The organism is Frankia sp. RB5, from assembly GCF_059816245.1.
The window spans coordinates 1-57,671 of the sequence record NZ_JCBATA010000044.1 but is presented as its reverse complement, the minus strand read 5'-3'; the positions used below and the strand labels follow the sequence as shown (position 1 = coordinate 57,671).

Here is a 57,671-nt window from a genome sequence, read left to right as displayed (position 1 = left end):
CGCGTCGCTGGAGGCCAGCGGGAGATAGGCGGCGTTGTGCTCGATCTCGCTCGCCTGGTCCAGCCCGGCGGCCTTGCCGTACGTGGAGACCGCGAGCTTCGGGCCCGCCGTCGGGTCGGCCACGTCGTCGGCGAAGCCCCTGAGGGTCGCGCCGAGGAAGCCCTTGATCGCCGCGCGTTCGCTCGCCAGCTTCGACGTCGTCGTGAAGATCGGCAGGGTGTAGGCGGGGAGCCCGGCGTCGGTGAACGACAGCAGGCCCGGCATATGGCCGGTCTCCTTCTTGTAGGAGAGGACCTCGTCGGTGACGAAGCCGGCGAGCACGTCGACGTCGCCGTTGAGGAGGGAGTCCGGGCCGTAGCCGGTCGGGATGAACTTGTAGTCCGGCTCCAGACCGTTCAGCTTGAAGATCGCATCGAACTTGGTCTGGATGCCCTGCGGGCCGCCCAGGCGCTTGCCCTTCAGCCCCGCGACGGTCGTGATCGGCGCGTCCCACTTCGACATCAGCATGTTGAGGTTCGACTGGTAGAGCGCGCCAACGCAGACCAGCGGGTTGCCGTCGGCGATCGCGGCGACGACCGTCGTGATGTCGGTCGCGATGCCGATGTCCGCCTTGCCTGCCGCGACGATGCCCTCGATCGCGCCGATGTCCGAACCACCGGGGGTCAGCTTGATCGCGACGTTGTTCTGCTTGTAGTAGCCGTTCGTGTCCGCGAGGTAGAGCGGGGCGAATTCGGTGTCCGCGACCCAGCTCAGCTGGATCGAGAGCGTCGTCGCGCCCGCGTTGGTCGTTCCGCTCGCCGACGACGAGCCGCCGCCACAGGCGGCGAGCACCGGGCCCGCCGCGGCCGCGGCGGTGCCGAGGCCGGCGAGCCGCAGCAGGCCGCGCCGCGAGATCGAACCGGTGAGCGGGCTCGGGATGGTGTTCTTCTGAGACATGACGCTCCGGCTGGTAAGGAGAGACGGCGCCGCGTCAGGGCGGCGGCCGCGAGTGTTTGACGATCAGCAAGAAAACGGTGGGATGAGACCGCGGGACAGGCGTCGGCAGGGTCGGTGTCTCTGGGGTCGGCGGGGCTACTCGAAGCGCTCGCTCGCGAGCCGGCAGAGGCCCGACACGATCGAGTAGAGGATCACCGACAGCACGATCGACACGACCGAGCACGCCCATGCTTCGGAGGTGCGGAACGAGGACTGGGCGATGATCAGCCGGTAGCCGAGGCCGCTCGTCCCCATGACCCACTGCGCGAGCATCGCGCCGGCGACGGCGACGACGATCGACACCCGCAGGGAGACCAGCAGGCGGGGCAGGGCGGATGGCACCGCGAGCCGGAAGAAGCGGTCGAGGCGTCGGGCTCCGAGGACTACGAACAGGTCGTCCGCGCCCGCCGGTGTTCGGGCAAGGCCCGAGGCGGTGAACACCATCACGGGAAAGAACGCGATCAGAGCGGTGATGATCACGATGGTCGTCGTGTTGTAGCCGAACACCTTCGCGAGCACTGGCGAGATGGTGGCGACCGGCAGGCACTGGCTGAGCAGTGCCGGCCCGCTGATCACAGCCCGAGCGAGCCGGGAGAACCACGAAACCGTCGCCAGCAGCGCACCGGCGACCGCGCCCACCACGAGGCCACCGAGGACGACCCCGGCGGTGCGCAGCGCGTCGAGCGCGAAGCTGCCCGGGTCGTGGGCGATGAACGTCAGCACCCCTGACGGGTCCGGCGCCACCGCCGGCGGCAGGTGGCCGAGACGCACCCACGCCCACCAGGCCACCAGGATCAGCGCGAGCGGCCACAACGCGTTGACCACCCGGCCCAGCAGGAACAACGCGACACTGGGGCGCCGCCGCGGCGGCGCCAGCCCGGTGGGGACCTCATCCGACGGCTCGGCTGTCGGGAGCCGCGCGGTCGGGGCGACGGTGGCTCTTGCGGACGTTGACGGCGTCACGGCCTCAGCGCCCCCGCTCGGTCACCCAGGCTGGCGGGCGGGAACGGGGCGGTCATCGCGTTCCCGGACCGACCGCGTCGACGAGGTCGGCGACGAGGTCGGCGTAACGGGAGTCGAGCAGGGCCGCGTAGCGCATGTAACGCAGGGTCAGCCAGCGGTTCATCTGCGAGAGGGTGCCCTCCTGCCAGCTGTACCGACCGCGGTTGGCGTAGCGGGAACGCTGGCCCTGCTGCATCCGGGTGTTCGAGTAGATGTCCTGCTCGTTGATCGCCTCGTTGACGTCGTTCTGCATCTGGAACGCCCACTCGAACCCGGGCGCCTTGATGGAGCTCTCCGGGAACAGCCAGCCCATGCGCAAGGTCATCGTGTTCGCGGTCTCGGGCGTGATCAAGAAGTAGAAGACCTGGTCCGGGGTGAAAGCGAAGAACACGGTCGGCAGCACCGAGGCGAACATGACGCGGGTGCGGCGCTGCTCCGAGAGGCCCGGCAGGATCGGCAGCACGGCTCGCCCGGTCGGGTTGAAGCCCGCGTCGATCCAGCGGTAGTTCGTCGGGTGCATGACCTGCCCGTCGGAGTCGTCCCACTCGACGAACTCCGCCATCGAGGCCGGGGCGATGTCGTGGTAGCCCATGTGCACGAACGACGTGTGGTAAGGCTCGAGCGCGTTCTCGTGCATGCCTTTCCAGTTCCAGGGCTGGTTCTTGTACTCCATCGTCTTGACGATCTTCAGGTCGCCGACGTTGTAGGCGGCCATCTCCGGCTCGAGCTTGGCCAGCGTCGGCGCGAGCGGCTCCGCGCCCGGGTCCATGTTCGCGAAGATCATTCCGTGCCAGATCTCGACCTTCAGCCGCGGTAGCCGGGTTTCGGCGCGCAGTTCGGCGATCGGGCAGGTCTGGGTCATCTCGGGGGCCGCGACCAACTGGCCGTCCAGGCCATACGCCCAGTAGTGGTAGGCGCAGCGGAACTGCTTCGCGGTGCCCTTCTCGCCGTCGACGGTGATCGGGTACCCGCGGTGCTGGCAGATCGCGGACATGACCCGCAGCTCGCCGTCCTCGCCGCGGGCGACGATGAGCGGCTCGTCGCCGACCTGGATGGTGAAGAAGTCGCCGGGATTGGCTACCTGGTCGATATGGCCGAGGCACAGCCACTCCCGGGCGAAGATCGCCTCCTTCTCGAAGGCGTAGAACTCCTCGGACGTGTAGACGGCCGCGGGCAGCGTGCGGGCAGTGGTGAAGTCGGTCGACGCCGGGTCGAGCCCGGCGAGGATTGCCTGGACTTCCGGCGTGAGAGCATTCATGGACGGCTCCTCGGGGCGAGGTAACATATATGATCGGTCGTAGTCGCTTCAGCCACGTGTCCGCTGTGGCACGTTTCTGTGACTCGCGACCGCCGCGGACGAGGAGCCGGCCGGGGCGATCAGCTCAGGTTGACGACCGTCGGCTGCTCGCTGTTGCGCGCGACGACGCAGCGGCAGTCGACCTCGTCCGGGTTCTCCTCGCGGTGCACGAGACCGCCGGGGATCACCGCGATCTGCCCCGCTCCCGCGGTGAAGTCCTCCTCGCCCTCGGGCCCGGAAACCAGGAAGCGCATGCTGCCGGAGATGACGCAGACGATCGTGGTCTGGTCCTCGTGATGGTGCGCCACCGAATGGTGGCCCGGCGGCAGGACGCTCACCCCCAGCCACATGCCCCCGGCCGAGACAGCCGTGCCACGCGACAGCGCGCCGGACGCGCCGCCGGCGTCGGCCGCGTTGTCGGCCTCGAGCGCTCCGGTCGCGACGACGCGGCTTCCGCTCGGGTAGACGGTCTGCTCAACCGACGAGCTCATCACCGGCTCCTCTCTGCTGGGTGGTGGCGATGCCCTCGACCTCGATGAGGAATTCCGGGCGGACGAGCCGGGCGACGACCAGCAAGGTGTTGCCGGGCGGCCGGCCCTGCGGGTAAAGATCGGCGAAGATCTCCTCGCGGATCCGGTAGAAGTCCGCGATGTGGTCCGAGTTGACCAGGTAGGTCGTCATCTTCGCGAGCTCGGCCCACGAGCTGCCGGCGGCCTTGAGCGTCTCGCCGAGCAGGCGGAAGACGGTGCGCATCTGCGCCTCGAAGTCCCCGGCGCCGACGGTCTCGCCGTCCGCGTCGACGGAGAGCACGCCACTGATCATCGCGAGGGAGGCCGACGGCGGGCAGATCACGACCGGCGAGTAGTAGCCGACCGTCCTTCCCCCCGTGGAGGCGACAGCGAGGCCGCCGGTCATCGGGCCCCCGCCTGCCCGACGAGAGCGGCACCGGCCGGCACGGCGATGGTGTTGCGCAGCGCGCCGATCTCCTCGATCGTCGTCTCGACCACATCGCCCGCACGGAGGAACTCCGGCGGGCGCCGGGTGAAACCCACTCCGGACGGCGTCCCGGTCGCGAGCACGTCGCCCGGAAGCAGGGTCACATAGCGCGAGATGATCGAGATCTGGTCGGCGATGTCGAACACCATGTCCCGGGTGTTCGCCTCCTGCTTGCGCACCCCGTTGACGGTGAGGGACAGGTCGAGGACCGGTGGGTAGCCAAGCTCGTCGACGGTGACCACCCAGGGGCCGATCGGGGTACAGCCCTCGACGTTCTTGCCCAGGTGCCACTGGGAGTGCCGCTTCTGCGCGTCGCGGGCGGTGATGTCGTTGACGATCGTGTACCCGAAGACGTGGTCACCCGCGGACTCGCGGGGGATGCCTCTGCCGGCCTTGCCGATCACCACGCCGAGCTCGACCTCCCAGTCGAACTCCGTCGAGATCCCCGGGTCCAGCGGCAGCGGGTCGTAGGCGCCGGCCAGGGCCGCCGGCGTCTTGAAGAAGACGATCGGATCCGTGGGCACCGTCTTCTCGAACGCGTCGGCGGATTCGCGCTGGTGCTCGACGTAGTTGATACCCACGCACAGCACGCCTCGACAGGAAGAGGCGACCGGGGGCAGCAGCTGCACCTCGGCGAGCGGGACCGTCAGCCCCAGCGGGTCCGGCGCCGCTGCGGCGAGCAGCTCGTCGAACGACGCGGCGACGGCGTGCACCTGGTCGCCTTGGACGACACCGGTGTACTGGGCGCCCTGGTAGCGGAAGATCGCGACCTTCACGCGGCAACGCCTCCTTGTGGGGACTGCGAACGGTGGACCGGAACTCGGGAAAGGGGGGCAGGGCGCGACGGGTCAGCTGGCTGGCTCCCACAGGCGGTTGACCAGCCAGCCCTCGTCGAACGGGGTGCGGAAGTCCAGGGCCAGGCGCAGGTGCGAGAACTTCCAGATACCGTCGCGGCGCTCGAAGTCGTCGACGTAGGCCCCGGCCTGCCAGAAGGCGCGGTCCCGACCGGCGTTGCAGGCCTGCAGGAGCTTCCAGCGGCCGACGGCCCGGTCGCCGTCGACGGTGATGTTCTCGTTGGTCAGGAAGTGCGCGGTGAACGACATGTTCACGGCGGCGGCCACGAACGACTCGGCGATCGCCCCGCGCCCGACGATCTGGCTGCCGGCCTTCGTAGGCGCATCGCCCTCGAGCGGGCGGTCCGGCAGAGACTCCCAGATCGCGTCCTCCCAGAAGAGGTCCGCGACCGCGCCCCGCAGCCGGTCGTCGAGGCCCTGCATGTAGGCGGCCTTGAGCCCGCGGATCTCGTCGCGGGACTCGATCCGGTCGAGACGGGTCGCCAGGTCGGGCCCCGCCGTCGAGGCTAGCCCGGCTGTCGGTCCATACATCATATAAGAAGTATGAGCACCCTGGATCGGGGACCGTCCAGTACGCACGGGAAGATGTAACTTTTCGTTACATCAGGCAACGTGGGCGGAACGAAGACGTCGGAACATATATGATGCTCGAAGATCGAGTCCGTCTGCGAACGGTGGTGCGTCTTGCCCGACAGCTACAGCCCCGTGCGTCTCACCGATGTGGTCAACCCGCTCACCGGCGAGCGCGCCGATCTGACGATCGAGGTCCCCGGCCCGGCGGGCCCGGCGCCCGCGCCGGCGATCGACGGCAGCGAGCTGTGGGTACTGCCCGGTCTGTACGACGCCGACGCCCACCTGCCGATCCTCACCCGAGGGCTGCGCGAGACCGACCGGTGGCGGGCGCTCGCCGGTGGCGCGACCACGGTGAACACTGCCGTGCCCTGGCACCAGCTCGAGGCGCTCGACCTCGACGTGGTGACCGCCTACTTCGCGTCGACGGCGTTCCCCCAGATCCTGCCGATCCTCTCCGTCGCCTCCGACGTCGACAGTGAGGCGTTCCCGAAGTGGCTGGCGACGTTCGGCGAGCGGATCCGCCAGACCTGGATGCCGACGATCAAGCTGTACTCGGACAACCCGAACTTCTGGCCGAACCTCGAGGCGATCTGGGCCGTGGGCTGCAAGGCGGCGATCTACTTCTACAGCGACGAGGCCTTCGAGGGGGTTCTCGCCTCCCGCGGCGGGCCGGTCCACTTCCGCCACGTCGTCTCCGAGGCGATGAGCGACCGGATCGCCACCCGCCCCAACTCGACGACCCAGACATCACCGCACTTCCTCGTCGAACTCCCGGCCGGGCGGCCCGGCGAGCTCCACGTCCTGCCGCCGGTCCCGGACGACGACGCCGCCCGGGCCAGCCTGCTGCGCATCCTCGCCGAGCGGGTCGACCTGATAGCCAGCGACCACAACGCGCCGATCGCCGGCAACACCGGGCCCGGCCTGGAGATCGAGCAGCACCTGCTGCCCGCGCTGCTCACCCTCGTCGAGCAGGGTGCGCTCGACCTCCCGACCGCGATCGCGAAGACGACGACAGCCGCACGGGCGGTGTTCGGCCCCGCGCAGCCCCTCGCCGACGCCCGAATCGTCGTCGATCCTCGGCCGACCGGCCCCGCCGGGCTCTGGCCCGGACAGGAGGCCCGTCGCGCTGCGTTCCGCCACGTGCCGCTCTCCGGCGCAATCGTGGCAGTATTTGACAGCGGCTCCGGTTTCTTCCTGTGACGCGCGCGTACGAAGGTGCCCAGCCTCCCGTCACGGCGGGGCGCTCTAGGACCAGGGGGGTCGAGATCGACGAAAGACCGGCACGCGGGCGCACCAGAAACTCGAAGTCGTCACTGCCCGCGCTCGGCCGCAGCGGCGTCCGCACCGCGCACCGTGACGTCGCCGACCGGCTGCGGCACGCCATCGTCTCCGGCACCATTGCCGCAGGCACCCACCTGGTCCAGGCCGAGCTCGCGAACACCCTCAACGTGAGTGTCACGCCGGTCCGGGAGGCGCTGCGCGACCTGGAGAACGAGGGGCTCGTCGACTTCGACCCGTTCCGCGGCGCCACCGTCCACGCGGTGAGCCTGGACGAGCTCGAGGAGATCTACGAACTGCGCCGGGTGCTCATCCCGCTGGCGATCCGCGAGCGGATCCACACCATCACCGACGAGGAACTCGACGAGGCCGAGCGGCTCACCGACCAGATGACACTCGACGTCGACGACGCCCAGTGGGTCGAGGCAAACCGCGCCCTGCACACCCTGCTCGACGGAGCCTCGAACCTGCCGCACCTGCGCCGGTTTCTGCGCCGTCTGGCGGACATCTCGGCGCTGTACGTCGAACTGTCGGTGACGACGGATCCCGAGCGTCGGCGCCGGGCTCGCAATGACCACAAGGCGCTGATCGCCGCCTACCGGACCCGCAACGCGGAGGCGGTCACCGCGATCACAACCCGCCACCTCAACGACACCGCCGCAGTCGCCGCGGCGGCCCTCAAGGAGAAGAGCACCGAACCCAGGCACGCGGACGACTGACCTGACAGTGACCTGGCAGGGCACCGTTGCGCTGGCGGGGACAGCTGCGCTGGCGGGGACAGCGGTCGGGCCAGCCGTTCTCGGGCATGATCTCCGCACTCGCTGGGCGGACGAAAGATCTGGTCTAGATAATTGGGTCGGACCACAGCACTTTCGCGTCGGTGATCGATTCGACTTCGGTCCGGGAGTGACCTGGCGCGACGAGTACTACGCGCAGACCGCCCGGGGTGACATCCATGACGGCGTAGTTGGAGATAATCCTGTCGACGACGCCGACACCCGTCAACGGAAGGGTGCAGACCCGGACAATCTTGCTGGAGCTGTCCTTTGCCACGTGATCGGTAAGCACCACGACCCGCCTGGCGCCGACCACGAGGTCCATGGCGCCACCCATACCCTTGATCAACGACCCAGGAACCGCCCAGTTCGCGAGGTCGCCGGTCTGGGATACCTGGAGTGCGCCGAGGACAGCCACGTCGACGTGGCCACCGCGGATCATCGCGAAAGACTCGGCGGAGTCAAAGAAACTCGCCCCACGCACTGCCGTGATGGTCTGCTTGCCGGCATTGATGAGATCGGCGTCCTCCTCGCCTTCGAACGGATATGGGCCCATGCCGAGAAGGCCGTTCTCGCTGTGAAGTGTCACGTGGACTCCGCTGGGGAGGTGGTTCGCCACCAGCGTCGGAATGCCGATTCCAAGATTGACGTAGTCGCCATCGGCGAGCTCAGCGGCGGCCAAGGCCGCCATCTGCTCACGACTCCAGGTCATTGGACGCCTCCGACCTCGTGCGCAGGGTGCGGCCGAACAGTGCGCTGTTCGATCTGTTTTTCGGGGCACAGTACTCGCACGACGCGGTCGACATAGATCCCCGGCGTCACGATCACCTCCGGATCGAGTGCCTCCAGGCTGATATTCTCGACCTCGGCAATGGTGACGACCCCCGCGGCGGCGACCAGCGGGTTGAAGTTGCGGGCAGTGCGCCGATAGGTCAGGTTCCCGTATGTGTCGGCCGTGTGGGCATGCACCAGGGACAGGTCGGCCCGGAGTGAACGCTCGAACAGATAGGTCTCACCGTCGAAGACTTCCGTTGGTTTTCCTGTCGCGACGGGCGTGCTCACCCCGGTTCTGGTGTAGAAACCCGCGATACCGGCTCCTCCCGCCCTGAGCCGCTCCGCGAGCGTCCCCTGGGGATTGAACTCGACCTCGATGTCCCCGTTCAGGTACTGGTCCGCGAACATCATGTTCTCGCCGACGTACGACGCGATGACCTTCCGTACCTGCCTGCTCTCCAGAAGGAGGCCGAGCCCGGCGCCGTCCACACCCATGTTGTTGGAGATGACAGTGAGATCCGTTGCGTGGCTGTCATGAAGCGCCCGGATCAGCTCGCTCGGTATCCCGCACAGCCCGAACCCACCGACGGCAATCGTCATGCCGTCGGTCACGACGCTGGTCAGCGTTTCCTGAGCCGTCCGGCACAGTATCGTCTTCACTCGCATTCCGTTCTGTAGCGACCGCCGTGACGACCACGCCGACGGGCCCTGGCCACGAACACCCGGATGGCCGACGCCCGCCGTCGCCGACCATCCGGCCGTTCGTGGGCGCCCGCCGGCCACCGACGCAGGCCGCGTCACCGGGGCCGGTATTTAGGAACCAGCGTCGTGCAAGAGGATCGCGGTCGCCGGACAGATCCCGACGGCTCGTCTCACGAGCGACTCGTCGCCGTCCTCGACGGTCTCGTGCAGGGCGACCACAAGACCGTCGTCGCCCAGGTCGAAGTACTTCTCCGCGACATCGACGCAGTTTCCGGCGCCGATGCAGCGTTCCTGCAGCGCTTCGATCCGTGTCATCGTCATGCTTCTCCCCACGTCACCAGGAGTTCGGGCACGCCATAGATCATCGAGTTTCTGAAGTCGAGATCGGATTCCGCCACCGCGAGCCGCAGGTCGGGGAATCGCTGGAGCAATTTCACAAACACGACCTGAAGCTCGATCCGAGCAAGGTTCTGGCCGAGACACTGATGGATGCCGAATCCGAACGAGACATGGTCACGGGCATCGCGGCGAATGTTGAGGACGTGTGGGTCCTCGAAGACCTCGGGGTCATGGTTCGCGGCAGGGATAGGGGCGATGACACCATCACCGGCGTGAATGCACACACCCCGGATCATGATGTCGTCCGTCGCCACCCGGGAAGCCACGTGGTGCGCGACGGAGAGATACCGGAGCAGCTCCTCCATCGCCGGCGCCGCCAGCTCCGGGTGCGCGCGGAGTTCAGCGGCCTGGTCCGGAAAGCGAAGGAAGGCGATCGTGCCGAGCGCGATCATGTTGGCCGTGGTGTCGAAGCCGCCGACAACGAGCAGCTGCAGCATGCCGACGAGGTCCTGACGGCTGATCGCGCCCTGCTGGAACTGCTGTGCGACGAGGTGGCTGACGATGTCCTCGCCCGGCTTCTCAAGCCGGCGACGTATGAGGTTGTCAAGGAACGCGGCAAGGTCCCCCGAGGCCTGCGCGGAGACGTCAGGCGGGCTGTTCAGGTTCATCCACGTCGCGACCCGGCCGAGCAGGAACGCCGCGTCGCTGCTCGGTAGGTCGAGGATCTTGCAGATCGCTCGGGCCGGCAGCGGCTCGGCGAGCGCCGCCACGAGGTCAACGGGGCCGCCCGCCGCCGCCATGCCGTCGAGCAACTCGTCGACCAGCTGCTCGACATACGGCCGTAGTAGCTCGACCTGTCGCACGGAGAACGCCTTCGTCAGCATGCGTCGTTGCACGTCATGCTCCGGGGCATCCATGCGAATGAAGCCACCCTGTGTATTGCGAGACGCCGAGTGGTTGGCGCTGCTGTTCGGGTACCCGCCGACACGCGGGTTCGCGGACATGGCCGGATTGCGCAGCAACGCCCGCATGTCGTCGTGCCGGGTGGCCAGCCAGGCCGCGGAGCCGTCGTAGAGGCTGACCCGGCTCACCGGGCACCGGGCCCGCACCTCGTCGAACGCAGGAGGCGGCAGCAGCGGGTCCGCGCGCCGCGGCGGCCAGGTGATACCGCTGTCGACCTCCGGGGCGTCGAGATCGTAAGACGTCATGGTGCCACGACTCCCTCCGTGCTGGGCGCGAGTCTCTCGGTGCCGTCCTGGTGGCCGTCGACCACGTAGTCGATGCCCATCGAGCTCTCCCGCAGCGGGCCCAGGAACGCGACGACCTCGAGGTGACGTGGATGGGTCAGGTACGTGGCGAGGTCGTCGGCGGTGTCGAAGTCGGCGACCATTCCGACGTCCGCCTGACCCTCGGTCACGGACTCGCCGACCGTCATCGACCGCACCTGCGGCAGGCCCCTGAGCGCCCCGATCATCCCGACCAGCTCACCGCGTTGATCGGCGGTGGAGCTCGGGCTCAACTTGATGACGGCGACATGTCTGATCACAGCTTCGCCTCCGCGCCAATGCCGGCCTTCTGAAGAAGGGCGTACTCGAATGCGTTGTCGACGGCCTCGTAGGTCTCCTCGAGCAGGTGGTCGGCGTTCTGGCTGCCCACGACGAGCTCCCAGTTGTCGCGCACCTTCTCGGGCGTAAGCTCGGGGTCCGCGAACCCGAGCGGGGAGGCGAAGAACACCCTTGCGACCCGACCGCCGCTGATACTGAAAGCCTGGCCGGAGACCGGACACTCCTGCGCCGCCAGCAGGCAGGCACCGAGCGCGACGTGCTCCGCCGTCGTGAACCGCTCCATGTATTCAAGGACGTTGGTACCCGGAATCAGCGGCGTGACCATCCGGCTGATCGCCAGAGGCAGGATGGCGTTCGCCTTGATCCCCAACGGGGCTCCGGCTCCCGCGGCCTGACGTGTGGCGGCCAGGACCCCGGCCTTCGCGATTGCGTACGAGCCGTACCAGGTTCCGTCTGGCTGCACGAAGCCGAGCGCCGCGGCGGAGCTCGTGTTGACAAACCTGCCGTAGCCCTGGCGCGCCATGTGCGGCCACGCGGCGCGCATCGTCATGAGCTGACCCTCGAGATGCACGGCCATGTGCGCCGCATACGCGGGTCCCGGCTCCTCCTGGATCGGGTCCGAGGCGTTGATCCCGGCGTTGTTCACGACGATGTCGATACGACCGAACGTGTCGATGGCCTGTTGCACCATCGCGGCGACGTCTTCCTGGCTCGCGACACTGCCCCGGTTCGCGACGGCCACGCCGTTGGCCGCCGTGATCTCGTCGACGACGGCCTGGGCGCGGTCGCCGCTCTGAACCTCGTTCCGGATGGACACCCCGTAGTCGTTGACCACGACTTTCGCGCCGCGCGCGGCCAGGGTCTTCGCGTGCGCGCGACCGATCCCACCGCCGGCACCGGTGACGAGCGCGACCCGCCCGTCGAATCGGACGTCACTCATAACCAACCCTCCTCACTTGACAACGCCGGTCTCGGACCGGCGAACGGTGACGATCACGGCGAACAGCACGATCACGCCGAAGATCACGGTCTGGTAGTTGGGATCCACCTGGATCAAGGTCATCCCGTTGGTCACGATCCCCAGGGTGAGGACGCCAACGATGGTGCGCGCCGGGCCACCGCTGCCGCCGCTGAGGGCGGTTCCGCCCATCACTACCGCCGCGATGGCGTTAAGCAGGAACGAATCGCCCATACCGGGCGAGGATCCGCCGCCGACGCCGATTAGCATGAGTCCGGCGACGCCGGACAGGAGGCCGGACAGGGCGAACAGCGCAAGTTTGTTGCGCCGCACCTTGAGGCCGGAGAGGGCCGCGACGCGTTCGTTGCCACCGATGGCATAGACGTGGCGGCCGAACGGCGTCCGGTACGCGATGACCGCGACGATGGCGAACACCATCACGGCCCACCAGACGATATTTGCGATGCCAAACGCAGGTGTGCTGTTGACCATCGTGTCGAGCGTGTGGTTGTCGAGCTGAGCCGCGGCGCCGCCTGTGATCCTCAGGGCCAGACCGTTGAGAATGAACAGTGTGCCGAGCGTCGTAAGGAATGACGGCAGCTTGGCGTACGCGACCAGGAAGCCGTTCACCAGGCCGCAGGCCAGACCGATGGGCAGCGCGAGCCAGATCAGGTCGGGGTGGCCGTGTTCGGACAACTGGACCGCGATGGTTCCCGTCAAGGCAGCGACCGCGCCGACGGACAGGTCGATGCTGCCGGCGACGATGACCAGCGTCGACGCGCACGCGACCACCATCAGTGTCGAGGACGACCGAAGGATGTTCAGCAGGTTGTCGGTGGTCGGGAACAGCGCCGTACGCGCAGTGAAGAAAATAATGAGCGCGACGATCAGCGCGTACGGTAACAGCCGACCACCCCAGGCGCCGACCACCTCACCGGTAGACCGTGGTGGCCGGGCTGGTTTCACGGCCACCACGGGCCTCTCCGGAAGCTGCTGCGTGGTCATTTCACACCATCCTTGCGATGACGAGCTCTTCGGTGAGCAGCCTGGTCTCGGCCTGATCCCATTGATGGACCATGCGCCCGTCCTTCATGACCGCGACGCGGTCACCGAGCCCGAGGAGCTCGTTGAGGTCGTCGCTCACGACGAGGATTGCGATGCCCTCGTCCGCGAGATCGCGCAGATGTCCGTAGATCTCCTGGCGGGCGCCGACGTCGACTCCCCGGGTGGGGTTGTCCAGGACCAGTACGTGGGCCCCGGAGGCGACGAGCCGGGCGAGCATGACTTTCTGCTGGTTTCCACCGCTCAGCGAGCCGACCTTGGTCTCCATGTCTGGAGCGGCAATGCGGTACCGGTCGATCGCCGCGGCGACGGCGCGCCGTTCGCGTCCCGGATCGAGAAAGGGGCCGCGGCGCAACGAGCGCAGGCTCGACCAGGTGATATTCCACTTGATGCTCTGCAGCAGGCTCACGCCCTCCGCGTGGCGGTCAAGCGGACCGAACGCGATGAACCCGGTCCGTGCGGCGTTGTCCCCGGACCGCAGGCGGTGTCCATCGACGACGACATCGCCGTGCGCTTTCAGGTCACCCGCGATGGCCCGGGCGACATGCGACTTGCCGCAGCCGGCGATGCCACCCAGCGCGAAGATCTCACCTTGGCGGATCTCCAGTGACACGTCGGTGAAGTACGGCGCCGCCGCCAGTCCGTCGACCTGCAACCGGGCCGGGCCGAAGGTGGCGTGCCGGCGATCCTCGAAGTAGTGGTTCTGTGAGCGCTCACGTCCGACCATGAGCCGGTGCAGCTCGGCCTCGCTGGTCTCGGCGGCCAGCCGCTCGGCGACGACCTGTCCGTCCTTCAGGACGTACACCCGGTCGCACAGCTCGAGGATCTCGTTCAGGCGGTGGCTGACGAACACGAACGAGGCATGCTCGCGGTGGGCCCGGACGAACTGGAACAGCTCGGCCGCCTCGTCCTGGTTCAGCGAGGCTGTGGTCTCGTCGAGGAGGATGACCGGCCGGCCGATCTCGAGCAGGTCGGCGACGGCGAAGGCCCGCGTGATCTCCACGAGCTGCCGGATGTCCAGCGGCAGATCCCGTACGCGTGCGTCCACGTCGACCTGCCCACCCAGCAGCTGGCTGCCGTCGACCTGCTGGGCGGCGGCGCGGCGCATGCGAGCGGTTCGCAGCAGGCCGCCGACGGTGAACCGGACCTCGTGGCCGAGGTACAGGTTCTCCGCGACGGTCAGGTTGCCGATGAGGCCCTGGTCCTGGTGCGCGCGGAACACGCCAGCCGCGTTGGCCTGCTGGTAGCTCGCCAGCTCCGTGGCACGGCCGCCGACACGGACCTCGCCGGAGTCGACGCTCAGAGAGCCGGACAGGATGCTGAGCAGGGTCGACTTTCCGGCGCCGTTCTCGCCGACGAGGCCCACCACCTCGCCGTCACGCACCGTGATGCTGACGTCCGTCAATGCCCGTACTCCTGGGAACGCCTTCGTGACTCCGTCGGCTTCGAGGGCCGGCGGCGGCAGAGTGTCGACCGTCATCGCGGCCTACAGATCCAGCGCCGCGAGCGCCTCGTGCACGAGGCCGAAACCGAGCTGGTCGTGCATGATGCGTTTGAGGTCACGGGTCAGGACCTCACGGGTGTAGCGCAGCGTGAGCAGCGGCTTGGCCGCCAGCCTGTGGGCGATCTCCATGGCCCGGGGAATCAGCTCAGCGGGCGCGAGGACCTCGTCGACGGCGCCGGCAACCAGCGCGGCCTCGGCCGAGAGCTCCTTCTCGGTGAGAAGGAAGTACTTGGCACGCTTCGCGCCCAGGACGTAGATCCACGCCTGCGCGGCTCCGTCGCCGGGAACGATTCCTCCTGGCAGGTGGGGACTGTCCTCGAAAACCGCGGTGGAAGACGCGAGCACGACGTCGGAGAGGATCGGAATCTCGGAGTGCACCCGCGCGGGCCCGTTGACGGCAGCAATCACCGGAACCCGGATCGACAGTAAGTTGTTGATCAGCCTCTGGCCCTCGAAGACGCTGTTGTCCCAATCGGCGGGGCCGGTCAGGACGAAGCTGTCGAAGTCGATGGCCCCGCAGAAGTCGGCGCCGGCGCCGGTGAGCACGACGACCTTGTTCTCCGGATCGCAGGCGACGTCGTTGAAGCAGTACGCCAGCTCGTCATGGGCGACCGTGTCCCACACCAACGACCCGCCCCGGGTGTGAAGAGTGACGACGAGGACACCGTCGTCGGTGCGCTCAAATTTGATTCGTTGGTACTTTCCCCGGTAGTCGTGTAACCGAGGCGCGATCTTCGACATTACCTACTCCTGTGTCCTTGGATCGGTCAGCGGACCATGACGCCGGCGTCGACCGGTACGGCCATACCGGTGATGAACCTCGCGTCGTCGGAGGCGAGCCACGCGACGGCGGCGCTCACCTCCTCGGGTTCGAGGAATCCGTTCGCCGGGATGGGCAGCACCGGGTTGAAGGTGCTGGCGAACAGGACCGCGTCGTGGCCGTCACCGCTCAGCAGCGCCGGCCCGGTCTCGTCGGTGGTCAGGGGGGTCCGGATCGGCCCGGGGTTCACGGTGTTGACCCGGATTCCGAACTCGCCCAGCTCCTGCGCCAGGACCTTCATCAGGCCCTGGAGGCCGTGCTTGGTCGCGGCGTACGCGCCGGTGAAGGGAAGCCCCTTGGTCCCGGAAACCGAGCTGGTGATGATGATCGAACCGCCGTCGCCCGCGAGCATGCGCGGGGCGAACGCCTGCACGGTGTTGAAGGTTCCGGTCAGGTTGACACTCATGACCTCGTCCCACAGGTCCATGGGAGTGTCGAGGATCTTGCCGTAGGCGCCCATGCCCGCGTTGCAGACAAGCACGTCCAGCCGTGGGAAGTCGGTGCTGCTGGCGGCCTCCGCCGCCGCCAGCGCCGCCCGGTCACGGATGTCCGCCTTTATCGCGACCGCGCGCCGTCCCATGGCCTTGACCGCGTCGACCGTCTCGACGAGCTCATCCCACGTGCCGAGCGGGTAGGCGACCTTCAGTGCCTGCTCGCAGAGGTCCAGCGCGACGATGTCGGCTCCTTCGGCCGCGAGCCGCAGGCAGTGCGCCCGGCCCTGGCCATGGGCCGCGCCGGTCACGAGCGCGGTGCGGCCCGCCAGGCGCTGCCGCATCGGGTCCTGGTCATACATATCCGCCACCTCCTGTGGGTCGCCCCGTCGTTCTATGCGATGCCCATGCGCTTGAACGTGCCGAGCGCACCGTCCTTGTAATCCGCCTTCGCCCGGACGGAGCCATAGGGATCGACGAAACGCGCGGACCAGTCGGTGTTGACCTTGTCGATCTGCCCACTGTCGAGTGCCCGCTGATATTCCGTCGGCCACTGGAAGCCCGCCGGGCGGGGGGTCCTGTTGGTGCCTGGCCTGTCGCCCCACAGGAAATTCGTCGGGTCCGAGACCACGCACTTGTGCGGGAACGTCCATTTGTCGCCCTGCAGTTTCCGGCTCATCTTCCGCGCGTCCCACAGCGGCGACTTGTCCTCGCCGGTTAGGTTCAACAGCTCGCCCGCCGCACCAGGCGTGTCCACGATGACGCTGTCGGTGTCGATGAACACCTCGGTGGGATCGAACTTCACACCGTTCAGGAAGTCATAGAGCCGGACGGCGGCCAGCACTCCCGAGAACGCGATCAGGCCGGCGGAGGTGGCGACGATCCTCTCCTCCGACTGCATCTGCTCGAGGAACCCAGGGTCGCCGTCCATACCGCAGACGAGCGCAGTGGTGTTGCGAGCCGCCTTGAGTGCGGCAATCGCGCCCTGGGCGACGCCGTCGTTGAATCCGACGACGAACTTCACGTCCGGATGCGCCGGCAGCAGCGCGGCCAGTGCGTCCCTGGCCTTGGTGGTATCCCAGTCGGTGTACGCGTTGCCGACGACCTTGACGTTCGGATATTCCGCGAGCGCCCTGTTGACCCCGAACCGCCGCGCGGTCTCGGAGATGCCGCCCTTCGGGCCGCCGAGCAGGATCGCCTCGCCCTTCCCGCCGCCACGCTGCAGGAGGATCTTCGTGATGATATAGGCTTCCTCGGCGAACGGCCCCCCAACGTTGCCGATAAAGTACCCGTTGTACCTCGGACCGTTGGGTGCGAACCACGGGAGGCGGTTCGAGAGATTCGTGTACGCGATCTTCTTGTTGGTCAACGACTGCGCGTACTGGCCCACCGACGCGTCGGCGACGAGATAGCTGTGCACACCATTGACTCCCAATGCGGGGAACTGCAGCTCCTGCGACAGCATCTTCTGCATGTCGCCGTCGTAGCTGGTGAACGACGAGCTGCCGCTGAGCGCCTGGGCAGAGAGCTTGAAGGCACGATCGGTCGACTCAAAGGCGGGCACGTTCGCGATCAGGTGATCGATGAACTTCGGTGCGACCGCGCCGCCGGCGCTGCTGGCCGTTCCGACGTCACGGCCCGCGCAGGCCGCCACCGCCAGGCCGAGGCCACCGAGGCCGACGGCCTGTAACAGTCCGCGTCTGGATAACTCTGCCGTTGCCGGTACATCCTTGATATCCATGAACAACTCCCGAAAAAGGTGCGCCAAAGAGCGCCGGTGTCGTTGGGACGGCCCGCGCGCGGGCCGGGTCGGTGCCCCGGGTCAGCTCCGGTCGGCCCGCACGGTGTCACTTCGCGACGAAACCGCCGTCGACGGGCAGGGCGACACCGGTGATGAAGCTCGCCCGGTCGCTGGCCAGGAAGAGCGCGGCCTGCGCGATCTCCTCCGGTCGGCCACGCCGACCGAGTGGGATGTCCTTGGCGAGCCAGGCGTTCATGCGATCGTCCAAGCCCTCCGTGGTCTCCCTGGACCAGAACTTCGGCAGCATAGGAGTGTCGATCGGCCCCGGGCAGATCACGTTCACCCGGATCTTCGGGGCAAGCGCCAGCGCCAACGATTTCCCCAGCATCACGACCCCACCTTTGGAGGCAGAGTAGAGCGGGCTCAGGTGGGAGCCTACGAGGCCGGCGGTCGAGCTGGTAAAGATGATCGAACCGACGTTCGCGGATGCCTGCAGCAGCGGGATCGCCTGCTGCGCGGCGAAATAGGCGCCGGTGAGGTTCACTGCGACGGAGATGTCGTACTGCTCACGCGTCACGTTGTTGCCGGTGGCGCCAGGTGTGCCCGCATTCGCGTAGACGATGTCCAGCCGGCCGTACCGCTCGCCGATGACGTCATAGCAGCGCTGGATGGCCGCGTCGTCCGTGACGTCGACCTGGAGGGCGAGCGCGGTCCCGCCGGCGGTCTCGATCTCGGCGGCGACCGCCTTGGCCTGCCCCTCGTCGAGGTCACCGATGACGACCGTGGCCCCCTCCCCCGCCATCGCAAGCGCGCTGGCGCGCCCCATGCCCGACGCGCCGCCGGTGATGAACGCGATGCGGTCCTGCAGCTCTGCCATTCTCAGCTCCATTCTGACTGCGACCGGGACCCTGCCGTTGGCAGATCAACCGGTCGTCTCGAATGCACGCAGCTCGATGTACTCGTCGAGGCTCCAGCGACCCCATTCCCGTCCGACACCGGTCTGCTTGAATCCCCCGTGCGGGCCCGCGGTGACGTTGGCCAGGCAGTTGACCCCGACGTTCCCGGTGCGAATCGCACCGGCCACCCGCCAGGCCTTCTCCAGGTCCTGGCTCCAGACCGCGGCGTTGATGCCGTAAATCGAGTCCTCGGTGATTCTCACGGCGTCGGTCTCGTCATCGAACGGGATGGCGACAAGGACCGGGCCGAATATCTCCTCCTGGGCGATACGCATCCTGTTGTTGACGTCGGTGAACAGCGTGGCCTCGATGAAGAAACCGGTGGGGTCGGCAACGGCACCGCCGGCCGCGAGGGTCGCACCCTCCTCCCTGCCGACGCGGATGTAGTCAAGGACCCGGTCGAACTGCGCCGCGTTGGCCACCGGACTCAGCTCGGTGCCGCTGTCCAGCGGCTCCCCTGGCCGCAACGTCGCCATACGCTCAGCCAGCCGCGCCGTCACCTTCTCGTAGATCGGACGCTCGACGAGCAGGCGGGTGAGCTGGCCGCAGCCCTGGCCGGCATGCTTGAGATTGGCCGGGTCCGTGGCGAAGAACGCATCGAGGTCCGCGTCCGCGAAGACGATGTTGGCGGACTTGCCGCCGAGCTCAAGCACGCACTTCTTGACCGTCCGCGCGGCGAGCTCCATGATTCGCCGCCCGGTGGCCGTCGAACCGGTGAAGCTGACCATGTCGACCCGGGGGTCGCCGACCAGCGCCTCACCGGTCTCGGGGCCGGCGCCGAGCAGGATGTTCAGCACACCCTCGGGCAGTCCGGCCTGCACCGCGAGCCGCGCCATGAGCGCGGCATCCCAGGATGTGGTCGGGTGCGGCTTGAGGATGACCGTGCAGCCGACCGCAAGCGCCGGAAAGACCTTCTGCACGTTGACGCGGAAGGGGTAGTTGAACGGGGTGATCGCGGTGACGACGCCCGCCGGGACGCGCTGCACGACCCGGACCCGCCGTACGCCCGTCTGGCCGGACATCGGCGGGCCGCTGATGTCAGTGGACTCGGTCTCGGCGAAGCTAGCGGCGGCGTCGGCATATCCGTGGGCCGCTACGAGCGGCGCGCCGGTCTGCCATCCCTCGGCCAGCGGCAGCAGCGCGCCGGCCTGATCGATCGCGATCCGCACGAGCTCGTCGCGGTGCTCAGCGAGCAGGTCGGCGTACCGGTGCAGGACGGCAGCCCGCTCGGCCGGCAACATCCGCGGCCAGGGGCCCTCATCGAACGCCCGGCGCGCGGCCGCGATCGCGCGCTCGGCCTCGTCGGCTCCGGCCACCGGCGTCTCGGCGACCACCTGCCTGGTCCAGGGCGAAACGATCACGAAGCGTCCGGTCCCCGTCTCGAGCCGGCCGTCGATCAGGTGCCGGAGGCCCCGCGCGACGGGGGCGGGCTCAGTGACACCCGCCCCGGCCCGCACGGTCTGTGACTGACCGATCATGATCTGTCCCGCCCTCTCACAGTGCCTGGCCCCACGCGTCGGACCCTACAGCGCCGAATCCTGTTCACGTTGATAATTCGTTTCATAATCATAGATTCCGCTCATCGTAATTACACTGCGCATTCCAGGTCTTCAATCGAGATTCTGGACAAAACCTGCGAACGGTGGCCCATGACGGCTGCACTGGCGTGGATCCCCGCCACACTTAGAAGGCGGCCCGCGCGGGCATAGGCGACTACGAGCTTTGGCCCGTCGCTCTCGAGCGTCAGGGCCGCATCGTGGCCTAAGGACGAGCCAATGCTCTGCAACCTGGCGCCGTACTGATCGGACCAGAAGTAGGGCGCGCTCACGAATCCCGCTGGATCGTGCAGCCCGAGCAGCCGCCGGGCCGCATAGGCACCCTGCTCGACGGCGTTTGTCCAGTGCTCTACTCGCATGAGCCTGCTGTACAGCGGATTCCACCAGGCAGCGACATCGCCGGCCGCGACCACCCCGTCGGCGCCCGCAACCGCGCACGTACGGTCACATCGAACGCCGTCAGTAACGTCTAGTCCGCTGTCGATCAACCAGTCGACTCCCGGTAACGAGCCGATCGCGACGAGGACGACGTCCGCCGCGAGCGGCTCACCGCCGACCAGACGGACACCGGCGACCCGCCCCGACGGACCTGGGACGAGACCGGCCACCGAACCGCCGGTCACGATGCGTACACCATGCGAACGGTGCAACGCGGTCACGTAGGCGCCGAAGGAGGCACCGAGCACGCTGCCGAGCGGTACCTTGTCCTTCTCGACAACGGTGACGTCCTGACCGAGCTCGGCGGCGACGGCGGCCACCTCGAGGCCGATGAAGCCACCGCCCACGATCACCACACGTCGCGCCTCCCGAAGGTCCTTTCTCAGCCCGCGCGCGTCCTCGACGGACCGCAGCGTGTGGACTCCGGGCAGGCGCGGGCCGAACGGAACAGGCCTGGCCCGCGCTCCCGTCGCGATCACCAGACCGTCGAAAGGAACCTGGACGTCGCCACCATCCGCCCGGATAGCCTCGACCTGGCGACGCCCGAGGTCAAGGCGGACGAGGCGATGACCCATCAGCCGCTCGACCTCGAGGTTCCCCGGCCACTCGATGGCGACGCGTCCCTCATCGAGCTTGCCGCTCAGCAGGCCCTTCGAGACCTCCGGCCGCCGATACGGGGACTGCGCATCGGCGTCGAGAAGCACGACCCGCCCGTCGAAGCCGGCCCGACGCAGCTCGCGGGCGGCGCTCAGGCCGGCGTTGGAGCCGCCGGCGATCACGATCTGGCGCATCACGGGTGCCCCACCGGCTCTCCGGCCCGAGCCAGGACCAGGCCGGCGACCCGGTAGTCCGGCCTCGTCACCACCCGACCGTCGAGGAGGACCGCCGCCTCGCCTCGCAGCAACGCCTCCTCGTACCGCCGGCAGATCACGCGGGCATACTCGACCTCGGCCGGCGACGGCGTCATGATCTCGTTCACGATCGGCAGGTGACGGGGCGCCAGCGCGATACACGCGGTGTAGCCGACATCCCGCCAGGTGCGCACGAATCTGCGCACGACGTCGAGATCCTGGTAGTTCGGAACGAGGCTTCCCCCGGTCGCGAACAGCCCGTGTGCGGCCGCCGCGATCGCCACCGTCGAGCGCACCTGGCTGCCGGGCAGGTAGAGATCGTCACCCGCGTCGTCGAACGGCCGCGAGCCGACGTCCGCCGCGAAGTCGACATAGCCGAAATGCAGCCCCTGCACCGTCTCGACGGCCGAGATCGCGTCCAGTTCCTGGACGGCACCCGCGGTCTCGATCATGACGTGCAGGCCGAGCGGGCGCGCGTCCCGATGCTCGCGCAGGATGCCGGCCACGGCCACCACCTCGTCGGCCGAGCGCGCCTTCGGGTAGCTGACGAGGAAGTCGCCGTCAGCGTGGGCCAGAGCCACCAGGTCGCCCCTGGCCCACGGCGTCTCGAGGTTGTTCACCCGTACGACGACCTCGCGGGCGCCGAAATGCGATCGGTCGCCTAATGCCTCGACCACCCGCGCGCGGGCCCGCTCCTTGTCCGCGGGCGCCGCCGAGTCCTCTAGATCGATCATGATCGCGTCGGCCTGAACCGTGGGCACCTTGTCCCAGTACCGCTCGACCAGGATGGGGACCTCGAGCAGGCTGCGGACGTGCGCGTAGCGCTCCCGGCCGGCCGTCATGACACCTCCAGGAACGACCGCAGCACCTCGAGGAACTCCTCCGGCGCCTCCCGCGGGACGTAGTGGCCGGTGTCGAACCACCGCACCGTTGCCGCCGGCATCGCCGCAAGCATGCGGTCGACGACCTCCTCGTCGAGCACGTTGCTGCGCCGGCCGACCAGGAGCAGCGTCGGCATCGTGAGGTCCTTCGAGCGCTGCCACAGGTACTCGACATCCGGCAGGCTCACCGAGCCGGTGATCCACTGGACGTCCGGGTCCGCCTTGGGGACCAGTTTGCCGGCCCAGTTCCTGCGCAGCTGGTGCCGGACGTGCAAGTCGATGAAGTCCTTGCGCCATTCGGGATGCAGGCCCAGGTAGAAGGCCTCCGCCTCCGCTTCGTCGCGGAATCCGCGCAGGTTCGTCGTGGCCCGGATGAAGTCGCGCATCGCGATCGCGCCGGACCGGGAGTTGGCTGGTCCGGCGTCCGAGAGCGCGAGCCGGCGCACCGTCTCCGGCCGCTCGCCGGCCACCGCGATCGCGACCCGGACCCCGGCCGAGTGCCCGACAAGGTCGACGGGTCCAAGACCGAGCTGGTCGATGAGCCCGTGGACGTCACGGGCCATGGAACGCACTCGGTACCCAGCGGGGCACCAGTCGCTGTCCCCGTGCCCACGCAGGTCCATCGCGATCACATGCCGGTCGGGAAGGAGCCCACGGATGATCGGGTCCCAGGTGTGGCACTGGACATTGAGCCCGTGGAGCATCACGATCGGCGGCGCCGTGACCGGACCCCACTCCGTGTAGTGGAGCCGCAGCCCGTCAACCTCGACGAAGCCATCCGCATACTCGTGCAACATCCGCTACCCCTGACCTCTCAAACCGTTCAGGACCGGTGCATGATTATCATGCGCATGAATCGCCGTCAAGGGCGGACGTGAGCGCTCAGCCGTCTGTCTCCGCTGGTCACCCCCCCAGGACAGTCGACTGGGACCCCGCGCGGCCCGGATGCGGCCAGGCTCGCGCGGCCAGCTTCCGTTGACATCCACACCCACCGCTGGCTACTTTCATGCGAACTATCCGTATGAATTTGGCCGCGAAGGACATCGATGCAGAGCTCCCAGGCAGCCCTGGCCGGCCTCAAGGTCGTCGAGTTCGCCCACGTCATCGCCGGACCGCTCGCCGGCACGCTGCTGGCCGATCTCGGCGCGGAGGTCGTGCACGTTGAGGATCCGGGCCGTGGCGACCCACAGCGAGCGGCCGGTCCGCAGCGCAACGGTGCGCACCTGTGGTGGAAGGTCTCCGCCCGCAACAAACGATCGGTGACGCTCGACCTGCGCAGCCCCGAGGGCCGAGAGGTCGCGCGTGACCTGGTCGCCTGGGCGGACGTGGTCATCACGAACTTCCGGGTGTCCACGCTCGAGAGATGGGGGCTCGACTTCGCGTCGATCAACGCGGTGAGCCCGAAGATCATCGTGCTCCAGGTGACCGGCTACGGCGCGCGCTCCTCGCGACGCAACCAGCCCGGCTTCGGCAAGGTCGGCGAGGCGATGAGCGGCGTGGTCAACCTGACCGGGTTCCCCGACGGGCCTCCGGTGCACACCGGCTTCTCCCACGGCGACTCGGTCACCGGTCTCATGGGTGCCTTCGCGATCCAGGCAGCGCTCTACCGTCGGGCCACCGACCCGGACTTCGCCGGCGAATGGATCGACCTGGCGCTGTACGAGACTCTCTTCCGGCTCGTCGAGTGGCAGGTGGTATTCCGCGACCAGTCCGGCCAGGTCCCGCAGCGTGCCGGCAACCGCCTCGCCGCCGCCCCGGCCGCCGTGATCAACACTTTCCGGACCCTCGACGCCCGCTGGATCACCGTCACCTCGGGGACGCCCCGATCAGTGCAGAACGTCGCCCGTCTGGTCGGCGAAGACGTCGCCGACTACGCGACACCGGCGATGCAGGAGGAACGTCGTGCACGACTCGACGGCATACTGCGCGACTGGATCAGCCAGCGCCCGCTCGACGATTGTTTGAAGATCATGCAGGAGCTCGAGGTCGTGGCGTCGACGATCTACACCGTGGACGACATCCTGGCCGATCCGACCTACCGGGAGAACGGCAACATCGTCACCGTCGAGGACCAGGACCTCGGACCGGTACGTATGCAGGGCGTGGTGCCGCGACTCGTGAAGCACCCAGGCACGGTGTGGCGCAGCGCGCCCCCGCTTGGCGCGGACAACGACATTGTCTATGGCGACTATCTCGGCAAGAGTGAGGCCGAGGTGGCTCGGCTGCGCGAGCGCGGCATCATCTGACGCCAGGACTCGCCGGACCCGGCCGGGGCCGGGGCCGGGCAACCACCGGCCAGGTCAGAGGCCGGCCGCAAGACTCGGGCGGTCGTCCGGATGCGCGACGGCGACCAGGGCAGCCGCCCGGTCCGTGGCGGAGCGGCCGCGCAGGTCCGCGACGCCGTACTCGGTCACCACCAGGTCGACCTCGCCGCCAGGGGTGGTCGCGGGAACACCCAGATGCGCCACGATCCGGGGCGCGCCGGCCGACCGGGACGGTAGCGCGAGCACAGAGGCGCCCTCGGCTCCCAGGTGCGCGGCACGGACGAAGTCCGTCTGGCCGCCGCCGCTCGCGATCCGAAGCCCCTTGCGGTACTCCGCGTTGACCGCGCCGGTCAGGTCCACCTCGAAACCCGAGTTGACGGCCCACAGCCGCCACAGGCCGAGCAACCGGACCGGGTCATGGGTACGGCTCAGCGGCTCCAGACACACCTCACCCCAACCGCATGAAGCGTCTCCGAGCACGCCGGTGGCCACCATCGGCCCGACGGTCGAGAGTCGCCGCAGCGCGCCAGGCAGCACGCCCGAGTGGACACGCAGGTCATGGCGCCCGACCAGCGCGGCCACCACGGCCTCCGGCACGGCGCCGAGCCCGACCTGCACCGTGGCCTGGCACGGCACGAGGTCCGCGACCCTCGCGGCCACCCGCAGTTGCGCGTCGGACGGTGACCGGCCCGGCGGCGCGTCGGCGTCGGCCTCCCCCACCGGTGCGGTCACCACGACCTGCGCGCGATCCAGTGGGACAGGATCGGTGCCGGGAAGGTTTGCGTGGGCGGGTTGGAGCTCGAAACCTGCGCGTGCCGACGTTGTCAGCGCGGAGTGGGTATATCCGACGATATCGCCATAGCCGAGCCACCCAGGCCGGCCTGTGGGCCGCATCCTGGCGACCACCACGTCGAAGGGCAACACCCCCGAGGCAATCATGCCGTCGACGTCCCACATCGACGCGGGGACGTGGTCGACGTCGGCCGCCAGGTCGACCGGAACCGCGCCCGCGAGCACGACCACCCGCAGCCGGCCAGCGCGCACCTGCGCGCGGGCCGCGGCGTCGAGAAAGGCGAAACGGCCAGTCAGGTCGGCGACGAGCAGGGTGAGCACCCGATCAGTGCGGCGAGCTTCCCGGATGATCGCGGCGACAAGGCCGGCTGGAAGCTGCGGTCCCATCGCGGCTAGCACGCGGGGAGCAGGCAGGTCGCGCAGCAGCACCGCGGCGGCACGATCGTGCGTGACATGCATCAGGTCGCTCCATCGGTTTGCCTGGGAGAGAATTTACTGTAATCATACGCATGGATCGGCCGACTCGCGGACAAGGAGCCCGATGCGCCAGTCGCTCAGCAATGCTCGCTCGTTGCTTTTCGTACCCGGCGACGATGCCTACAAGGTCGACAAAGCGCTCAACGGCGCCGCCGACGCCGTGGTAATCGATCTTGAAGACGCGGTCCTTCGGGAGCGCAAGGACCAGGCACGCACGCTCGCCGTCGACGCGGTGGGCGCAGCCCGCGGCCTCGGGCCACTGGTCGTTGTCCGCATCAACGCACCCGACAGCCGGTGGGGGGCCGCCGACCTCGCCGACCTCGCGAACACGCAGGTGGACGCGCTGATGCTTCCGAAGGCCACGCCCGAGGCACTCGCGCTGATGCCCGCCGACAGCGCGCCTGTGATCGCACTCGTCGAGACCGCTGCCGGGCTGCGCTCGGCATACGAGATCGCACGCGACCCACGGGTGGCCGCCCTGGCACTGGGCGGCGCAGATCTGGGCGCCGAACTCGGGCTGGAACCGCTCGCCGACGGCGCCGAACTGATGTACGCACGATCGCGTCTGGTCGTGGACGCGGCGGCGGCGGGCTCACGCCGGCCCTTCGACGCCGTGCATCTCGCCGCCACTGATCCGGGCGCCCTGCGCGCGGAGGCCGTCCGCGCCCGCGCGCTGGGCATGGGCGGGAAGCTGTGCATTCACCCGGCCCAGGTTTCGGTCGTCCATGAGGTCTTTACACCGTCGAAGGCCGAGGTGGAACGCGCGCGGCGGGTGCTCGCCGCGCTCGACGAAGCCGCGGCCGGCGGGGCGGCGGTGGCCGTGGCGGATGGCCGCCTCGTGGACGAGCCGGTCGCCCGCCAGGCCCGCATGACGCTGCGACTAGCCGCTGTCCACTGAGGCCACCGCCTACCTCGATTTCGCCAGACCCGGACGTCTAGGAGACATAGCAGTGGAGCTGACGAGCGAACAGCGCGACATGATCGGGCTGGTGCGGAAGTTCGTCGACGCCGAGGTCGCGCCGCAGGCATCCGAACTCGACCACCGCGACCAGTTCCCGACCGAGATGGTCGAGCAACTGAAGCAGATGGGGTTGTTCGGCCTCGTGATCCCGGAGGAGTACGGCGGCCTCGGCCAGGATCTCGTGACGTACGCCCTGGTGATCAAGGAGCTCTCGAGAGGCTGGATCAGCCTCTCCGGAGTCGTCAACACGCACTTCATGGCCGCCTGGATGATCCAGCAGTACGGCACGGAGGAGCAGCGACGGCGACTGCTGCCGCGCATGGCGACCGGTGAGCTTCGCGCCGCCTACTCGATGACCGAGCCGCACGCCGGATCCGACGTTCAGGCGATCACGACCCGGGCGCGCCGAGACGGCGCTGAGTACGTCATCGACGGACGCAAGATGTGGGCGACCAACGGGCTGCGCGCCGACCTGGTGATGCTGCTCGCCGTCACAGACCCGAACGCCAGGCCGCGCCACCGCGGCATGACGGCCTTCGTTGTCGAGAAGCGGGCCGGCGCGCACGAGCAGCCCGGCCTGCTCGTGCCACCGCAGCTGAAGAAACTCGGATACAAGGGTGTCGAGTCGACCGAACTCGTCTTCGACGGCTTCAGGACGCCGGCATCCTCGGTCCTCGGCGGAGAGACCGGGCTCGGCCAGGGATTTGCCTATTTCATGTCCGCTGTAGAGCTCGGCAGGGTCAACGTCGCCGCCCGCGCCGTGGGGCTGGCGACCGCGGCCTTCGAAGCGGGTGTGAAGTACGCCCAGCAGCGCGAGGCATTCGGTCGGCCGATCAGCAACCATCAGCTCATCCAACAGAAGATCGCGCAGATGGGCACCAAGATCCGGGCCGCGGAACTCCTCCTGGAAGACGCCGCGCGAAAGAAAGCCAGCGGAGGGCGAGCCGACCTCGAGGCCGGGATGGCGAAGTACTTCGCAACCGAAACCGCACATTGGTGCACCGTCGAGTCCATGCGTATTCACGGCGGCTACGGATACTCGCAGGAGTTCGTAATCGAGCGGCTATACAGGGACGCACCGCTGCTGATCCTCGGCGAAGGCACCAACGAGATCCAACAGCTGCTCATCGCCCGCCGACTACTGGAGAGGGATGCGATCTGACATGACAATCCACCCCCCCGCGCTCGGCCGTTACTACGAGGATTTCGTGCCAGGCGACGTCTACCAGCATCCGTTAGGCCGGACGATCAGCGAGGCCGACTGCACCTGGTTCACGTTGCTGACCTGCAATACCAACCAGAATCACTTCAACGCCCACCTGGCACGGCAGAACCCCGTGTCAGGCGGCCGCATCCTGGTCAACTCGGGATTCACCATCGCGCTGATCCTCGGCCTCTCTGTCATCGACATGAGCCAGAACGCGGTCGCCAACCTGGGCATGGACGAGGTCCGGCTGACTCACCCGGTCTACGTCGGCGACACCCTCTACGCCGAGAGCCTGTGCACGGGGACCCGGCCGAGCGGATCGAGACCGGGCTACGGAATCGTCTCGATGACGACGCGGGGGCTCAACCAGGACGGCGAGGATGTGCTGTCCTGGCGGCGATCGGTTCTACTTCCCGGACGGGACAGCGGTGCCGAGCAAGGCTACTTCCCGCAGGCAAAGAGCGGACCGTTGGCGTGACCCCGCCACCCAGGTGACCGTCTGACACCACACGGACACCCAGGGGATCGCCTGTGGCACAGAACGGGACGATCATCGTACGCAAGCCCAGGTCCGGGGCATGGTCGACGGTGTCCACACCGACGTACCGTAAGGTGGGATTCATGGTGACGATGCGCATGGACGGCTCGTCGGGGCAAACGTCTGACGCCACTCCGGCGCAGCGCCCCTCGGCCTCGCCGCTCTCGAGATCTGTGAAGACCTCCGAACGTATCGCCGCGGCGCTCGTCGAGGAGGTGATCCGGAAGGGCCTCGGACCGGGGGACCGTCTTCCGAACGAGGCCGCAATGGTGGAGCAGTTCGGGGTAGGACGCGGTTCGCTCCGCGAAGCCCTGCGTATCCTCGAGATCCACGGCCTGATATCACTGAAGTCGGGCCCCGGTGGTGGCCCCACAGTGCTCGCGGTCGACCCGTGCAACGTCGGGCGTACGTTCTCGCTCTATCTGAGCCTTCGTCGCGCCACAATCCAGGAGCTCATCGAAACCAGAATCTTTCTGGAACCGATGGTCGCCCGCATGGCCGCAGAGAACCCCGACCCCCAGGCTAGACTTCAACTCGAGCACGCTCTCCAGATCGAGGCGAGCACCCCGACGGGGGACATGCGCTACATCGACGCCGCGAACGAGTTCCACTACGTCATCAGCAGCATGACGGGCAACAACGTCCTCAATCTTGTCGCGACCGCTCTCAAGGAACTCTACACCACGAAGGTCGTCTCGGGCGGTATCGCGCGCAACACGACGAGCGAAAGCATCCGTGACGAGCACCGGCTGATCGGACAGGCAATTCTCGACGGAAATGCCGACCAGGCCGAACGGCTGATGCGCGAGCACATGCAGAAATATCTCGGCCACATGCACGAGCGTGAGCCCTCGTTCACCTGCTCGCCGATCACCTGGGGCTGACCCGGCACCCAGGCCAGACGCCTCGACGGGGCCCCTCGGTGCCGCGGGTACACGATCCGCGCCCGCCCGAACGCGCTGCTCGACACGATGGAGGAGCTGTCCGGGATCAGGCCGGTGCTCGACTACGTCGACCGGCATTTCGTCGCCGGCGCGGACCGCCTGCGGGCCCAAGCCGCGCTGGGGCGGCTGGAGGCGGCGATGGGCCGGGGCACCGCGCCGTCCGCCGACGGGCGGCAGGTGCTCGACCGGGTCCGGGAGGAGATCGCCCGGCTGCGGCGGCATCGGCTGCTGCTGCAGATCGAGGCCGCCGCGGCCCTGGCCTCGCTGGTCGGCGCGGCGGGCACCGCCGCCGGTGGCCCGGCTGGCGGCCGAGGGTACGGCCACCGAGGAACTGCTCGCGCTCGCCACCAGCGGCGACCTGGCGTCGATGGTCGGCTGTGCGCCCGCGGCGAGCGGCGCCGAGGCGGCGGGGGCCGCCGAGGCCGCGCTCGGGCGCTGGCGCACCCGTGTCGACGTCCCCGCCGGCTCCGCCGCCCAGACGCGCCTGCTCGGCTTCATCGGCCGCGACCCGTCGTGGCAGCCGTCCCATTAGAGGCGCTCGACTGTCAGGGCTGACCGAAGGAGGGCGGCGCCCGGATGGCCGTCCGATGGCCCGTCCGGGCCTGGGCTGTCCACCGGGTGAAAAACGGAAAGAAGTTCCAGCGCGACAGGCACCCGAGCCGACAGGAACCGACAGGATGGGACCCATGCACACGCGCGGCAAGTCCCTGTTGTCGATCGGCTCCGAGGACTCCGTCCTCTGCCTGTGGTCGAAGGGCTCCGTCCTGTCGATCGGCTCGGTCGGCTCGGCGTTGTCCATCGGTTCGATCGGGTCGACCGCGTCGATCTTCAGCGTCGCCTCCTTCGCCAGCATCGGTTCGATCATGAGCGGCGCCTCCCGCTGGTCGCTGATGTCCTGGCGAACCCGGTGGGCGACGATGTCCGGCTCCTCCGTCCACTGACAGCGCAGCGGGTCCGACGGAACCGGTCGACTGAACGGGTCGGCGCGACGGTGCCTGTTCGGGGGCGACAGGCGGCCTGGGTATTTGACTGGTGGATGTGTCGAACCGACCAGCCGAAGACAGGCCGGAGGCGGGCGCCGGCCTGATCGGCGTCACCGGGGCCACCGGGCGGCTGGGTGGCCGGGTCGCTCGCCGGCTCGCTCAGCTGTCCGCCCCGTGGTCGCCCTTCCGTCAGGGCTGATGCATTGATCACCCCCAAGACTGCCGACTTCCGCCAGAATATAATCGTTGCTTCCCATGGCTACGATAAGGAGTGCTATTGTGAAAACAATTGGCGATGGGGGGCGCGTTCTCTTCTATGGCCCTAGAGGAATTGCCGACTGGGCCCTTCTTCTCTGTGACGCCTCTGTCACGTCCACCCGCATGTCCTTCCCGATTGATCCACTCTTGGCGGTCGAAGGGGGCCTCGTTCGCATTTTCTGCGCTTCGGATTCGGCGCAAGGCCCCGAAGCTCGCGAAGCGACTGTCAAGATTATCGCCCACGAAATCGCCCCGCCCCTCTGGGAAGAAGCGGATGACGCCATCGAAACGTCATGGTCGCCCACCGAGTCGGGGCTCTTCATTTTGGACACAGGTAGTTATGACCACAAGTATATCGATCCTCTCCCGTTTGGCGCAGACGACTATCGACTCCGCGTTGAGGCCAGGCGTAGCCCGTGGCCCGAGATCATCCGCATTTCCCTGTGGCCAGGAAAGCTGGCACCTAATCTCGTCCACAAGATCACCAGCGAGATTGGTAAGGCTCTGGCCGCCGAAGGACCTTATCAGCCAGGGCGGCCAGGATAGGGCATGCACGTGGTAAAGATCGTCGAGGTGAGGTTCGCGCCGGCTGACCGCGTCCGCCCTATCTGTCAAGATTCAGAAGCTCAGCGACGACCAGTTCGCGAATAGTAGTACCCTGCCAGTGAATAATCCAGATAGGGTCCCACTACGCAGGTGTCCGAGAAACGGGGCTCACCTCAGTGCGACCGTCTGGCAGCGGCAAGGCGCGGCCAAGGCGTGCACCCTCATTTCGTGGCCCCTGAGTGCGTGACGGCGCTGTCCGGTGGCGGGATCCCACAACCGCACCTGGTCATCGTTGGCTGCTGCGCTAGCGAGCAGGGTGCGGCCGTCGGACAGCGGCAAGGCAGCCAGGACCAGCACCGCGTCGATGTTGCCGGTGAAAGCGTGGTGGCTGGTGACGTCCCAAGCGGTATGGACCTCGCCGGGAGCGCCGGTGGGGTGGGATTTGGCGGAGGGGATCGTCGGTGCGTGGGCCGGGGAGGTCAGATGGCGTGTGGGGAAGCGTGGTGGTGTGACGGGTTTGGCGCGCCCGGTGACCGCGTGGCTGAGGTGGTCGAGGAGGTGCTGGCCGGCCTTGTCTGCGTCGTGATGGTCAAAGAGGTCGATGGAAACGACCGCGCCGAGGAGTCCGGGCCGCGGGCAGTCCTCCACGCGTACGGGCAGGAGCTTGCGGGCGAAGCCCTGGGGGTCCGCGGCATGCGCGGCCTGCCACTCGGCCTGGCCGTAGACCGAATTGAGGTAGGCGCCGGAGAGCACAGCTATGGTGCGTTGGGTGTCTCGTACGCCTTGCTGCATGCGGACCTGCCAGTTAGATCCCGCGACGAAGTCCCATGCCTGGACGAGCACGCGGTAGCCGGCTTCTTCGAGCTGCCAGGAGATCCGACGTAGTTCCCGTGTGGCATGACGGAAACCTCCTGACCGACCTCACGGGTGCGTTGCGTGCGGGTGGCGTCGATGCCGTCGTGACAACCGGGGCCGTGCCACCCCTCCCCCGCGAGCGCGGCGGTGCGCCAGTGACGATGGTCGCCGGTAGTGGTGTGGACGGACGGCTGCTCCGTCTCGCCGGAGTGGTCAACGGTAGCGACGTCGTCGCGCTGCCTTCAGCGGGTGAGCCCCGCCGCGTGCCGAACGGGCGGCGCGCACTGGTCGTCGCCGACCAGGTCGGCACGCCGCGCACGGAGTTGCGCGTCGGCGTTGACATGCTGGACCGCGCCGGCGTCGCATGGGGCCTCGTCCTCGCCGCCGATCCGTTGCTCGCTCGCTTCGCGCTCCTCAAGGCACTGCTCGTCCAGATCGCTCCGACGACCGGGCGGGCCGCGGTCATCTCCGGCTCGTACGCCACACCGTTCGATATCGCCGGGCCGTCGACATCCGGCCATGCCGATGACCGTCCCGGGGCGCTGTTCACCTCGCGGTGCGACGTTCTCCTGCTGAACGGTCACGCCAACGCGTTCGACGCCTCGGTGGGCCCGGGCGCCGTGCTGTGCGCGCGGGCGGGACGCATCCACGATCGCGGCCCGGCGGTCCTGCCGTGCTTCAACGACGGCACCTGCTTCCGGCAACCGAGCTCGGGCGGGCGACGGCTGGTCGCGCTCATGGAGACCGATGCGACCGTCCTGGTGCTGTCGGGCTGCGAGCTGATGCCGCTCGGCCCGAGCTGGTTCCGCGCCGAGTCGAGCCTTGCGCACCAGGCCGCTGCCTCCCGGAGCCTGGCCACGATCGTCTCGTCCGACGTGAGCCAGGGCGTCCTCGAGCTCGACCTGCTCACGATGGCCCTGATCGCCGACGGACGACCGCTCGGTGAGGTCGTCCGGGCCGTCAACGACCGCCGCCGTCGCCACGGCGGGCCCGGGCCCGGAACCGGAACCGGAACCGGCGCGAGCGGACCGTTCGTGTTGCTGGGCAACCCCGCACTGGTTCTGACGGGGTCGCCGCCGGTGCCGGTGCCCTGCCGATCCGTCCCCCTCGCCGACGGCGGGCGCAGATGGCACATCGACCTGACGGACGTCGGGCCGTTGCCCGCCGAGGGTGCCCTCGTGCGGGCGGAGATGACGCTTGAGGAGTCGGCGCCCTTCCTCCTCCTGCAGAGACGGTCCCCGGACGGTTGGTGTCGCGGCGTCCATCACGCGGGCGCCGGCGGTGGCGCGCTCTACGCATGGGTCGCCGGGGCGGGCGCCCAGGAGTTGGTGGTCGACACGCTCGGCCAGGAGCCGTGGCAGCCCGTGCGCGGTGTCCTTGCCGGGCACCTCGCGAACGGACCGTTCTGGACGCTCTTCCTCGAGGACTGCCGGCAGGCGCTGGCCGGCGCGGACCGCTCGACCGAACCGATCGAGCGGTTGCAGGCCGACACCCCGAGCCTGATCCGGACGCTCGCCAGCGGCGATGTCGCCCTGCGCGCCCCGGCCGGCGTGCTGATCGACGAGGCCGCCGGCGACGCGGTCTGCGCGGCGCTCTGGCGGATGTTGCACGGCTGGCAGCGGCGGCTGCTCGACGCCGTCGTCCACGGGGTGGCGGAGGTCGGCCGGTTGCACTCGTACGGCTCGTCTCCCTATCTGCACCTGGTGCGCTCGCTCGAATCGGCCGGCCCGTGCCCGTGCGGGGAAGGAACGCTGACCCGGCAGGTGTTCGAGACCTCCGGCGGCCAGGTGCGCCGTGTCGAAGCGCTCTGCGCGACCTGTGGCGGCGGCATCGACGACGACGGCAGGCATCGCGTGCTGCTCGAACGGCAACCCGTCGGCACGCTCGCCATCGCCCGGCGGATGGTCCAAGTCGCCGGGGCGCCCGGCGACCGTCACCCCTGGTGATCTCCGCCGGCGACAATTCGCACCACGCCGGCCACGCCGTCGACCTCGACCAGCATCCCATCGGCGATCGCATCGAGCGCGCCGCGCACCCCCACCACCGCTGGGATGCCCAACTCGCGGGCGACGATCGCCCCATGGCTGAGCTCCCCGCCGGCACTCGTCACGAGGCCGCCCGCGCGCGCCATCAGCGCGACCCACGACATGTTCGTGTTCGGGCACACCAGCACGCCGCCGGCCGGCGCGCGCGCCGCGTCCGCGCTCGTGCGCACCACCGTGGCGACACCCACCGCCACGCCGGGCGACGCGGCGACCCCGCGGAGCGGCGACACGGCCGGCAGCACTGCGCCGGCACGCTCCTCCGTTTCGGCGGCCGCTGCCACCGGGCCGACCGCCGGCATCAGGCGGCTCCAGTCGCGCCACTCGTCCCGACGCCGTCGAACCAGCTCGCGGCGGTCCTGCGGCCCGGCCATGACGTCGGCGACCTCGTCGACGTGGAGATACCAGATGTCGTCGGCCCGCTCGAGCACCTCGTCGGCGACGCAGCGCGCGCCCACCCGCAACAGCGCCGCCCGCGTGGTGGCGTGGAGCATGCGGTCGAGCCAGTAGTTGTGGTCCTCGACGAGCGGGAACACGGCGCGGGCGAGCGTGACCGCCTCGTCGAGGCGGGTTCGGTCCGCCTCGACGGCGACCCGCCCGCGCAGCTCGGCGAGGAACGCGTCGCCTGCGGCGAGCGTCGCGGCCCGCCGATCGCCCGGCGGCACGTCGGTGGCGCCCATCCGCCGGGCCTCGGCAAGCACCCGCGACGGCTCGTCGGCCCACGTGGTCGCGGCGAGGTCGTCGCTCTCCGCGCCGAGGTGACCATGGGCGGCGAGGCAGCGATCGAGCGCCCTGGCGAGATCCTCGCCGGCGTCCGGCGCAGCCGCCGCGCGCTGGATCTCGGCGAGCGTCCACAGGTCGACCTCCACCTGGTGCATCGTCTCGACCCGCCCGGCGGTCAACCGCCACGCGTTGGCGGCGGTCTCCTCGCCGAACAGGTCGCGGCAGGTCGCCGCCAGGTGGCGCACCCCGGCGAAGCACGGGTAGAGCACGACGAAGTGCCAGTACCACGCCTCCTCGATGACGTTCCAGACGGCGTGCCACGCGGCGACCCGTTGCCCGCCGGGCGGACCGTCGACGTCGAGGCACTCGATCTCGGCGTAGATCGCCCGCAGCCGTGGCACGACGGTCCGGTGCCAACGCGCGACCACCGTGCGAGCTCGCTCTAGGTTCTCCGCCTCCAGCCGCCGGCGTGCCTCGTCCAACTCGTCCACCGGCGACATGTAGTGCCAGCGCACGTACACCCTTCCGTTGAACACCACGGCATCGGCGCGGCTCGTCCAGCCGAGCTCGTCCTGCATGCGGCGCAGCCCCGCGTACATGCCGAGCCGGGCGTAGTCGCCCCCCATCGGCGTCACGACGGCGGGGAAGTGGATGTCCTCACGCAGCCAACTGGTGGCTTCCTCGTCGAGGCCGTCGAGCGGGAAGCGCGTGGTCCGGGTGATGGGGCGGGCCTGCAACACGAACAGCGAGTCGCCGACCCGGGCACCCTCGACGTCGACGGGCTGGCCGACGAGACGCTCGATGCGGAGCACCAGGTCGGTGACCTCGCGCAGGGCGCCGGAGTCGAGCGGGGGTTCGGCGCGCTCGCGCGCCGGGAGCGGCTCGGTCGCGACGCCGCCACCTGCCGACGCGACCAGGCGAACGGACTGATCGCCACGACGGTGCTCGATCGTCTCCCCCGTGTCGCGCAGCAGGAGGTACGTGTCAGGCCGCGCCGTCCCGTCGGCGATCACCGCGCCGAGTCCCCGCGCCGCGCTCACGACGAGCTCAACGCCGTCCTGCTTCGGCAGCGGGTTGCTGCTGAACGCCACGAACGAGACGTCCGCCGGCACCATCACCTGCACCAGGACGGCGATGCGCACCTCGCCCGGCACGCCGAGGCGGGCGCGGTACGCGAGCGCCACGTCGGCGACCGCCGAGCGCGCGCACTCCCACACGGCGGCGACGACGTCGTCCGCCCCGACGACGTTGAGGAAGGTGTCGTGAATGCCGGCGAACGAGGCCGCCGCGCCGTCCTCGTCGAGCGCCGACGAGCGCACGGCCACGGCGAGGGCGCGCTCTCCGGCCAGCGACTCGTAGGCGCGCCGGATGTCGCGCTCGACCGTCGGGTCCGGCACGCGGCGGGGGTCGAGGGCCGTGACGCAGAACCCGGGCGGGACCGGCGCGGCCGCGACGAGCCGCGCCAACGCCGCCGCCTTGGCGCCAACGAGGTCGTCCCGCTCGGTGCCCGGCGCGCCCAGCGTCAGGACGCTCGCGAAGGTGCGGTGGAGGCTCATGGGAGCACGATGTCGCAGCCGCCGTGCAGGCGGTCGACCGACATCCCGCGCCGCCGGGCCTCGGCGACGAGCCGATCGGCCGCCAGAACAGGCCGCGCATCGGGGCGGAACGCCGTCGCGGTGAGGAAGTGCACCCACGGCTCGTGGCCCATCGCGTAGACGAACGCGCGCTGGCACCCGAGCGCACCGAGTAACGCCAGCGCCTGCACGTCGTCGGAGCCGGCGAGGCGCCGGGCGGCGGCCCGCTCGCGCGACGGTTCACGGCGGAACAGCGGCCCGTACAGCCACGTCAGCGGGGCGCCTTCGCACTCCATGCCGAGGAACACGACGTCGACGCGTCCGACTACCTCGCGCAGCACGTCGTACAGCGACGCGTCGAGGACCGCCGAGTCGGCGGCGAAGAGCAACCGTGTCCCCTCGGTCTCGATCAGCCAGCCGGCCTTGGCCGCGATCGCAAGGTCGCCGTGCTCGCCGAGGAACGGCACGGCGACGATGCGGCCGCGCCCGTCGGCGACGACGAGCTCGTCGAGGTCGCCCAACTCGACGACGTCGTGAAACCCGGCGTGCTCGAGCGCCAGGCGCGGTGAGGGGTCCTGCAGCGCCCCGGTCCCGCCACGCGGCACGACGACGGTGCCCAGGCGGTGACGCAGCCGCAGCAACGTTTCGAGCACCAGGTGGTCGTGATGCGCGTGCGTCACGAGGGCGAAGTCGATGCGTTCCGGGAGGTCGGCCGCGCTGACGCGCGGCCCGGCACCTTCGAAGGCATCGGGGAGCAGGGGGTCCACGAGGAAGCTTGTCCCGGCCATCTCGACGAGCACGCACGCATGCCCGATGTAGCGCACGCGGAGCGCGGTCCGCGGAGCGCTGTCGCCAGCGACGGGCGGAGTCGCAGTGACCAACCGGCGGAGCTTGGCGGCACCGTCGGCATCGAGCTCGAGGCAGCTCGCGAGGTCGTCGAACGGCATCGGAGCGCGAACGCTGGCGAACAGGGCGTCGACGCCGGGGTGGTGGAAGGGCACGCCGGCCAGCAGCACGTCGGGAGCGTCGAGGCGCGGGGTGCTCAGCGCGAACGGCCGATCGTCCGAGCCGGCGAGGCTCAACGCCAGCGCCTGGTCGCGGCCGCCGGCGTAGTAGCGCTCGTAGAGCAAGGCTTCGAGCAGGCGGAACGAGCAGTGGTCGTCGAGGTCGTACGTCAACTCGACGCATCCACGCAGAGCGGGCGGGAGCGACGCGTACAGCGGGCCCAACGGGACGCCGGCCGGCGCGGCGACGATGTCGGCTAGTTCGTCGAGCGCCGCGCTCAGCGCGACCAGGTCTGCGCGCTCACGGCGACGTCGTTCGCCGAGCGCGGCGACGTCGGCCGAGCGGTCACCGGCGACGTCGACGAACGGGCCACCCGCCAGCGCTGGCGATCGGGCGGCCTGCTGGTGCACGCTCGGCGCGGCGACGTAGGAGTCGATGATCGACTGGTGCCGATGAGTGAGGTGGCGACTCGCCGTCGCCGGTGCGACGAGGTGGGACCACGCGTACCAGCCACCGACGAGTGGCTCGACGCGCACATCGACGCGCAGGCCCACCGGTGCCGCGGTCATCGCGGATACGTGCTGCCTGCGAGACCAACCCGCCCGCAACCGGCGAACTCGCACGAGCGCTCTCGGCACACGATAATCTAGTATACGCACTACGGACGCCCTGGCTGCCGGACCAAGCAAAGGCGACGAGCTGATGACCGTGCCAGCCGCGACCCCGGAATGGGAACGTGTCGTCGCGCAGATCCCGGCGCGCCAATCCGGCCCGATGGCCGCGTTCGATCTCGGCACCGTGGCGGTGGCAGCCGTGGCGGCACTCGTGCATCGTTACCACGACCGCGACGACGTCACGGTCCCCCTGAGCGTGCGCGTCGGCGCCCGATGCGACGACTGCTCGGTGTCCACGGCCATCGACGCGGCGACCACCTTCGCCGAACTCGTCGAGCAGGTCGCGCTCGTCGAGCGGGTCGCGCGGCCGCAGCCCACGCCGCCGGCCGGCCGGCCGCTCGGCAGCGGCGACCTCGACCTCGCGTGCACGCTCGCCGACCGGACCGACCTCGGCCCACCCCCCGGCTGGCGCGGCGACGTCCATCTGCTGCTCGTGCCCGGCGACAGCACCGTCGAGCTGACCGTCGCTCACCGCCGGGCGCAGGTCGCTCCGAGCGAGGCAACCGCGCTGATCGGCCACTACGAACGCCTGCTGGCCGTGGCGCTGTCGGCTCCGACGAGCGCTGTCGCCGACGCCGCCCTGCTGTCGCCCGCCGAGGTGCACATCCAGGAGGCGTGGCTCGAAGGCACGGCCGTCGACCTGCCCGCCGATGCCACGATGCACGGCCTGTTCGAGCGCCAAGCGCGCCGCTCGCCGGACCGCCTCGCCGCCGTGTGCCCGGCGGAGCGCGTGACGTACGGCGAGCTCGGTCGGCGTGCCGACCGCACGGCCGCCGCCCTGCGCGCCGCCGGCGTGCGGCGCGGCGACGTGGTCGCGGTCGCGGTCGCGCGCTCCTGCGCGCTGCTCGTCGCCACGCTCGGCGTCCTCAAGGCCGGCGGCGTGTTCATGCTCGTCGACGTCACACAGGCGGCGACCCGGCGCGAACGCCTGCTCGACCTGTCCGGAGCGCGGGCGATCGTGACGGCGCCGGAAACCGCCGGGGCGATCGCGCCCGGCGCGCACCGCACGATCGTGACCGTGGCCTCGTCGAGCAACGGTCACGAGGACATGCCGCCACTCGACATCACGGGCACCGATCCGGCCTATCTCACGTTCACGTCAGGATCGAGCGGAGAGCCCAAGGGCGTACTGATCCGGCATGAGTCGTTCGTGAACCGTCAGCTGTGGCTGATTGAGAATCGCCAGCTCGGGAGCGACGACGTGTCCCTCCAGCGCACCGCCGTTTCGTTCGACCCGGCGATCTGCGAGATGTTCCGGTTGTTGCCGGTCGGCGGCCGCGTGTGCTTCCTTCCTGCCGGCGCGGAGCGCGATCCGGCACTCGTCACCGATGCCATCGAGCGCCACGGCGTCACGATCGTCGACCTGGTCCCTTCGCCCTTGATCGCATTGCTCGAGTACGCCGAGGCCGCCGGGCGGGCTGGGGCGGTCAGCTCGCTGCGGTGGGTGCTGGCCGGCGCCGAGACGCTCGACCCGTGGGTTGCCGAACGCTTCGACGAGCTGCTCGGACGCCGCAGCGGCACCCGGCTCGTCAACGGCTGGGGCGCCACCGAGGTCACGGTGGACGTGACCGCGTTCGTGTGCACCGGCACACCGTCCGGCAGGCGGGTGCCCGTGGGCCGCCCGATCGACAACGTCGGGGTGGCGGTCCTCGATCGGCGTGGCCGGTTCATGCCGATCGGCGCGGCGGGCGAGCTGCACGCCGGCGGCCGGTGTCTCGCGGCCCGGTACCTCGACCCCGAGCTCACCGCCCGGCGCTTCGTCACGCGCCCCGCCGGCGGCACGCGTCGCCTGTACCGCAGCGGCGATCGGGCCCGGTGGCGTCCGGACGACCAGCTCGAGTTCCTCGGTCGGTTCGACGACCGGTTAAAGATCCGCGGCACGCGGTTCGAGCCGGGGGAGATCGAGGCGGCGCTGCGCGCTCATCGCGCCGTCCGCGGCGCCGTCGTGCGGGCCATCCCCGCACGCCCCGACGCCGACGCCGACGAACACGACGGACGAACGCGCGTCGCCGCGTTCGTCACCGTCGCGGTGGGCGCCGACGCGCCCGGTGTGACGGCGCTGCGAGCTACGGTGCGAGCAGCTGTCGGTGCCTCGCTCGTCCCCGACGAGATCCACGTCGTCGCCGAGCTCCCGGTCACCGCCCACGACAAGCTCGACGTCGACGCGCTCGCCGTGATCGCTGCCAGCAGGCGAACGCGCGTCCACGCTCGGACGGACGTGGACGCGTCGCCGACCGAGCGAACGGTCACCGAGATCTGGCAGGAGCTACTCGGCCCCATCGACCTCCCGCCCGACGCCGACGTGTTCGACCGCGGCGCGGACTCGTTGTCTGCCGCCCGCTTCGCGGCCCGCCTGCTCGGCCGGCACGGCGTCGATCTGCGCGTCTCGGCGGTGCTGGACAACCCGACAGTGCGGGGTCTGGCCGCGCTGATCGAGAGCCACCAGCGCGGCGACCAACCGGATGCGGGGCCGCAGATCGTGCCCGTCGCCGATGCCGCCTCCTACCCGGCGTCACACAGCCAGCGGCGGCACTGGATCGTCAGCCAGTTCGACGGGGCGTCCGAGGCGTATCACGTCGTGGCCGCGCTGGCCGTCCCGGGCTCGGTCGACACGGCGGGGCTGAGCGCGGCGGTCGCCGACCTGGTCGGGCGGCACGAGATCCTGCGCACGACGTTCCACTTGGAGGACGGCGAACTGCGGCAGCGCGTCGCCGCGACCGGCGCCGTCACGCTCACCGTCCACCCCGACGGCGCGACCCGCGACGTGCTCGAGCAGGCCGGGCGGGCACCGTTCGACCTCGCCAGGGGACCGCTGCTGCGGGTCGGCCTCATCCGGCCCGACCGCCGATCCCGCGGTGGCGCGGACGAGTCGATCGTCTACCTGGCCGCCCACCACATCGTGATGGACGGGTGGTCCTTGTCGATCTTCTTCGGCGAGCTCTTCGAGCGCGCCCGGGCGCATGCGCGCGGCGACGCCGGCCCGCTCCCGCCGCCCCCGCTCCAGTACCGCGACTTCGCGGTGTGGGAACAGCACATGCTGGCCAGCGCGGCCGGCGAGCGCTCGCGACGCTTCTGGCGGCGCGAGCTGGCACCTACGCTCGCACCGCTCAGCCTGCCTCTCGACGCCCCGCGCCGTCCCGACCGGTCGCATCGCGTCGGCACGGTTCGCTTCGAGGTGAGCGCCGCCGCGACACGCCGCCTGCGTGAGCTCGCACGCGCCGAGCAGGCGACGCTGTTCGGGGTGCTGCTGACGGCGGTGTACAGCTGGCTGCACGCTCTCACCAGGCAACGCGACATCGTCGTCGGCACGCCGGTGGCCGGCCGCAGGCGGGTGGAGCTCGAGGATCTGCTCGGCTCCTTGGTCAACAGCCTGCCGCTACGCGCCCGGCTCGATCCCTCCGAGACCGGTCGGCAGCTCCTGCGGACAGTCCGCGACGTCGTCGGCCGCGCGCTCGACCACGACGCGTATCCGCTGGACCTGCTCGTCAGCGAGCTGGCGCCCGAGCGCGCGCCCGCTCGCTCGCCGCTGTTCGACGTGATGCTCGTGCTCCAGAACGTGCCGGGCATGGCGGTGGAGCCGGCCGTTGAGGTCACCGGTGCCCGTGTCCTCGACGTCGACGCGCGCATGGGGAAGCTCGACATGATCGTCACGTTCACCGAGCACGACGGCGGTCTGCGCGGCGAGATCGAGCACGACCGTGATCTTTTCACGCCCGCGCGCGTCGCGATGAAGTGCGAATTACTCCAGGCGACGCTCGAGCGCCTCAGCCGGAACGCGGACGTCTCGCTCGACGCGCTCGACGCGCTCGACGCGCTCGACGCGCTCGACGCCACGGTTACCGAAGTCGTCGCCACCACGGCGCCGCAGTCGCCAGGGCTGCTGCACGAGCACGTCGAGGCCGCGGCACGGCGCTCTCCCGACCGTCCCGCCCTCACCTGTGCCGGGCGCACGGCGACCTACCGCGAGCTCGACGCCCGGGCAACGCGCCTCGCCCGCCACCTGCGCCACCGGTACGGCGTCGGCCCCGAGCACATCGTGGCCACGGCCCTGCACCGCTCCGAGTGGATGGTCATCGTCCAGCTCGCCATCCTCAAGGCGGGCGGCGCCTTTCTCGGGATCGATCCGAACGACCCGCCCGAGCGCCGTCGCTTCATCCTCGACGACAGCCGCCCCTCCGTCGTCGTGGTCGAGCGCCGTCACGACGCGGCCGCGGCGGGCGCCGGGGCTCGCGCCGTCCTCGTCCTCGACGACGTGGTCGACATCGTGCTCGCCGACGACGGCGACAGACCCGGACCCATGCCCCGGATCAACCGGCCCAGCGACCTCGCATACGTCATCTACACCTCCGGCACGACGGGTCGGCCGAAGGCCGTCCTCGTCGAGCACGGCAACATCGTCTCGCTGCTGCGGGTGGCCGGCGAGCGGTTGACGCTCGGCGAGGACGACGTGTGGACGCTGTTCCATTCGATCGGTTTCGACTTCTCCGTCTGGGAGACGTACGTCCCGCTGTCACGGGGCGCCCACCTCGTCGTCGTGCCGACCGATGCGACGAGGGACCCGCGGCTGCTCGTGACGCTCCTCGAGCAGCACCGCGTCAGCGTGCTCTGCCAGGTGCCGACCGTGTTCGAGGGAGTGGCGCCCGAGCTGATCCGCCGGCCGGCTGCCGGGGAGTCCCTGCGGTACCTGATCTTCGGCGGCGAGCAGGTCAACCCGCTCCGCATCCGCGAGTTCCTGGCCCGCCATCCTGACTGCCACGTGGTCAACGGCTACGGCGTCACCGAGGCGACGATCTTCTCGTCGTTTCACGTGACAAGCGGGCTCCCGGGTCCCGACGACGAGGCCGGCAACGTCGGACGACCGCTCGGAAACCAGCGGCTCGATGTCGTCGACGAGCTCGGCGCGCCGGTCGGGCCCGGCGTGATCGGCGAGATCGTCGTGTGCGGTGCGTCCGTCGCCCGCGGCTACCTGGGCCGTCCCGAGGCGACGGCTTCCGCGTTCGGCACCGCCGCCGGACCCGGCCGCGAGGTGCGCAGCTACCGAACCGGCGACCTGGCCTGGCGCACGCCGCTCGGCGAGCTTGTGCATGCCGGCCGGGCCGACCGCCAGGTGAAGGTCCGCGGCTTCCGGGTCGAGCTCGACGGGATCCGCGAGGTGATGCTCTCGACGGGTCTGCTCACGCGGGACGTCGCCGTGACGGTCACCGACGGCTCCGGCCCGACGATCGTCGCGTTCCTGCGCCCCGACGACGCCGGCTGTGTGGACGAGCTGCGACGACGCCTCCACGAACTCCTGCCGGACTACATGGTTCCGGGACGGTTTGTGGTGGCGCCCGACTGGCCGCTCGCGCCGAGCGGCAAGGTCGACGTGCGCGCGCTCGCCGCGCTCGATGCCGAGCCGAGTGCACCCGCCAGCGCTCCCACGGGCGACGACGACGTGGCGGGCGTGGTCCAGGAGGTCTGCCGGTCGCTGCTGGGACGCCAGGACCTCGGAGCCGACGACGACTTCTTCGCGGCCGGCGGCCACTCGCTGCTCGCCGTCGTGCTGGTCGCCCGGATCGACGAGGCACTCGGCGTGACGATGACGGTCGAGGACGTGTTCACGCACCCGCGCCTCGGCGACCTCGCCCACGCCGTCAGAGTCCGCTCGGGCCGAGAGGCGGCACCGGCCGCGGCAGCCGGGCACGATCTCGTCGCGATGACGCTCCCGGCGCGCCATCATCCCGTCTCACCGTTGCAGCACGAGATCTGGCTGCTCGAGCAGTACCGCGACCCGGCGAGCCCACGGACCGCCGAGGTGATCGACCTGGGCACACCGTGGGATCCGGCGATCGCCGAGGCGACGTTCGCCGACCTCGTCGCCGGCTTCGAGGTCCTGCGCACCACGTTCCCGCTGGTCGACGGCCAGCCACGGCAACGGGTGCACTCCGACGGGACGGGCATCAGCGTGCTCGCGTTCAGTGACCTCAGCGACCGTGCCGACGCGGGCGCCGAACTGCAGGCTCTCCAGGAACACGACGAGCACCAGCCTCTGTCGGTGACGAGTGGGCCGCTCCTGCGCCTGCGCGTCGTGCGGATGCCGCCGGACCGCACGGTCGGCCTCCTCGTCGCGCACCACATCGTGTGGGACGGGGAGTCGTTCGACGTCTTCGCGAGCGCGTGGCGCCGACGGTTCGCCGCCCGTCGCGAGGGCGCGGGCCCGCTGGCTCCTCCCCGGCGGCAGTTTCGCGACTTCGCCGCCTGGCACGCCGCCTGGTCGGGGACCGAGCGCGGGGCGAGCGACGTCGAGTGGTGGGCGGGCACGCTGCGCGGTCTGCCCCCGGGTGACGCGGCCGGTCCGCACTCGTTCGCCGGTTGGCGCACCGGCGCCCGTGTCGATGCGGCGCTGGCGGCCGGCCTGCGAGGAGTGTGCAGCGACGCGTCGGCCACGCTCTTCATGGGGCTGCACGCAGCCGTCGCGGTGTTCCACTTCGTCACCACCGGCGAGCCCGACGTCGCCGTCTGCTCGCCGGTGTCGCTACGCGGGCTGGCGACGCTCGACGGCCAACTCGGCCCTCACCTCAACATGGTGACGGTGCGCGACCGGATCGACCCGGCAGGCTCCTTCGCCGAGCTGATCGGCTCTGTGCGAGGTCGCGCGATCGATGCCTTCGACCGGCGGCTGACACCACCGGGTGACATCGCCCGCCGTCTCGGTCGGCCGGCCGATCGACCGCTTGCACAGGTCGGCCTCACGTTGCAGTCGCAGGAGCGCGCGGCATGGCTCGCCGGGCTGACCCGGCCGGCGACGGCAGTCGACGACGCCCACACGCCGCTGTGGTTCGACGTCCGGGAGGACTCCGCGGGACTGTCCGTCGAGCTGACCGCCCAGCGGTCGACCTGCGACGAGCAAGAGGTGCGCGACCTCGCCGAGCTCTTCGTGGCGCTGCTCCGCCGGTTCGTCGAACGACCGGCCGCCCCGATCTCCGAGATCGCCGCCGAGCGCTGGTCGGGCGCTCGGCACCTGCCGATCGACCTCGACCTCTGACGAACCGCCACGGCGAGCCCGAGCGTAGTCGTACGATGACCTAACTTGACCGTCGGTCCGCCGGTCGCCGAGGGAGTGTCGATGGCAGCACAGCTAGTGACGCGAACCGCCGAGCGATACCGTCCGGACGATCACCTCGTGTGGTCGCTGTTGCATCGCCAGCAAGCGCCGCTCGTCGCGGCGAGCGCGGTGGACGACTACCTCGACGGCCTCGACCGTCTGGGCCTGCCCGCCGACCACGTGCCCGACCTCGACGCGGTGAACGACGGGATGGCCGTCCACGGTGACTGGCGATTCGTCGGAGCCGGCGGGATGGTCGACGGTGCGACGTTCTTCGGCTTACTCGCCGATCGGCGCTTTCCCGTGACGGTCGCGATGCGGCGGCGGGACGAACTCGCGTTCGCCGAGTTGCCCGACCTGTTCCACGACCTGTTCGGCCACGGGCCTTACCTCGCCAACCCGCGGACGGCCGACCTGTACCACCGGTTCGGCCGTCTGGGTTCCCGGCGCGCCGACGATCCGGTATTCGTCGAACAACTCCAGCGCTTGCTGTGGGCGACGCTGGAGGTCGGGCTCGTCCAGCACGGCGAGCAACGCAAGGCGATCGGTGGCGCGATCCTGTCGTCGGCGAGCGAGCTCGCGCGAGCCCTCGCGCCCGGTGCACTGGCACCCCGCTTCGACCTGGACACCGTGCTGGCCGGCCCCGTCGACAGCTTCCGGCTCCAGCAGCACTACTTCGTGCTCGGCGGCACCGACGAGATCACGACGGCGTTGGATGACCTCGAGATGGCCGGCTGAGGGGTCCGGTGACCGACCCGGACCCGCGGTACCTCGCCGGCGACGTCGTCGTCGAGCCGTTAGTCGATCGCTGGTACGCGTGGATCCAACTGCTGACGCCGGCGACCGCGGCCTTCCACGTCGTCGATCGGCACCTGCGGATGATGGCCTCCTACGTTCGGTCGCCGGCACTCCACGCCGCGGCCGCCGCCGACTCGGCGACGCGGAGCGGACCGTTCCTCGACCTCGGTGGCGGTCATGTGCGGGAGGTCGCCGACCTGCTCGACACGACCCAGGCTCGGGCCGCCGGGCAGATCGAACTTGTCGACACGTTGCGCGCGCTCGACCGGATGCTCGGCGAGCGCGCCACCGGCGAGCCCCTCGACCCCTGGTATCAGTGCGTCCCCGAGGCGTTGCGAGGGCTGGTCGAGCTGACGTACGACCGCCATCACCGACCGGACGTCCGCGTCCGCGAGGAGTTGATGTACGCCAGTCCGCTGTGGGACACCTCACGGCAGTGCGTCCGGCTGGACCGGGGCCGTACTCGGCCGTTCGTCATGTCCACGCCGCGCCTCGCCGTCGTCGATGACGACGACGACACGGCGGTCGACGTCGCCGTGCCGTTCCACGCGCCCGCGCTCGACGCGCTGTTCCGAGCCCGCACCGAGCCCACCGATGTGGCCGCGCTGTCCGCCCGCCTCGGTCTCGCGCCGAGCTCGCCCGCGACCGACCGGTTCGCCGCGCTGTTCACCGACACCCCACCAACGCCGCTCGGACCGCCCGCCCGGGCCGCCGGTCCGCCCCCACGCGGCGGCGGACGCGTCACCTACTTCGGCCATGCCTGCCTGCTGTTCGAGGACGGCGACTCAAGCGTCCTCGTCGACCCCGTGATCGCCTACGACGAACCCGGTGTCCCACCCCACGCGGGCTACGCCGACCTGCCCCCGCACATCGACTACGTGCTCATCACCCACGCCCACCACGACCACGTGGTGCCCGAGACGCTGCTGCAGATCCGCCATCGCGTGGGAACCGTCGTCGTACCCGCCAACGACGCGGGCAATCTCGTGGACCCGTCGCTGCGCCGGGCAATCGAGCACCTCGGATTCGATCGGGTGATCGAGGTCCGGGCATTCGAGCAGATCCCGCTGAACAGCGGAGTGGTGACGGCCGTCCCGTTCGTCGGGGAGCACCACGACCTCGACATCGCGACGAGGGCGGGGTACCACATCCGCATGGCGGGCCGGTCGTTCCTGGTCGCCGCTGACTCCGCGAACGTCGACCCTCCCGTGTACGCGCGCGCCCACGCGCTCGTCGGCGACGCCGACGTCGTGCTCCAGGGCATGGAGTGCATCGGAGCACCGGCGAGCTGGGTGTACGGGCCCTACTTCTCGCGCCCCCTCGACCGCGACCACGACGCGACCCGGCGCGGCCGGGCGTCGAACAGCGTCGAGGCCATCGACCTCATCGAACGGTTCAACGCCGACGAGGTCTACGTCTATGCGATGGGCGCCGAGCCGTGGCTCGCACATCTGCTCGGTCTCGACGAGGGCGGTGCCTCGGCGGCGACGGTGGAGTCCGATCATTTCGTGGCCGAGTGCCGGCGCCGGGGTCTCGTCGCCGAGCGGCTGTACGGGCACAAGGAGCTGCGCTGGCCGTGACCACACCCCGCGTCCCGTCGCCCGACGACCCGCCGGCGGGCATCGGCGGCGGCCCTCCCACCCGCCTGGAGGCGTTGCACGCGCCGGGCGCCGACGCCGACCGGTCATTCTGGCTCGGCGCGATGGTCGCGCCGAGCGATCTGCTGCGGTGGTCCGAGCACTTCGTGTTCGACGCGGCCGGGGTGCCCGGCTCGCGTCACCGGCTCGGTCTCGACGCCGACTCGCGTCGCATCGTCGGGCGCATCGGGCGAAACCAACCGCTCGGCGAGTTCGTCGTCGTGCTCGCCGCGGTGGTCGCCCTGCTCCACCGGACGACCGGCCGCGACGTGATCTGGATCGAGTCGCCACTCCTGCGGCACGCGCCGAGCCGGTACCGGTCGGCGGCCACCGTACCGCTCGTCTTCAGGGTGCCGCGGCCGGGCACCCTGCGGAACCTGCTCGAGCACGTCCGGGACACGGTCGCTCGCAGTTACGCCGCGCAGGGCTATCCGGTTGGCCAGCTGTGGGCGCAGGGCGCCGTCGAGGCCACGGCCACGATCCTGGTCACCACCGCCGGGTTGCACGCCGAGCCGGCACCGACCGCCGACACCGAGGTCATGATCCGCATTGACCCGGCGGCGGGCAGCCTCGACATCGAGGACCTCAGGGGCATGTTCCCCGCCGAGTTCCTCGACCGCACCGGCGGGCACATCAACGGGATCCTGCACCAGTTCGATGCGCCCAACGGCGACCTGGGCGACCTCGCCGTCCTCACCGACGACGAGCTTGAGCAGCTCATCGCCTTCACCGACACCCGCGAACCGGCGTTACTCGGTGGCTCGCTCACCGCGCGGCTGCGCGCCGCGGGCGCGGCGACGCCCACCGCGCCCGCGGTCGTCGCGGCGGACGGCCAGGTGGTCTCGTACGGCGAGCTCGTCGATCGCGGCGAGCGGCTCGCCCACCACCTGCGAGCCGAGCTCGGGGTCCTCCCCGGAACGCCGGTGGCGACGGTCGTGACGCGCACCGCCGACACCGTCGTGGCGCTCATCGCGACCCTCTTCGCCGGTGGCGTCTACCTGCCGGTCGACCCGGCAACGCCGACGGCGCGGCTGCGAGCACTCGTCGACGCCACCGGCGCCCGCGCGCTGCTCGTACACTCCGCCCAGCTCGGGCGCGCCCTCGAAGTCCCCGAACTGCCCGCGTGCTGCGTCGACCTGCAGGTCCCGACCCTGCCACCGGCACCGTCGTCGTCGGGCCTGGACGACCGCGGCGGCACCGACGTCGCCGCCATCATCTCGACGTCGGGATCGGCAGGACGGCCGAAGCCCGTCGAGCTGGACCACGAAGGGCTCGTCAACGTCTGTCTCGACCACGTCCGTGAGCTGGGCCTGGCGGCGGGCGACCGCTATCTCCAGTTCATGTCGCTGTCGTTCGACGGATCGCTGCTCGACATCGGTATGACCCTGCTGGCCGGCGCCGCGCTCGTGCTGCCGGACGCCGCAACGCTGCTCGACCCGCGACGACTCGAGGACATGATGGTGGCCGAGGGTGTCACCGTCACGACCATGACACCGTCGTACCTGGCGCTGCTCGACGCCGGCCGCCTGACGACGTTGCGGGTGGTCGTGTCCGCGGCCGAGACCGCCCGACGCCGCGATGCGACCCGCTTCGCTCGGTCAGCGACGGTCTTCAACGGCTACGGCCCCACCGAGGCGTGCGTCAACACGACCCTCCATCGCTTCGATCCCGACAGCCCGTCGGCGACCGTGCCGATCGGGCTGCCGCGCGCCAACAAGGAGGTCTACGTCGTCGACGCCGACCTCCGTCTCCTTCCCCGCAACGCGATCGGCGAGATCGCCATCGCCGGCTGCGGGGTGGCGCGCGGCTACCGCGGCACCGCGCCCGTTGCGGACCCGTTCGTCGCCAACCCGTTCTCCCCGCATCCGGTGCTGTATCGCAGCGGAGATCTCGGCGCGTGGAACGATCGCGGTGAGCTCGTCCTCGTCGGGCGGCGCGACCACCAGGTGAAGATCCGTGGCTACCGCGTGGAGCCCGGCGAGATCGAGCACATCCTGCTGGACGACAGCGAGGTGACCGACGCCGTGGCAGTGTTCGACCCGGCGGCTGCGCAGCTCGTCGCCTGCGTCGCCGCGCCGGAGGCCGCGACGGAGGATGCGTCCGGCGCGCTCGCGGCACGGCTGCGCGGCGAGCTCGCCCACCGGCTGCCTCCCTACATGATGCCGGCAGCGATCCACGTCATGGCGACGCTGCCCCGCAACGAACACGGCAAGGTCGACCGTCCCGGGCTCGTCGAGTTCCACCACGCCGCCCGCAACCGCCAGCGGGCCACAACCGCGCCGGCCAACGAGCTCGAGGCGCAGCTCGCGGCGTTCTGGGCCGACGCCCTAGAGGTCGAGCAGGTCAGCGTCGAGGACGACTTCTTCCTCCTCGGGGGCGACTCGATCCGCGTGATCCGTGCGGTCCACCAGGCGCGCCAGGCGGGACTGGACGTGGCCACGCACGACGTCATCGAGCACCGCACCATCCGTGCGCTCGCCGCCGCGCTCGCCGAGCGCGGCGACCGCCCGCCGGACGGGATCGATGCCGAGCTCGCCGTTCTCAGCGCCTCGGAGCTGGCGGAGCTGCCACCAGGCGCCGAGTCCGCCTATCCGCTGTCGGCGATGCAGCAGGTGATGGTCGACCGCTACGAGTCGCTCCGCGACGAAGGCGCGTACCACTGCGTTTCGCGCTGGCTCGTCGAGGACGACGCCCTCGACATCGACACCCTGTGCCGTGCCGTGCAGACACTCGTCCACCGTCACCCGGCATTGCGAACGACGATCCGGCGAACCGGCGCCGGGCGGCTGGCCCAGGTCGTGCGGGCACCCGACGGCGCGATGCCCCGGTACCTCGACCTGCGGGGCCACCCTGAGAGCGACGAGCTCCTGGCGGCCGACGTGCTGAACGGCTTCGAGATCGGAGCCGACACGCCGTTCGCCCGATTCCTGGTCGTCCGGCGCACGGACGCCCGTGCCGACATCTACCTGTCCGCCCACCACGCTGTCCTCGACGGCTGGAGCCAGATCGTGCTCCAGAACGAGCTCTTCGATGCCTACGAGCGACGGGTCGCCGGGCTCCCGGTCGACGACAGGCCCCCCGCGATCGACTCCCGCCGGCAGTTCGTCGCACTCGAGCGCGAGCTCGCCGAAGATCCCGACGCGGGTGGCTTCTGGACCTCCGAGCTGGACGCACTCGCGGCCCTGCCGCGCCCGTGGCCGGGGCCGATGCAACGCGGCGCACCGGCCGAGCGCATCATCGACGTCGATCTCACCGCCCGGGTTCGCCGTGCCAGCCGTTCCCTCGCCGTGTCCCCCAAGGCACTGTGCCTGAGCGCGTTCGTGGCGGCGCTGCACCGCAGCGCCCACCTCGACACGTTCGCGGTCGGTGTGATCAGCAACGGCCGCTCGGAGCGCCTGGCCGACCCGCTCGGTGCCACCGGCCTCTTCTGGAACGTCCTGCCCGTGCGGTGCGCGGCCCGCGACCGCGGGTTGCCCGAGGCGCGCGACGTCCAAGCCGTGCTCGATCGTTACGACGCTCGCGCCGGCTATCCGATCGCCGATCGTCTCCCCGACGAAGCCGTCGCGGCGTGCTTCAACTTCGTGCACTTTCACCACGCCCGCGCGGGAGGCGGCCGCCTCCGGTTCCGTGGCGAGCGGATCGTGCACGATCGACTGCACTTCCCGATCTGCCTCACCGTGTCGATGGAACCGGTGGATCCGACGCGCCCGCACGACCTCGTCCTCGCGGTGCGCGTCGATCACCGCCTGGGGGACGACGGCGATGTCCTCCTGGGCAACCTGCTCGTCGCGTTCGAGCTCGACCTGGCCGCGCGCGCTCTCGTCGGAGACGCCGGCGAGTCGCCGCCCAGCCGCTGACGATTTGGAGCCCAGCCTTGGCATTGTTCCCGCGGCCGACCGGCGATCCCGCCGATCCCGCCGACGCGGTCGACATGTGCGACACGTACGACATCGCCGTGTGCGGCGGCGGGCTTGCGGGCGCCACGCTCGCCCGCCAGGTCAAGCTGCGCCACCCGGGCGCCACTGTCCTCGTCGTCGACAGCCAGGCGTACCCCGTGCCGGTGGCGGCGTTCAAGGTCGGTGAGTCCACGGTCGACATCGCCGGCTTCTACTTCGCCGAGCTGCTCGGGCTGCGCGACTACATGGCGCAGCGCCACCTGCCCAAGCTCGGCCTGCGCTACTTCTTCGGTGCGCCCGACCGGGCGCTGTGGGAGGCGCCCGAGGTCGGGCTCAGCAGGTTCAGCCGGTGCCCCACCTACCAGATCGACCGCGGGGTGCTGGAGAACGATCTCTACGAGATGAACGTCGCCGCCGGGGTCGAGATCGCGACCGGCGCCAGAGTCCTCGACATCGAGCTCGCCCCCGGGGCGGAACCGCACCGGGTTGCGTTCCGTGACTGCGACGGTAACGAGCGTACCGTTCGGTGTCGATGGGTCGTCGACGCGATGGGCCGGTTGCGGTTCCTGCAACGCAAACTCGGACTCCAGCGGGAGACCGACGGCATGTTCAACGCAGCATGGTTCCGGGTCCGGGGCCGGCTCGACATCGAGGACTTCGTCCCCGACACCCAGGTGGAGTGGCACGCCCGCGTCCCGGGTCGGGTCCGCTACTTCTCGACGAACCACCTGATGGGGCCGGGCTACTGGGTATGGCTGATCCCGCTCGGGTCCGGCAACACGAGCGTCGGCATCGTGTCCTCGGGTGCCCTGCAGGCTATCGGGGAGATGGACACCCTCGAGCGGGCGATCGACTGGCTGGCGCGCCACGAGCCCGCCGTGGCCGCGGGAGTGGCGCGCCACGAGATCATGGACTTCGTCGTCGCGCGTGACTTCAGCTACACGTCGAGCCTGGCGATCTCCGCCGACCGGTGGGCGTGCGTCGGCGAAGCCGCCGCGTTCGCCGATCCCTTCTACTCGCCGGGCTCCAACATGATCGCCTTCGAGAACACGGCGGTGGTCACACTGCTCGGGGAGGACGCAGCCGGCGCGTTCGACGAGACGCGGGCCGCCGAACTGAACTCGTTCGTCCTCGCCCAGAACGACTGGGTCGAGTACAACATCCACAGCTCCTACTCGTACTTCGGCGAGCCGCTGATCATGACGGTCTCGTTCATCTGGGACACGCTGCTGGCCTGGACGACGGCCACGCCGCAGATCTACAACGGGATCTACCTCGATGCCGCCAAGTCCGCGGCGGTGCGTGCGGAGACCACAAACCTTTACCCGCTCGCCCTGCGGGTCAAGCGTCTGTTCAAGCAGTGGGAGGGCCGCGCTCGACGAGGACGCCGCTTCGTGTTCGTCGACTACGCCAGCATCCCGTTCCTCCAGGAGGCCTACGAGCGCAACCTCGTGGCCGGCAAGACGATCGACGAGCTCGTCGCCGACCACCGGATCACGATGGCGGTCGTCGAGGAGGTCGCTCTGGCGATCTTCCTCATCGCTGTCGACGACACCATGCCGGCGCGGCGGCGGACGTTGGACGCGGCGCCATGGCTGAACGCCTGGGCGATCGGGCTCGACCCCGAACTATGGGCCCACGACGGGCTGTTCGCGCCGACGACACCACCGCGGGACGTGTCCGGTGTGCTCGGTCAGCTCGAGCGGCTGTTCGAGCCCGACGCCGTGGACGCCGTCGGCGCGGCGACGATCGACCTCGACCTCTGAGACCCGCCCGCCGGAGTGAACCGTCGGGACTCGAAGTCGAGCTGGGTCCTGAGATAGTCGTCCACAGTTTCAGACCGGCGGATGAGCTCGACGCTGCCGTCGCGCCGGAGCAAGAGCTCCTGAGGTCGCAGCCGGCCGTTGTACTGGAATCCCATCGAATGCCCGTGGGCCCCGGTGTCGTGGATCACGACGTAGTCGTTCTCCCGCACCGGTGGCAGCAGAATGTCTGTCGCGAACTTGTCCCGGTTCTCGCAGAGCGAGCCGACGACATCGACGGCGCCGAGAGGCCCGCGCAACTCCTGGCCGGCGCGATCGACGACCGTGATGTGGTTGTACGTCGACCGGTACATCCCCGGGCGCATCAGGTCGGACATCGAGGCATCGACGCCGACGTAGGAGCGGTACTTCGACATCACGTTCAGAACACGCGTGACCAAGACCCCGTGCGGCCCGGTGATGAGTCGGCCGCACTCCATGTACATCTTCGGCCGGTATCCGTGCTCGCGCTCGAACGCATCCAGGAGCTGGACCGCCAGATCGGCGAACGCCTGCAGTTTGAACGGTCGCTCGCCGGGGCGGTAGGCGATCGCGATGCCGCCGCCCACGTTGACGAACTCGAACCGGATGCCGGTGGCTGCCGTGACCTCGCCGCAGACCTCGAGCAACATCTGGAGGATGGCTGCCATCCGGCGGTGACGACGTTCGTTCGATACGACCATCGCGTGCAGTCCGAAACGCCGCGCACCCCGGGCGCGTGCCTCGGTGTACGCGGCGATCACCTGATCGTGCCGCAGTCCGAACTTCGCCGATCTGGGCGCCCCGATGATCGAATTCCCGAAGTTAGACGTTCCCGGGTTGTAGCGGAAACAGATCAGCTCCGGCATGCGCGGGAGCTTGCGGACGAAGGTCAGATCGTCGAGGTTGAGGATGCACCCACCGTGATCGAGGGACTGCTCGTACTCGTCGGCGGACGTGTTGTTGGAGGTGAACATGATGTCCTCCCCCGATGCACCGAGTTGTCGGGCCATCGCGAGCTCCGCCGTCGAGCTGCAGTCGAAGCCGAACCCGAGTTCGTTTCGGAGGATCTCCAGGATGCGGAGGTTGGGGAGCGCCTTGACGGCGTAGAACTCGCGGAAGCCGTCGAGGCCCGAGAATGCCGCGTTGAACTCGTGGCCGCTCTCGAGGATCCCGAGCTCGTCGTACATGTGGAACGGCGTCCCGAACTCCTGCGCGATCGAATGAACGTGAGGCAGGAGACGCTGGGCGAACGAGGCCGACATAGGCATGGTGTGAACGCCAGTTCTCGGCCGCTACACGCCGAGCAGGGACCGCAACAGTTCGGCGTATTGACGCCCCGTGTCGAACGGCTCATATCGCGATGGGTGATCGTCGTCGACGAACTGGGACGGCTCGATGATCGCGCCGTAGGAGGGTCGGTGCTTGAACTGGAGCGATATTCGGTCCGTCGAGACGTCACGCACCCGGTGATAGGTCGCCCGGTACCCGCCGTTCGTCCATCTCTCGAGGTAGTCACCGAGGAACACGAGCGGCTCATGAGGGCGAACGGGGACGTCGATCCACCGGCCGTCGGACCCCAGGACTTCGAGACCCGGCGCGTTCTGCGTCAAGATCGTGAAGAAGGCGTGATCGACGTGCGACGTCATCGAGTAGTGCACCCGGTTCCCCAAGGCGCTGCCGGCACCGACGGGATAGTGGTTGAGGCCCAAACGATGCACCGGCTTCTCCATGAACGGGTCGAAGACCGTGGCCGGCAGATTCAGAGCCAGCGCGCTCAACAAAAGGATTTCGTTGCCGATCGTCGCCAATCGTTCAAGCAGTCGAGTCGCCGCACCGAAAGGTCGATGGTAGTGACCGGCCCAACCCCCCGCCGGCGGATCGGCGACGTAGCCGATTCGATACTGTTCACACGCCTCGCGCCCTGAATGCGTGAGGCTCCTCTCGGCCCCCACCTCGCGATACCCGAGATACTCGGTGTCGGCGCTACAACTGAATCGTCGCTTGTCGTCGAGTGGTTGCGAATAGAATCGACGCGCCTCCGCGTACACCGCTTCCAGAAGGCTCGGTGGGATGCCGTGGTTTCGCAGAAAGAAGAACCCGCTCTGCTCGCAGGCGGCATGGATCGCTCGGCTCAGTCGCCACTTCTCGTCGTCGGCCGGACCGCCGGCTGTCACCGACCACTCGACGACAGGTATCGTCGTCAGAAGTTGATTGTTCGCCAATCTGAGAGCACCTCCGTGGCCGTGGGCATCCATGATCGAGCGCCCGGGTCGTACTCCGGAACCCCAGCAAGGGTCGGCCGCCGAGCTGTGCGGTCGACCGAGACGATGATGTCATGGAAGTCGGGCGATCGACCGGTAAATCGGATGCCATGCCCTGTAGATGGCCTCCTTGCACAAACCAAGTAGCCATGTGGGTGATCGCGCCCACGATGACGCCGACCAGCGGACAGAACCGCTCGTGACCTCGGACGCCCACCGCGGGACCCTCAGGTGCGCGCCTACCGGCAGAAACTCGTCCGGCTGCGGTCCGAATCGGCGGCGGTGATGCTCAGGCGCCCCGGCACAGGGCGTGGTCCACCAGGTTCCACGCCGCCTGGCGGGTGGCGTCGTTGTCGTTGTCGTTGACGGAGATCACGGCCGAGCGCCCACCGTCACCGGTGACCGCGCCCACCGTGTGGAAGCCGGGCACGTCGCCGTCGTGGGTCCTGTGGGGTGCCGGAAACCGGCCTGGGCCTGTGACCTGGGCTGATACGACGGTACGGGACCGTCGGCATGATGGTCAGCTATGTCCGTGCGACTGCTCTATCTGATCTTCGTTCGAGTGTGCGGCTGGCTTGTCCTCTTCGGTCGTTCGTCGGCGTCGAAGGACATCGAGCTGCTCGTGTTACGGCACGAGGTCGCGGTGCTGCGCCGTACCCAGCCCAAGCCCCGGTGGGACTGGGCGGACCGGGCGGTACTCGCCGCGCTGATCAGGGTTCTCCCCAGGACGCTGCGAGCGCACCGGCTGGTCACCCCCGGCACCGTCCTACGGTGGCACCGCCGTCTGGTCACACGGAAATGGACCCATCCGCGCCGGGCAGGACGGCCACCGATCAACCCGGAGATCCCCACGCTGATCGAGCGGCTCGCGACCGAGAACACGACATGGGGCTACCAGCAAGCACGATCACCTCGGGTGGGAACCGGAACCCGGCGAACTCCGACACCGGAACCAGTGGACGGACACGACGTCGACGCATCAACCGATCATGACCGATCGGACGCCCCGCGATGGCCGACTTCGCCGATGCAACAGACCCTACCGTGCTCATTATCAGGATTTGCGACCGATTCCTCCACCGATCATCTTCTCGGTGATCCGCAGCGTTTCGGGAAGCGGACCATCCGGCCGCCACAACGGGTTGTAGACGACACCGGGTTCGACGAGTTCCAGGCCATCAAAGTAGGCGGTGATTTCCTCCAGGGTACGGAACCGGCCGGTACCAAGGTCCGTGAGGAGGGCCTTCTGGAGGTCGTCGGTCTGGGCACCGTGATCGACGAAATGGGTGAGAAACAGGTAGCTGCCGGCAGCCACCGCATTTCGGTACCGGGTAACCAGACCGCCCGGGTCCTCCTCGTCATTCAGGTGATGGATGATCCCGAGCATCAGAAGACCGACTGGCTGGTCGAAGTCAATCAGAGACCGCAGGTCGGGGTGGCTGAGGATCTCCTCCGGCTCTCGCACCTCGGCCGTGATGACCGTGGTGTACTGGTTCTCGGCGAGTAGGGCCCGGCCATGAGCCAGCGCGATCGGATCGTTGTCAACGTAAACGACCCGGGCCTCGGGGAGGATCTCCTGTGCCACCTGATGCGTGTTGCGGGCGGTCAGCAAGCCGGAACCGAGATCGATGAACTGGCGGATTCCCCGCTCCGCCAGGTAACGGACACCACGGCCGAGCACAGCCCGGTTGTAGATCGCGGCCTCACGCCCGTCGGGGACGAACGCAACGAGCTGCTCGGCGATGGCTCGGTCCACAGGGAAGTTGTCCTTACCGCCGAGGATCGCGTCATAGACGCGGGCAACACTCGGGATGGAGACTTCGATCCCCTTCGGCAGTGGAGTCCACCGACGTGGTGTACGGATCGTGATCGTCTGACGACTCGCCGGAGTGGCGGTCCGTGACGTGGGACGCAGGGCTTCTTCATGTGGGGGGTCTGCCTGGTTTGTCAGGGGAAGCTGTGGAGATCGAGGGCGGCGGTCGGGGTGGTGTGATCACGTCGGCCGGGTGGGATGAGGGCGTAGCCGACACGGCGTAGGG

The 57,671-nt window shown here is 69.4% G+C and carries 47 protein-coding genes and 1 pseudogene (1 of these 48 running past the window's edge); 16 read left to right on the top strand and 32 right to left on the bottom strand.

Annotation, left to right across the window (positions count from 1 at the left end; all coding sequences use genetic code 11):
* The 7 genes from AC6EXY_RS22020 to AC6EXY_RS21990 all read right to left on the bottom strand — a co-directional run.
* On the bottom strand, window positions 1-936 hold the 5' portion of the coding sequence (locus tag AC6EXY_RS22020; RefSeq protein ID WP_101829593.1) for an ABC transporter substrate-binding protein. The gene continues 147 nt to the left of window position 1, outside the view; 936 of the gene's 1,083 nt are visible here — the first part of the coding sequence; it begins with the start codon at window positions 934-936; the stop codon falls past the left edge of the window.
* A 135-nt stretch (window positions 937-1,071) separates the two neighbouring features.
* Window positions 1,072-1,938 carry an ABC transporter permease gene (locus AC6EXY_RS22015; RefSeq protein ID WP_101829592.1) on the bottom strand — a complete coding sequence of 289 codons (867 nt, stop codon included), beginning with the start codon at window positions 1,936-1,938 and terminating at the stop codon, window positions 1,072-1,074.
* Between the two features lie 52 nt (window positions 1,939-1,990).
* Complete coding sequence (locus tag AC6EXY_RS22010) at window positions 1,991-3,235, bottom strand: aromatic ring-hydroxylating oxygenase subunit alpha (RefSeq protein ID WP_499817903.1); 1,245 nt, start codon at window positions 3,233-3,235, stop codon at window positions 1,991-1,993.
* Window positions 3,236-3,354: 119 nt separating this feature from the next.
* A complete protein-coding gene (locus tag AC6EXY_RS22005; RefSeq protein WP_101829590.1) occupies window positions 3,355-3,765 on the bottom strand; it encodes a cupin domain-containing protein in 411 nt (136 codons plus the stop codon).
* On the bottom strand, window positions 3,749-4,189 hold the full coding sequence (locus tag AC6EXY_RS22000; RefSeq protein ID WP_499817902.1) for a RidA family protein: 441 nt from the start codon (window positions 4,187-4,189) through the stop codon (window positions 3,749-3,751). The genes AC6EXY_RS22005 and AC6EXY_RS22000 overlap by 17 nt, the downstream gene beginning before the upstream one ends.
* A complete protein-coding gene (locus AC6EXY_RS21995; protein ID WP_101829588.1) occupies window positions 4,186-5,046 on the bottom strand; it encodes a fumarylacetoacetate hydrolase family protein in 861 nt (286 codons plus the stop codon). Before AC6EXY_RS21995 ends, AC6EXY_RS22000 begins: the two co-directional genes overlap by 4 nt.
* 72 nt (window positions 5,047-5,118) lie before the next feature.
* Window positions 5,119-5,658, bottom strand: coding sequence for a nuclear transport factor 2 family protein (locus AC6EXY_RS21990; protein ID WP_101829587.1), 540 nt, complete (start codon window positions 5,656-5,658; stop codon window positions 5,119-5,121).
* Window positions 5,659-5,808: 150 nt separating this feature from the next.
* On the opposite strand from AC6EXY_RS21990, the gene AC6EXY_RS21985 reads away from it, so the two are divergent.
* A complete protein-coding gene (locus AC6EXY_RS21985; protein ID WP_499817901.1) occupies window positions 5,809-6,897 on the top strand; it encodes an amidohydrolase family protein in 1,089 nt (362 codons plus the stop codon).
* Window positions 6,894-7,694 carry a GntR family transcriptional regulator gene (locus tag AC6EXY_RS21980; RefSeq protein WP_101829585.1) on the top strand — a complete coding sequence of 267 codons (801 nt, stop codon included), beginning with the start codon at window positions 6,894-6,896 and terminating at the stop codon, window positions 7,692-7,694. Before AC6EXY_RS21985 ends, AC6EXY_RS21980 begins: the two co-directional genes overlap by 4 nt.
* Window positions 7,695-7,818: 124 nt before the next feature.
* Here AC6EXY_RS21980 and AC6EXY_RS21975 read toward each other — a convergent pair whose 3' ends face one another.
* From AC6EXY_RS21975 to AC6EXY_RS21900, 16 genes are all read right to left on the bottom strand, one after another.
* A complete protein-coding gene (locus AC6EXY_RS21975; RefSeq protein ID WP_101829584.1) occupies window positions 7,819-8,463 on the bottom strand; it encodes a 3-oxoacid CoA-transferase subunit B in 645 nt (214 codons plus the stop codon).
* On the bottom strand, window positions 8,460-9,185 hold the full coding sequence (locus AC6EXY_RS21970) for a CoA transferase subunit A (protein ID WP_499817900.1): 726 nt from the start codon (window positions 9,183-9,185) through the stop codon (window positions 8,460-8,462). The genes AC6EXY_RS21975 and AC6EXY_RS21970 overlap by 4 nt, the downstream gene beginning before the upstream one ends.
* A gap of 153 nt (window positions 9,186-9,338) precedes the next feature.
* Window positions 9,339-9,542, bottom strand: coding sequence for a ferredoxin (locus AC6EXY_RS21965; RefSeq protein ID WP_499817899.1), 204 nt, complete (start codon window positions 9,540-9,542; stop codon window positions 9,339-9,341).
* Window positions 9,543-9,544: 2 nt separating this feature from the next.
* A complete protein-coding gene (locus tag AC6EXY_RS21960; protein WP_499817898.1) occupies window positions 9,545-10,657 on the bottom strand; it encodes a cytochrome P450 in 1,113 nt (370 codons plus the stop codon).
* Window positions 10,658-10,770: 113 nt separating this feature from the next.
* Complete coding sequence (locus AC6EXY_RS21955; protein WP_165818174.1) at window positions 10,771-11,112, bottom strand: Dabb family protein; 342 nt, start codon at window positions 11,110-11,112, stop codon at window positions 10,771-10,773.
* Window positions 11,109-12,071, bottom strand: coding sequence for an SDR family NAD(P)-dependent oxidoreductase (locus AC6EXY_RS21950; protein ID WP_101829579.1), 963 nt, complete (start codon window positions 12,069-12,071; stop codon window positions 11,109-11,111). Before AC6EXY_RS21950 ends, AC6EXY_RS21955 begins: the two co-directional genes overlap by 4 nt.
* A gap of 12 nt (window positions 12,072-12,083) precedes the next feature.
* Window positions 12,084-13,094, bottom strand: a complete 1,011-nt coding sequence (locus tag AC6EXY_RS21945) for an ABC transporter permease (RefSeq protein ID WP_101829578.1) — start codon at window positions 13,092-13,094, stop codon at window positions 12,084-12,086.
* A 1-nt stretch (window position 13,095) separates the two neighbouring features.
* Window positions 13,096-14,631: a sugar ABC transporter ATP-binding protein gene (locus AC6EXY_RS21940; protein WP_101829577.1), complete on the bottom strand. Its 1,536-nt coding sequence runs from the start codon at window positions 14,629-14,631 to the stop codon at window positions 13,096-13,098.
* Window positions 14,632-14,637: 6 nt separating this feature from the next.
* Window positions 14,638-15,396 (bottom strand): enoyl-CoA hydratase/isomerase family protein, encoded by a 759-nt coding sequence (locus tag AC6EXY_RS21935; RefSeq protein WP_101829576.1) that lies wholly within the window; start codon window positions 15,394-15,396, stop codon window positions 14,638-14,640.
* Window positions 15,397-15,422: 26 nt separating this feature from the next.
* Window positions 15,423-16,268 carry a mycofactocin-coupled SDR family oxidoreductase gene (locus tag AC6EXY_RS21930; protein WP_165818173.1) on the bottom strand — a complete coding sequence of 282 codons (846 nt, stop codon included), beginning with the start codon at window positions 16,266-16,268 and terminating at the stop codon, window positions 15,423-15,425.
* A gap of 32 nt (window positions 16,269-16,300) precedes the next feature.
* Complete coding sequence (locus tag AC6EXY_RS21925; RefSeq protein ID WP_133150530.1) at window positions 16,301-17,647, bottom strand: sugar ABC transporter substrate-binding protein; 1,347 nt, start codon at window positions 17,645-17,647, stop codon at window positions 16,301-16,303.
* Between the two features lie 106 nt (window positions 17,648-17,753).
* The gene (locus AC6EXY_RS21920) at window positions 17,754-18,524 is read right to left on the bottom strand and encodes an SDR family NAD(P)-dependent oxidoreductase (protein WP_101829573.1); all 771 of its coding nucleotides are present in this window, start codon (window positions 18,522-18,524) and stop codon (window positions 17,754-17,756) included.
* A gap of 45 nt (window positions 18,525-18,569) precedes the next feature.
* Window positions 18,570-20,081, bottom strand: coding sequence for an aldehyde dehydrogenase family protein (locus tag AC6EXY_RS21915; RefSeq protein WP_499817897.1), 1,512 nt, complete (start codon window positions 20,079-20,081; stop codon window positions 18,570-18,572).
* A gap of 110 nt (window positions 20,082-20,191) precedes the next feature.
* Complete coding sequence (locus tag AC6EXY_RS21910; RefSeq protein ID WP_101829571.1) at window positions 20,192-21,388, bottom strand: NAD(P)/FAD-dependent oxidoreductase; 1,197 nt, start codon at window positions 21,386-21,388, stop codon at window positions 20,192-20,194.
* On the bottom strand, window positions 21,388-22,290 hold the full coding sequence (locus AC6EXY_RS21905) for an HpcH/HpaI aldolase/citrate lyase family protein (protein WP_101829570.1): 903 nt from the start codon (window positions 22,288-22,290) through the stop codon (window positions 21,388-21,390). The genes AC6EXY_RS21910 and AC6EXY_RS21905 overlap by 1 nt, the downstream gene beginning before the upstream one ends.
* Window positions 22,287-23,126, bottom strand: coding sequence for an alpha/beta fold hydrolase (locus AC6EXY_RS21900; protein WP_101829569.1), 840 nt, complete (start codon window positions 23,124-23,126; stop codon window positions 22,287-22,289). The genes AC6EXY_RS21905 and AC6EXY_RS21900 overlap by 4 nt, the downstream gene beginning before the upstream one ends.
* Window positions 23,127-23,375: 249 nt before the next feature.
* Between AC6EXY_RS21900 and AC6EXY_RS21895 the strand changes: the two genes are divergently transcribed.
* Complete coding sequence (locus tag AC6EXY_RS21895) at window positions 23,376-24,575, top strand: CaiB/BaiF CoA transferase family protein (protein ID WP_101829568.1); 1,200 nt, start codon at window positions 23,376-23,378, stop codon at window positions 24,573-24,575.
* A gap of 54 nt (window positions 24,576-24,629) precedes the next feature.
* Here the strand turns inward: AC6EXY_RS21895 and AC6EXY_RS21890 are convergent, their stop codons facing one another.
* Window positions 24,630-25,844 carry an acetyl-CoA hydrolase/transferase C-terminal domain-containing protein gene (locus AC6EXY_RS21890; RefSeq protein WP_101829567.1) on the bottom strand — a complete coding sequence of 405 codons (1,215 nt, stop codon included), beginning with the start codon at window positions 25,842-25,844 and terminating at the stop codon, window positions 24,630-24,632.
* Between the two features lie 82 nt (window positions 25,845-25,926).
* Between AC6EXY_RS21890 and AC6EXY_RS21885 the strand changes: the two genes are divergently transcribed.
* The 7 genes from AC6EXY_RS21885 (at window position 25,927) to AC6EXY_RS21855 (ending at window position 31,299) form a co-directional block, all read left to right on the top strand.
* Window positions 25,927-26,760 carry an HpcH/HpaI aldolase/citrate lyase family protein gene (locus AC6EXY_RS21885; RefSeq protein ID WP_101829566.1) on the top strand — a complete coding sequence of 278 codons (834 nt, stop codon included), beginning with the start codon at window positions 25,927-25,929 and terminating at the stop codon, window positions 26,758-26,760.
* A 52-nt stretch (window positions 26,761-26,812) separates the two neighbouring features.
* Window positions 26,813-27,985 carry an acyl-CoA dehydrogenase family protein gene (locus tag AC6EXY_RS21880; RefSeq protein WP_243407038.1) on the top strand — a complete coding sequence of 391 codons (1,173 nt, stop codon included), beginning with the start codon at window positions 26,813-26,815 and terminating at the stop codon, window positions 27,983-27,985.
* 1 nt (window position 27,986) lies between these two features.
* The gene (locus tag AC6EXY_RS21875; RefSeq protein WP_101829565.1) at window positions 27,987-28,508 is read left to right on the top strand and encodes a MaoC family dehydratase; all 522 of its coding nucleotides are present in this window, start codon (window positions 27,987-27,989) and stop codon (window positions 28,506-28,508) included.
* A gap of 143 nt (window positions 28,509-28,651) precedes the next feature.
* Window positions 28,652-29,452, top strand: coding sequence for a FadR/GntR family transcriptional regulator (locus tag AC6EXY_RS21870; RefSeq protein WP_101829564.1), 801 nt, complete (start codon window positions 28,652-28,654; stop codon window positions 29,450-29,452).
* A gap of 352 nt (window positions 29,453-29,804) precedes the next feature.
* On the top strand, window positions 29,805-30,044 hold the full coding sequence (locus AC6EXY_RS21865) for a hypothetical protein (RefSeq protein WP_499817896.1): 240 nt from the start codon (window positions 29,805-29,807) through the stop codon (window positions 30,042-30,044).
* A gap of 154 nt (window positions 30,045-30,198) precedes the next feature.
* Entirely contained in the window at window positions 30,199-30,453 is a 255-nt protein-coding gene (locus AC6EXY_RS21860; protein ID WP_243407036.1) for a hypothetical protein, read from the top strand.
* Between the two features lie 321 nt (window positions 30,454-30,774).
* Window positions 30,775-31,299 (top strand): hypothetical protein, encoded by a 525-nt coding sequence (locus AC6EXY_RS21855; protein WP_133150529.1) that lies wholly within the window; start codon window positions 30,775-30,777, stop codon window positions 31,297-31,299.
* A gap of 168 nt (window positions 31,300-31,467) precedes the next feature.
* Here the strand turns inward: AC6EXY_RS21855 and AC6EXY_RS21850 are convergent, their stop codons facing one another.
* The gene (locus AC6EXY_RS21850; RefSeq protein WP_243407035.1) at window positions 31,468-32,142 is read right to left on the bottom strand and encodes a toll/interleukin-1 receptor domain-containing protein; all 675 of its coding nucleotides are present in this window, start codon (window positions 32,140-32,142) and stop codon (window positions 31,468-31,470) included.
* Between the two features lie 116 nt (window positions 32,143-32,258).
* On the opposite strand from AC6EXY_RS21850, the gene AC6EXY_RS21845 reads away from it, so the two are divergent.
* The gene (locus tag AC6EXY_RS21845) at window positions 32,259-34,100 is read left to right on the top strand and encodes a hypothetical protein (protein ID WP_499817895.1); all 1,842 of its coding nucleotides are present in this window, start codon (window positions 32,259-32,261) and stop codon (window positions 34,098-34,100) included.
* Here the strand turns inward: AC6EXY_RS21845 and AC6EXY_RS21840 are convergent.
* Both AC6EXY_RS21840 and AC6EXY_RS21835 read right to left on the bottom strand, forming a co-directional pair.
* The gene (locus AC6EXY_RS21840; protein WP_101829561.1) at window positions 34,088-36,475 is read right to left on the bottom strand and encodes a PEP/pyruvate-binding domain-containing protein; all 2,388 of its coding nucleotides are present in this window, start codon (window positions 36,473-36,475) and stop codon (window positions 34,088-34,090) included. The genes AC6EXY_RS21845 and AC6EXY_RS21840 overlap by 13 nt on opposite strands.
* Window positions 36,472-38,067: an MBL fold metallo-hydrolase gene (locus AC6EXY_RS21835; RefSeq protein WP_101829560.1), complete on the bottom strand. Its 1,596-nt coding sequence runs from the start codon at window positions 38,065-38,067 to the stop codon at window positions 36,472-36,474. The genes AC6EXY_RS21840 and AC6EXY_RS21835 overlap by 4 nt, the downstream gene beginning before the upstream one ends.
* A 133-nt stretch (window positions 38,068-38,200) precedes the next feature.
* On the opposite strand from AC6EXY_RS21835, the gene AC6EXY_RS21830 reads away from it, so the two are divergent.
* The 5 genes from AC6EXY_RS21830 (at window position 38,201) to AC6EXY_RS21810 (ending at window position 53,353) form a co-directional block, all read left to right on the top strand.
* Window positions 38,201-45,196, top strand: coding sequence for an amino acid adenylation domain-containing protein (locus tag AC6EXY_RS21830; RefSeq protein WP_499817894.1), 6,996 nt, complete (start codon window positions 38,201-38,203; stop codon window positions 45,194-45,196).
* 81 nt (window positions 45,197-45,277) lie between these two features.
* Window positions 45,278-45,994, top strand: coding sequence for a phenylalanine 4-monooxygenase (locus AC6EXY_RS21825; RefSeq protein WP_133150527.1), 717 nt, complete (start codon window positions 45,278-45,280; stop codon window positions 45,992-45,994).
* Between the two features lie 8 nt (window positions 45,995-46,002).
* Entirely contained in the window at window positions 46,003-47,634 is a 1,632-nt protein-coding gene (locus AC6EXY_RS21820; RefSeq protein ID WP_499817893.1) for an MBL fold metallo-hydrolase, read from the top strand.
* Window positions 47,631-51,548, top strand: a complete 3,918-nt coding sequence (locus tag AC6EXY_RS21815) for a non-ribosomal peptide synthetase (RefSeq protein WP_499817892.1) — start codon at window positions 47,631-47,633, stop codon at window positions 51,546-51,548. The genes AC6EXY_RS21820 and AC6EXY_RS21815 overlap by 4 nt, the downstream gene beginning before the upstream one ends.
* 17 nt (window positions 51,549-51,565) lie before the next feature.
* Window positions 51,566-53,353 carry an NAD(P)/FAD-dependent oxidoreductase gene (locus AC6EXY_RS21810; protein ID WP_133150526.1) on the top strand — a complete coding sequence of 596 codons (1,788 nt, stop codon included), beginning with the start codon at window positions 51,566-51,568 and terminating at the stop codon, window positions 53,351-53,353.
* Here AC6EXY_RS21810 and AC6EXY_RS21805 read toward each other — a convergent pair.
* The 5 genes and pseudogenes from AC6EXY_RS21805 to AC6EXY_RS21785 form a co-directional block, all read right to left on the bottom strand.
* On the bottom strand, window positions 53,281-54,639 hold the full coding sequence (locus tag AC6EXY_RS21805) for a diaminopimelate decarboxylase family protein (protein WP_101829554.1): 1,359 nt from the start codon (window positions 54,637-54,639) through the stop codon (window positions 53,281-53,283). The genes AC6EXY_RS21810 and AC6EXY_RS21805 overlap by 73 nt on opposite strands.
* Before the next feature lie 24 nt (window positions 54,640-54,663).
* Window positions 54,664-55,593, bottom strand: coding sequence for a 2-oxoglutarate and iron-dependent oxygenase domain-containing protein (locus AC6EXY_RS21800; protein ID WP_165818172.1), 930 nt, complete (start codon window positions 55,591-55,593; stop codon window positions 54,664-54,666).
* 328 nt (window positions 55,594-55,921) lie between these two features.
* A complete protein-coding gene (locus AC6EXY_RS21795; RefSeq protein ID WP_165818171.1) occupies window positions 55,922-56,062 on the bottom strand; it encodes a hypothetical protein in 141 nt (46 codons plus the stop codon).
* Window positions 56,063-56,528: 466 nt separating this feature from the next.
* Window positions 56,529-56,612 (bottom strand): annotated as a pseudogene (locus tag AC6EXY_RS21790) (IS6 family transposase); the annotation flags it as partial.
* 74 nt (window positions 56,613-56,686) lie between these two features.
* The gene (locus AC6EXY_RS21785) at window positions 56,687-57,457 is read right to left on the bottom strand and encodes an SAM-dependent methyltransferase (RefSeq protein ID WP_499817910.1); all 771 of its coding nucleotides are present in this window, start codon (window positions 57,455-57,457) and stop codon (window positions 56,687-56,689) included.
* Between the last annotated feature and the right edge of the window lie 214 nt (window positions 57,458-57,671).

Excerpts from the sequence above, each read along its gene's own strand:
- AC6EXY_RS22010 (WP_499817903.1), bottom strand. The coding sequence starts at position 3,235 with ATGAATGCTCTCACGCCGGAAGTCCAGGCAATCCTCGCCGGGCTCGAC.
- AC6EXY_RS22005 (WP_101829590.1), bottom strand. The coding sequence starts at position 3,765 with ATGAGCTCGTCGGTTGAGCAGACCGTCTACCCGAGCGGAAGCCGCGTC.
- AC6EXY_RS22000 (WP_499817902.1), bottom strand. The coding sequence starts at position 4,189 with ATGACCGGCGGCCTCGCTGTCGCCTCCACGGGGGGAAGGACGGTCGGC.
- AC6EXY_RS21990 (WP_101829587.1), bottom strand. The coding sequence starts at position 5,658 with ATGATGTATGGACCGACAGCCGGGCTAGCCTCGACGGCGGGGCCCGAC.
- AC6EXY_RS21975 (WP_101829584.1), bottom strand. The coding sequence starts at position 8,463 with ATGACCTGGAGTCGTGAGCAGATGGCGGCCTTGGCCGCCGCTGAGCTC.
- AC6EXY_RS21965 (WP_499817899.1), bottom strand. The coding sequence starts at position 9,542 with ATGACACGGATCGAAGCGCTGCAGGAACGCTGCATCGGCGCCGGAAAC.
- AC6EXY_RS21950 (WP_101829579.1), bottom strand. The coding sequence starts at position 12,071 with ATGAGTGACGTCCGATTCGACGGGCGGGTCGCGCTCGTCACCGGTGCC.
- AC6EXY_RS21945 (WP_101829578.1), bottom strand. The coding sequence starts at position 13,094 with ATGACCACGCAGCAGCTTCCGGAGAGGCCCGTGGTGGCCGTGAAACCA.
- AC6EXY_RS21940 (WP_101829577.1), bottom strand. The coding sequence starts at position 14,631 with ATGACGGTCGACACTCTGCCGCCGCCGGCCCTCGAAGCCGACGGAGTC.
- AC6EXY_RS21935 (WP_101829576.1), bottom strand. The coding sequence starts at position 15,396 with ATGTCGAAGATCGCGCCTCGGTTACACGACTACCGGGGAAAGTACCAA.
- AC6EXY_RS21930 (WP_165818173.1), bottom strand. The coding sequence starts at position 16,268 with ATGTATGACCAGGACCCGATGCGGCAGCGCCTGGCGGGCCGCACCGCG.
- AC6EXY_RS21925 (WP_133150530.1), bottom strand. The coding sequence starts at position 17,647 with ATGGATATCAAGGATGTACCGGCAACGGCAGAGTTATCCAGACGCGGA.
- AC6EXY_RS21920 (WP_101829573.1), bottom strand. The coding sequence starts at position 18,524 with ATGGCAGAGCTGCAGGACCGCATCGCGTTCATCACCGGCGGCGCGTCG.
- AC6EXY_RS21915 (WP_499817897.1), bottom strand. The coding sequence starts at position 20,081 with ATGATCGGTCAGTCACAGACCGTGCGGGCCGGGGCGGGTGTCACTGAG.
- AC6EXY_RS21910 (WP_101829571.1), bottom strand. The coding sequence starts at position 21,388 with ATGCGCCAGATCGTGATCGCCGGCGGCTCCAACGCCGGCCTGAGCGCC.
- AC6EXY_RS21905 (WP_101829570.1), bottom strand. The coding sequence starts at position 22,290 with ATGACGGCCGGCCGGGAGCGCTACGCGCACGTCCGCAGCCTGCTCGAG.
- AC6EXY_RS21900 (WP_101829569.1), bottom strand. The coding sequence starts at position 23,126 with ATGTTGCACGAGTATGCGGATGGCTTCGTCGAGGTTGACGGGCTGCGG.
- AC6EXY_RS21895 (WP_101829568.1), top strand. The coding sequence starts at position 23,376 with ATGCAGAGCTCCCAGGCAGCCCTGGCCGGCCTCAAGGTCGTCGAGTTC.
- AC6EXY_RS21890 (WP_101829567.1), bottom strand. The coding sequence starts at position 25,844 with ATGCATGTCACGCACGATCGTGCCGCCGCGGTGCTGCTGCGCGACCTG.
- AC6EXY_RS21885 (WP_101829566.1), top strand. The coding sequence starts at position 25,927 with ATGCGCCAGTCGCTCAGCAATGCTCGCTCGTTGCTTTTCGTACCCGGC.
- AC6EXY_RS21875 (WP_101829565.1), top strand. The coding sequence starts at position 27,987 with ATGACAATCCACCCCCCCGCGCTCGGCCGTTACTACGAGGATTTCGTG.
- AC6EXY_RS21870 (WP_101829564.1), top strand. The coding sequence starts at position 28,652 with ATGGTGACGATGCGCATGGACGGCTCGTCGGGGCAAACGTCTGACGCC.
- AC6EXY_RS21860 (WP_243407036.1), top strand. The coding sequence starts at position 30,199 with ATGCACACGCGCGGCAAGTCCCTGTTGTCGATCGGCTCCGAGGACTCC.
- AC6EXY_RS21840 (WP_101829561.1), bottom strand. The coding sequence starts at position 36,475 with ATGAGCCTCCACCGCACCTTCGCGAGCGTCCTGACGCTGGGCGCGCCG.
- AC6EXY_RS21835 (WP_101829560.1), bottom strand. The coding sequence starts at position 38,067 with ATGACCGCGGCACCGGTGGGCCTGCGCGTCGATGTGCGCGTCGAGCCA.
- AC6EXY_RS21830 (WP_499817894.1), top strand. The coding sequence starts at position 38,201 with ATGACCGTGCCAGCCGCGACCCCGGAATGGGAACGTGTCGTCGCGCAG.
- AC6EXY_RS21825 (WP_133150527.1), top strand. The coding sequence starts at position 45,278 with ATGGCAGCACAGCTAGTGACGCGAACCGCCGAGCGATACCGTCCGGAC.
- AC6EXY_RS21805 (WP_101829554.1), bottom strand. The coding sequence starts at position 54,639 with ATGCCTATGTCGGCCTCGTTCGCCCAGCGTCTCCTGCCTCACGTTCAT.